Raw genomic sequence first — 57671 nt, 5'->3', positions numbered from 1 at the left:
GGAATTTCAAAATTTCAAAAACAACACCATCCTTACCAACCCGCTCCTGTGAATAAAACAAACGCCCCCTGTTACCTATCGCATTTCCAACCAATATAAGCGGAAAAAGAAACAATCCGACTACAAGACCAAAGAAGGAAACTACAATTTCAAAAATACGGATGGTCAACAAGTATAATTTATTCTGATTGCTTCGGCTGAAAGGAAAAAAACGATAAAAATCACGGGACATATACTGCACAGGAATACGCTGTGTTTTACTTTCATACACCTGTGTATACTCTCGTATAATATTTCCCGATTCTAATAAATGTAACAATTGTTGGTATAAATCAGCGGTGATTCCTTCTGTATTCTGAGAAGCAATCACAATTTCAGAAATCCCATTTTCTTTTACAAAAGAAAACAAATCATCTCTTTTTATTAGTTTCACATAATGGTAATCCAAAACCGTATCTTCTGCAATATCAGTGTTAACAAATCCAACTATTTTATAATGTGGATCAATGTTTTCTAATCCTAAAATCAGCTCTTGAACTTGCTCTTTATCACATATCAATATGGCTTTCTGAACAAATCGATTGGACGCTAAAAAGAGCACATAAAACATTCGCCATAAGAACAGCACAACAAACATTACTAAAAAAAACAATACAACTTGAAGTCTGTTAGCCGGTAACTCTGGCGAAAAAAAAGGGGTGAAAAGATAAACAAAAACAGTTGTCGAAACCGTGAGTAATATGTTTTGCAAAACTAAAAGCTGATTACTGGCGACTTGTAGGTTATACATTTCGAAAATCGATGCAAAAAAAATAAGATAAACAACTAGGAGAATGGTCCAGGAAGGTCTACTGGCAGCTACCGTCAAATATTCTTGATCAAAAAAAGTCCCAAAAAGATACAAACCCAAAAGAACAAAAAAAACATCAAAAAAACGAAGAATGATTTTTCGCTCAGAAATTTCAAAATGTATTTTCCTTTTAGTAGACATGCTTTGTTTTTGGTATTTTGGCAATTTAGCAATTTTGCCTTCAAATAAATAGAAAGATGCAAATTAATCCGATAAAACCCTTATTTATTCTATTCGTTCCTAAATTGATAAAGCTTCAAACTACGAAACGTTTAGTATAAAATACTATTCTAATCACGATCCTAATTTACTTCTTTTGAAGATTTTTCAAAACGAATAATTAGCAGCGATAAGGCATAAACAAATGCTGGCGCAGCCGTACGCATAGCGGCATGGTTAATTGTCAAAAACCAAAAGATAACAAAACACAATAAGAAAACATTAAACTTATATTCTAGATACAGAACAAAAGGGGTGACAATAAGAATCAATAATCCAATTACTCCCAACATCCCATGTTCTGCTAACATGCGAGTAATTTCGTTGTGGGACGCCGTAGTTTCTCCCGTTTCGGATTGCCTGATTTCGATTACTTTCCCAACACCGGCACCAAAAAAAGGATTGTCTAAAAAAATATCAATTTCTTCATCTGCTAAATTCTCCCTTCCAGTAAACTGACTCGTTTTTACTCGTCCAGAAGCATCTTGATTGGCATACCGCTTGTTGATAAGCCCTCCAGTTTGAAAAGAAGTGTACATCCACACTCCAACAATTGCTAAAACAATAAGCAAAAAACCATAATTCAATTTAACTCTTCCTGCATCATTCGAATTAAAATATAGAAATGTTAAAAGTATAATAATCATCACGATACCCGTTATCATACCTCCTCTGGAAAAAGTAATAAAACCCCTGTAACTAATATTCAAGGCAAGAAATAAATTGATAAAAACAATCAATTTTGTTTTGGATGCTAACAATACCCGTGAGAAAAAAATAAACATACCAAGCCCTAAAGCGGTTGATACTTGATTGGGTCCAAAACCTCCTGAAGTCTGAAAATTAGATTCTGTTCCGGTAATTACATCTTTTATAATGGGTGTATAAACAGTCAAATAGACCATGCAAGTAACAATAGGCAAACCCATATTGAGCAAGACACGATTCATCTGTTCTAAGGAAATACTTCGCCTAAAAGTGTATATGGAAGCAATCCCTAAACATAGCGGTCCCGAAATATTAAAGGCTATCCTTGTTCTAATATTGGTATCTAGATCTAAAGCAAAAGTAGCAATGACAAGGCCAGGGATTAATAAAAACAAAAACAGCCAGTACGAAATGGCTCCCCTTGAAAACCCACTGAAATACATTCCTAGGAGCAAAAAAAACAGTACTCCATATTTAGATATTTCATAAAGGGGATTTCCGCCGGTCATTCTCAAAAAAACCTCGCTTCCAACTACATAAGCTGCAACAAGAAGGGCTTCGTTATTTTTATTGCTGCTTTTAATGACATAAATAGTCCCAAAAATAAAAATGGAATATCCGTATATCTTAGCGGTAAATGGCAATGCATAAACTAAAAGTCCAATCAAGACATGAACAAGCAACAAACAGATATAGGAGATTTCCTCTTTTTTCATTTTAAATAGTTTTCAGTTGATTACGTTTTTGTAATGACTGATTAAAATATTAACTACTTTTTCTTTAGAATAATTTTCTATAACCAATTCTTGCAAATGTAATGCAAAACTAAACCTTAAAGAGTGTCCGGAAATCATTTTCTGAAACTGTGTATGAAGATCAGAACTATCTAAAGGATTAAATAATAGTCCGCTAAAATTATCTTTAATAATCAAAGGACAATATCCCACATTTGTCGATATAACAGGTAGTTGCGATAAACCATATTCCAATAAAGTGACAGGAAATCCTTCTGCCGTTGAAGCTAAAATACCTATTGTAGCTTGAGAAAGTATATGTTTTATATCATTTTTTGAATCATAAATAAAAATAAATTGCTCCAACTTACTTTTGTGAATAAAATTCTTTAAAATAATTGAATAACTATCGTGGTAATCTTTTCCAATTAAATGTACGGTCCAGCCCAACTCATTTAACCTCATTTTTGCAAAAACTTTCAGAATTATTAAATGATTTTTAGGCTCTTTTAAATTTGCTAAACAGACAATCCGCTTCTTATCTTGACCTTTTAAAAAAGTTTTTTTCAAAATATCGTTCTCAAACGTAGCAAAATTAGGAATGAAATATATTTTTTTGGTCAATAAATTTTTATTACACCAAATTTCTAAATGAGGATTGACAACAAATACACAAGAAAAAAATCTAGAACAAAAAATCAATATTAAATTATTCCAAATTGATTCGTTCACTCTTGTTCCGTAATGGTCATGCCAAATTAACTTCAAAGAAGGCAACGTTAACTTTAGTAAAAAACCAAGAAAAAAAGAGGTACCATGAGCATGAACAACCGTTACGTTATGCTGCAGCACATAATTTCTCAAGGCATAAAGAGCTTTAAAATCAATTGTTTTTTTCTTATTGAGATATAAATAAGATACTTTAGCATCAATTTGAGAACATAGCGATCCTTCTTTTCTAGTCGCCACTAAACCTGAAAATGCAACATACTTAGTCAATGCATTGGCATAATGTACCGCCATGCGCTCTGCACCTCCAGGCTCTAAACTATCTATTAATTGAATAATTCTCATGATTGAAGGAGTTTTTCAATGTCATTTTCAAATACATCTAAAGTATAGGTTCTGGACCAATCACTGCCCTTTTTAGACATCATTTGAAAATAACTTTGATCATCCAAAAGCGCTTCTAATTGTCGGATATCATATTCTAAATTCATTTCCAGCAAAATACCGCTATTCCCATAATCTAACATAAACGGAACACAAGACACCGCTGTTGCCACTGGCACACAACCCCAAAACATGCCTTCGGCAATTGCTTTCGGCCAGCCTTCGCTTTCAGATGGCAAAACCACAAAATGACTATTTTGATATGCTTTTTTTATAATTTCCTGATTTTGATTGCCTTCCAATACAATTATTCCTTCTAATTTATGCTTCAAAATATAGGATTCCAATAGGGCTCGCTGAACTCCTTCTCCATAAATACTTAACACAACATCGTATCCTTTTTGAAACAATTCTGCAACCAATTGAACTGCATACAACGGTTTTTTTCCTTGTACCAAAGTCCCAACAAAAACAAAAGTAATCGTGCCTTTTAATTCTTTTGGTAGTAACGGCAATATATCTTGATCCAAATAAGTAGCAGTGAAAAAAGATTTAATATTTTTAGTCTGATTGGGCCATTCTCCATACACTAAAACCTGCATGTTTCTGGTCAGGAAGGAATTACTTAAAATCCATTTTTGCAAACGATAACTCCAAGGCTGTTTTGATTTTGGATCCCAATTGCCGGCATATTTGGCGGTTTTCGGTGTACTCGGAAATAGCATTTGAACAAAACAACCCAATAAACCTATATTTCCTGGACATCGCAAATGAATGTGATCGGCACAATACATCGCCTTAAAAATTTGCCAACTGATTTTTGGAGCCTTAAGTATCGCATTCAAAACTGCCCAAAATCCCAACAAACTAATTTGGTCAATAGACATAAATTTAATATCCTTTGAATTGTAAGGACAATTTATAGCAGTTAATTCTACATTTTGCATTGGAGCCACAATAATTAATTTATCAATATATTTTGACCAAACATTCATTTCATTCACAAAAGGTGAATATGCAAAATACTGATTTTGCACCTGAACATGAGAAACATGTGTGATAATTGCGAATTTCATAATAGCCTTTTTGAAAACTCATTACAATAATTATCCATCCTAAATAGTTTCAAATACGTACCTCTAGCATTAACTCCCATTTGTTCTTGTAAATTAAAATTACTTTCTACTTTTTCAAATAATGCAACAATGGAATCAATATTTGAATCAAACTTAAAACATTCTTTTCCATCGATTAAATATTCCGACAACCCTGTCGAATTCGAAATCAATAAAGGTGTAAAATTCATCATTGACTCGATACCAACCATATTTAAAGCGTCAAACTTTGAGGGAATTATGGTAAAATGACTTTCATTTAAATACCTATCAACTTCCTCATATCTTAATCCTCCATTGCATTTAATGGAGTTACTTTCTTTAATTAACATCTCAATTTCACCTTGTTGGTTTCCAGTACCTGCAATATTGATAATAATTTTTGTTTCTTTATTTTTATTTTTAAAAATATTAAAAGCATGTATTAAATCTACAACCCCTTTAGATGCATCTAACCTTCCCAAATAAGATACCACAATATTATCATTAGAATTATTGTTTTTGCTTATAAATCTATCAGACATTGGATTCAAAACAACTATACCATTAGATACAGAAAAAGAAGACTCCAAATCAATCTTTGCTAATTTAGATGGGCATACAATTACATCACAAAACAGTTTATAAAATAATTTTTTTCTAAAAAATAATAACTCTCTTATGATATAACTATTTTTACTGTCTATTAAAATCTGATTTGTCAATGTGTGGTAGTAAGCTAAAGTCTTAACATTCCCGAATGATAACAATTTAGAAATTCCGATTGTAATATTACTACCCACAAAGTGTCCAATTACAACTTCTGGTTTGTATTTTAAATAAATTTTAAAAAACCAAAAAACATCTTTAAATGATGTTGGCCTTTTTTTAGATGACCAAGAAAAAAGAATGACTTCACCTTTCCCTTTTTTGATGATTTTCATTTCTTCAAAAAAAGGTTTATGAGAAATAAAAACAACTCTATTTCCTAATTTTGCCAAATGGTGTGCCAAATTAAAACTCATCGACGCAAATGAATTTTCCGTATAATTATGGGCAATTAGAATTGTCTTCATTTTTATTATTTCGGTGTACTAAAAAACAAACTCCACCAACCTATTGTTCTGCCAAAGGCTTCAGTAAAGGCTTCCTTCCGTTTTTTTGTTGTAAATATATTGCTAAATCGAATCAATGTCAAAAGTATCGTAATGGAATGCCACTTCATTTTAGCATCAAATGAAGGCTTCCTGTTTTTTGTCCTCCAAACATACCAACCATTGCGCACTACCATTCTTCCATATTGATATTGATTGGGTCTTCCTGATGGATCGTGATAATGATTCAACTGCACTTTTGTATTGATTACATTACTTCCAAATTGCAATGCCCTGATACTAAAATCAGCATCTTCATACAAACCGTAACCCTCAAAATAAGAGGAAAAGTGGATGGAGTCAAAAACTTTTTTCCGAAAGGCAAACGACATCCCAATAAGTAAATCAACTTTATAAATTTTAGTATTCAAAGGAAATCCACAGGTTTTACCATGAGAAAAATCAGGCATTCTCCCGGGTCCAAGTTTAGATTGTAATCCTAAATAATTACGAACCACATTACGTTGACCTTCTTTGTAGACAAATTCATCAAACTGAAAATAATGAAATTTATTATACTCTTTATTAGGTTCCGCCAAAATCCAACTATTTTCATTTATAGCTACTCCTCCAACACCCGAAATGGTTTCATTATCTGTAAATGTTTTGATAAGCTCTTCAAAATAACGGTGCTCTAAAACAGTATCATCATCCACAAAACAAATAACTTCCATCGTAGTTCCAACGCGGGCAATGCCATAATTGCGTTGTTTAGTTAAACCACGATGTTCCGAAGAAACTCTAAAATAATGTAAATTATCAAAATAATTTTGAGTTAGAATAATTTCCGTTTCATCATTGGTAGAACCATCCACAATTAAAATTTCATCTGGATATAAAGTTTGACTCTGTACCGATTGCAATAATCGCAACAAAGGATTGGGGCGCAAATAGGTGCAAATAATCAGGGTAAACGGAAAGTGAGTTTTCATAAAACTAGGAGTAAAAAAACCATTTTTATCATTAAATTTTTAGAACTACAAGAATATTTCCCGCTGTTAATTGCTCATCAGAATACCTCATATAATCAGTATGCAATTTAACTTTTTTAAATAAATCATATAATTTTGTTCCGCTTTTTGTACTTTCATATTCCAGATGAACAACCTCCAAACCACAAGTAGTAAAGATTTCTAAAAACTGTGGCAATCGCAAACGGTTATGATAATCAAATTTAGTATGAATTTTATCCCACTCTAACGTACTATACTTTAAAAATTCCTGAAGTGCAATAGAGTTGTCTCCGTGCTGCCTCAAATCACTTGGTGAAATGAAATGAATGATAGTGGTACCTTTCTTTAATTCCATTTTCATTTTTTTGTGGAGCGAAATCACATCATTTTCTCTCATATGGGATAATACATAACGCGAGAATACAATATCGGGACTTGGGATACCTTGTGTTATTATATTATAGTTAGGAAAATATTCAATACCACTAGGCAATCCGAACTTATTACTTGGTTCAGGAATAATAGTACAATTGTATTTCTTAGAAAAGATCTGGTTTAATTCTAAAACGGTATCTTTTTTAAAGTGTTTATTGATATCATACGTTAAGACTTCTTTTGCTTCATACTTATATTTAAAAAAATAAGGCATACTAGGAAACCAACCAGACCCAAACTCGAAAACTGTTTTATCTCTAACATCTATATTCAATTTATGCAGCACTTTAGACAACCTCAAAAAGGTATATTCTACACTTTTTAGCCGATCATCAAGAGTAGATTTATCAAAAAAAACTTGAATTTTATGGTAAAAAAAATCATCAACTTCATTGGGTAATAAGGCTAGCATTTGAAACAATATTGTTTTTAATTTATGGTTCATCTTTTACTAAAAATTTAACAAGTTATTATAAAAGTAGTTTTATTGGCATAATTACTGAACCTTTCTATGATTCAAATCAGTTTTATTTTTCACAAATACAACTCCATTTAAGTCAATATCAAAAACTACAGTATCAAAATTGGACCAATACTGAACTAATTCAGAAAGAGTTGGATTCCAAATTTCATTATTTATAACTTTAGTCCCTAAATAGTTGAAGTTGCCAGCCACAACTGTATCAATCGTAGTTGGTGTGGCAAACATCCTTCCCTTATGGTAAGATATGGGCACCGAAAAATAGGTGTGTGCAATGAACATCCCTTTTTCCTCTATCAAATCATCAATGTTTTTTTTACTTAGTGCTTTTTTAAAGTCTAACATTTCAAGGGTTTGAAAAATATAAAACTCTTTTTCAAAAATACGATGTTTAAACAAAATCGTTTGATACTTGGCCAGTTTATACGGTCTTATTTTATTGCGTTTCCAAAAAATAAAAACCGAAAGGATTGCAGCACTTAGTTTGAACGCATTCTTTACTAAAGGTAATAAACTGGCTGCTTTTTTCTGAAAAAATAATTTTTTAAAATGAGTCGCAGTACTTTTATATTGCAATAGCAATACATCGTCATTATAGTAGTGAAATATAATATTCTTGATCATTAACTGCATCCTTTTTATCAAATGCAAATCTTTATTTCCAATCCAAAAACGCGACAAGGTAAAATGTTGAACATTGAGCTGGTTGATGACGCCACTAGTCGCAGTCCCGGAATCGATATAATTCCATAGCGTACGGATGTTTTTTTGTTCTAAAGTATTTTCATATAACTTATTATCTACTTTTCTATTTTGAAAAAGAGACAAATTATAAGGCTGATAACCATGATCAATCCAGGTTTCCACATCGGTAAACGGCGGCACAAAACAATAGAAATCATCAAAACTTTCCTTTTCTGATTTTATCGATTGCGATAGTGAATGATAACACAATTCATGTCCATCTTCCTTCCATTTAGCCAATTCTTCGGTATCATTCTGAAAGGATGCATTATCAGGTCGTTTGGAAAAATGATTTAAGAAAAAACCTTTGCTGATTTGTATCGCATTCTCCTTAAAAAAAGTCCGCTGTAATGCTATATTTTCTGCTGTATCAAAATCACAATGATCCGTAAAAACGGCTATCGCTGAAAAAGGAATTTTAGATCGGCTAATCTCTATCGCTTCACTTGAGGTAAATAACAACGCCGGATGCTCTTTAAAATTAAAATTTTGTTCGGCTTGGACAATTACTTTTTCATTATTGCTCCCTAAATAAAGGGCCATTGGTGAAGACATTTCCGGATTAAACCGCCAAAGTAAAACCCTCGCATTATTTTTGTTTACTTCCCAAATACCATTCGTAATATTAGCCTGAACAAAAAACCCATTACTCAATTGGATGATTTTGGGGGAATATTGATTAGCAACACAATCAATAGTACATCCAATCCATGTATAATCGTGATTTCTGAATTTAGCAATAGGAATAGTAAAAACAATTTCGATATCGAATGCATTAAATTCGGGAAGATTTAAGTTTCTTATATCGATAATCATTTTATGTTTTTGATTTTCATCAAAAACGATTTCTTTTTTTCCTAAAGGTGTGAGTACCGAAACGGACTGTATCAATTTTCTTATCTGACTAATTGTATTCAACTTCTTTCTTTTAATTTATTGGCCCAAAACACACTTTGATTCCATTGTTTTCTGAAATTAAAATAATACCGTAACGGATTTTTAAAAGATTGTTTGGTATAAAATTTAAAAAACAAAATCGTCTGATATCCCTTTTGTTGCTCTTTGCTCAAATGTAATATTTTATACAACTGAACGGTTGGGGATGGTTTGGGTTGAATGCTATCTTTGTCCCAAGCGAATACCGGTTTTGTTCTAAAACCACCTATCAGGGCTTTTAAATGTAAAATTTTTGGTTTAGGCAAATACAGAATATCAATACCTTGATTACGCAGTTGCATTCCAAAATCAGCATCTTCTCCATAACCGAACTCAAAAGCCATATTAAATTTAACTTTATCTAAAAGTGTTCTTTTTATAAAACTGTTTCCTCCACCAAAAGTCGACCATTGAACTGTTTCCTTGAATACTTTTGGTTCTTTATTTTGAGGGTAAAAAGTAGTTACAACTTCACTCCCATATTTTTTAACTCCATTTAAAACCAATTCTAATAAATCACAATCGAATCGATTATCATCATCTGCCAGAAAAACCCATTCGCTCTCCGTTTGTTTCAATGCTAAATTCCTAGCATTACAAACCCCCATTTGATGGGTAAACGTATGCTTTATAACAAATGGCCAAGTTTCATTAGTAAGATACTCCAATTCAGAAACAGTATGCTCCGATGGATTTTGCTCCACTATAATTACGTTTACAGGCAAATGCGTTTGCTGCGCTAAATCTTTCAAAACATTCAACAAATATTCTTTTCTACCAATAGTAGGTATAATAACATCAAGTGATCCTTTATCAACAACTTTCAATGAAGAGTTGACTGCAATAGCGTCAAGATGAATACTTTTTTTGTATCTACTTTTAAAAAAAACGATATTTAGAAAAGCTACAATTGGAAAACTTCTCTCATAAATCAGTAGATTTAAAAAAAGCAACCATACCCATCTTGTTTTATAATGTTGTTTTACAAATTTAAAGAGCGTAAAAACAGACGCTTTTTTACCCTCAAAAACAGCAGTTTTGGTTAACAGTTTTGGTTCTGAATAACATAGTAATCCTAAAGGCATACACACCTTAGCGACAGAATTAAGATAGTAATCAAAATCATTGTCTGCTTTAATTCTACCCTCTATTTTTAAAAGCAAAGAAGCATGGACCACTCCTACTAAACTACTCATTTGCCACGTTGGATATAATACTTTTTTATTGATAACAATGAATGGAGATTCTTCTACATAGCCAATTTTTCGTCCAAAATAAGCGCTGTCGCCCGGAGAATAAGATAGCATCATTTTATTATGATGAAAAAGGAGTTCAACATGTTTTAAATTAATATACTCTTGACATACCTCATCACACCAAACTATTTTTGATTTTGGAAATGCTGTTGCCAGTTGCAATAATCCGCTTGCAATAGTCCCACTCTTGTCAAAAGATATCATTTTATTCTCAGCAGAAACTACTTTAGAAATTCGATTATTTTTATGGTATACAACTATCAAAATTAAACTATTAGAGATTTATAAAATACAATGTTTTCTATTGCTATTTTCTCAATATCAAATTTCGCCTTAACTCTTTCTCGTGCGTTTTTCCCTATTTTTATCATTAAATCTGTATTCTCAAAAACAGAATTTATTCTATTAGCAAACAACTCATGGTCTTTTGGATGAACCAAATAACCGCTTTCACCATCAACAATCATTTCTTTTGCCCAACCAACATTACTATTGACTACTGTTTTTTGCATCGCCATAGCTTCAATAGTGACCATCCCCAACGTTTCAGCAAAGGTGGGAAATACACAAACATGGGCTTCTTTTAGATGCTCAAGTACTGCTTGGTATGGAATTTTACCCAAGTAAAACACTTTTTCAAAATCATTGTCTTTGAATTCTTTTTGCATTAATTCCCAAGTAGATTGGGACTGTGTTGTAATGTCAAACGAATCACTTCCAATTAAAACTAGAGAGGCACCAGGATGTTTTTGCCTTACTAAATTAAAAATAGCGGGCAATTCGAGAACTCCTTTTTTCCGAATAATCGTCCCTATATAAAGAATTACCGTTTTTTCGAAGTTTTCAGGATTGGAGTTGTGGAAATAATGCAAATCCAATCCATTATGGATCGTTTGTATCGTTTTATTTTTAATGTTAAATATTTTTTGGGAAAGCTGACCAGCAAAAGTAGTCGGGGCTATAAATGCCTTCGCTTTTTGAATAGCTAATTTTTCAAACCAATAGTTTTTTAATTTCTGTTTTCTATTTTCTAGATGACAAAAATAAGCATCACTCCCGTGAAAACGAATCACCAATGGTACTTTCAGATTCATAAAAGCGGTAATTCCAGTCCAATCGGGTGCTTCAACCAAATCAATGTGCTCCGAAATAATTAATGTATTAAGATGATTTTGAATGTATTTTCGATGCAAATACCAACCCAATATTTTATATTTCTGTGCTTTTATCAAATGAAGTTTTACTCCTTCCTCTTCAAAATCAACAGCTTCATTTTGACCATAAACAAAAACGGATACCTTCACTCCCTTTTGAGTTAAAGCAACAGCCAAGTTTTTGATACTTGTACCAATACCGGCTGAATGAAGCACACGCACATGAGGATATTCAGGAGTCAGAAAAGCAATGTGCATAATTAATTATTAAAAAAATCTTTTATAATTCGGGCAGTAAACAATCTAGCACCTGTGTCATTCATGTGTCCGCAAGACGAAAAATAACGATCTTCTAACACTACGTTTTCATAATTGTGAACTTCCGGATACAGTTTTTTTACTTTATCAAAATAATCCAATCCTTTGGTATTGGTACACATCGGTGTCATGATCGCTATAAAATTAATATTATTGGCTACACAAATTTGCTTGATTTCTTGATAATACTTATTGGGTATGGGTTTCAAAGCTCGTATATCATTTTTCATATTCCCCTTTTTATTCCCTAATGGATAATACCCTTGGTTATCTAAATGAACTGTTTTCTTATGAATACTATTAAAGAACATTTCCCTAAATCCAATTTTGGAGTCAAAAGCAACATAGCGGTAGAACGGGATATAATACAATTGTTTGAAATTTTTCTCCTTAGAAAAATGCTCCTTAATAATATCCGATTGATGAATATAAGGCAAAAATTTGGCTGCTATTCCTTCTGCTTGATGCTCATTAGACAGATTCAAATCTGTTTCCAGTATTAGGTTTTTTATAACGTACTTACGCTCTACCATCAGCTTTAGCATTAGCGAAGCTTCAAATAAATGGGAACCACTCATGCCAAAATTAAAGGTTTTCAATCCTTTTTCCTCAAACATCGGAGCAACAAAATGATTGTTCGCTCTGGAGGAGCCTAAAATCACCACATCATATTTTCTGGCTTTAGAATTATAAATGTAGTCTATTTTACCTCTGTTGGAAGAATTCAAATAAACAGCGGTATATATAAAGTCTAAGGCAACAGCAATTAATACCGTTACTATTAGTGTTTTGAAAGCGAATACTATAAATTTTTTCATGCGTAACTTTATAATTATTGTTGTTTGTGAAATTGTAACAAAAGCATCATATTACAACTCCTACTGTCACTTCGTGCGCAGTAGAGACGATTTAACTTTTAAATGAGACTCAACTGCGCTTGATTAAACAATTCAAAACTGAAAATAAATAAATTCCTTATAATCGGAGTACGTTCCTAAAGCAACTACGGCCGCAATGCATAACGCTAATTTCAAACTACTGTATTTTCCTGAAATAGGCTCTACTTGTGTTCGGCTCTTCCATTCGACCAATACAAAGCCCAGAATCAAGAGTATTATTTCATAATTATAGCGTTCGTTTTCTAAGTATTGAGACTGAAAACTTTGATTGGTAAAAATCCGACCAATATAATCAAAAGCTTCCCCTATCGATTTTGCTCGGAAGAATATCCAGGCCAAACAGGTCAAAAGAAACGTGCTGACCATGCTTAAAAAAACTTTGAACGAATCAAAATTCCAATACAATTGCACCGTTTCCATATTAGACCGATTCTTCTTTAAAAGCAATAGCGGTAAAAAATACAACGCATTGATAAACCCCCAAGCAATAAAAGTCCAGTTGGCCCCATGCCAAAATCCGCTCACTATAAAAATGATAAAAGTATTGCGAATTTTCATACCCATACCTCCACTGCTTCCCCCTAGAGGAATATATAAATAATCCCGGAACCAGGACGAGAGTGAGATGTGCCAACGCCGCCAAAACTCAGCGATATCTCTGGAAAAATAAGGATAATTAAAATTACGCAGTAAATCAATTCCAAATAGCTTGGACATTCCCAAAGCCATGTCAGAATAACCCGAAAAATCACCATAAATCTGGAAAGCGAAATAGAAAGCACCCAACAGCAACGACAACGAATTCATGGATTCATAATTGTCAAAAATAGCATTGGCATAGGTGGCACAGGTATCTGCAATGACTACTTTCTTGACCAATCCCCAAACAAACTGATACACCCCTTCTTTGGCTTTATCAAAATCAAACGTGCGTTTTACTTTTACCTGAGGCAATAAATGGGTCGCTCTTTCTATAGGTCCGGCAACCAGCAATGGAAAATAACTGACAAACAGCGAATAATCCACAAAGTTATATTCAGCTTTTATTCTTTTTAGATAAATATCAATCACATAGGACAATCCGTGAAACGTATAAAAGGAAATACCCACTGGCAGAATAACGTTAAGGAGTAAAGGACTTGTTTGTAATCCAAGGCCGTTCAAAAACTCGGAAAAGGAATCTGCAAAAAAATTATAGTATTTAAAGACGCCTAAGAAACCTAGATTTATGGTAATAGTGAACCAAAACCATAATTTTCGACCCATTGCTGTCTTGGCTTTTTCAATGCGAATACCGGTATAGTAATCTAAAAACGTGGAGAAAATTAACAAGAATAAAAAACGCCAATCCCAACAGGAATAGAAATAATAACTCGCTATAATGAGGACTGCATTTTGAGTGCTTTTAGTTTTATTAAAAACAAACCAATATAGTACAAATACGATAGGCAGAAAAATAGCAAAGGATAAGGAATTGAAAAACATAATTGATTGTAAAAAATTGTAATCTATTTTATGCTGCAAAGAAAAGGATTATTCTTTATAAATAATGGTTATAATCGACTTCCAAATTCGGGACGATGCTTCTTCCGGGGGATGTTGATTAATAATTTCGAACCATTGCTTTGCACTTTTAATGGACGATTGATCGCCCTTAATCACGTTTTCAATTATTCCAGCTATGGATTCAGGTTTGTCAATCCAAAAAACAGCAGTTTCATTGGGCATTGAGCGAAAGTGGATGTAATTGTATATTTTTTCAACAGACCAAATTGGAAGTAGTGCGTTAGGAATATTATAATTAATAAAAGCACATGATTTATGATGAGCCACATAATCAAAAACCATGGAAGATCCTAAATTGATTACCATTTCAGTATGGGCGATAGTATTCATTTGCAAATCAATATCAGCTTGAGCAGGAAAAACAGTATTCCATTCCTTACCTACTTTTTCCCAAAGTGGTACAATAGCGGTGATCACGTCTTGATAATCATCTAATACTTTATCGAAACGGCTAGAAAAGTCAACAGGGCAACGTCGGAAAATAACGCCCAACAGATACCCTTTTTTATTCAATTCCCGTATGGTTATTGCAACATCCTCAAGGTATTTTGGGTCATTAGGACTTGTAGTAACATCATCCCCAGAATAACAAATGTATTTTTTATCTAAATCCAGTCTGTTTTGCTCAAAAAAAGCATCTCTGGAAAGCAATTTGCTTTGATTAAAATGAGATTCGAACTGTGGCGTTCCTGTAATAAAAATTTGTTCTTGCTTAAGATACGGATAATACAAAAGTAATTCCTGTTTCATGTGATCACTCCATACAAAGTAATAATCAGTTTCCACAACCATCGTCGCTTTGGGTATATTGTCCCATGAAAAAATGAATGTAGCCGTAGGAATCCCTAAATCTTGTGCTGCCAATAATGGTGCAATAGCGGCCATAGGGCGTTGATTCGTACAAAAAACAAATGCAGGTTGTTCCTTTTGCAAGGTTTCCATGCTTTGATGATAATACAAAGTCTTGCGTTCCTGGTTTTTTATTTGATTCCGAATGCGCTGCAAACCACTTTCGGTAGAATGGCTTACAACTAGGAATCGGGTAAATCCGCTTTTTAGTGCTTTCTTTATACCTTTATATTCAAACGGAAAGCGATACGAATCATATACAGAATCTTTCGTTCTAGTAATGCTTCTGTTTAACTCAATATGCTTACGTGCATTTTTATATACTTCAGTAAGCGGATGTGATTTTGAATTTTGAATTTTTATTTCATCAAATCTCAAATCCTTTAAATCAAAAGGGGTAGCATTCCAATACTTAATAACAAAACCTGCATCAATGCCTAATTTATAAAAATCAGAGAAGGCAAAATTTTTCAATCCAATTCCATCTGGAAGCAATACAAAAATCTTTTTATTTGTCATTAAAATCTCTAAACTGTTTTTGGTGGTTCAGATTCCAAATATCGTTTTTTTTCAAAGAATCTAAAAACAAATGGGCACTATTTCCAATTCCAAAATCAGGATTCACATGTTTAATTTTATTTGTCTTGATAGAACGTAGCGCTTTAACGATGCTTTCTTTGTTATAATCTATATTGATTATAGCAGCATCTACAACACGATTCTGTTGACGCGTTCCAATATTAATAATAGGAACTCCATAGTAAGGCGCTTCACGAATTCCGGCACTGCTATTTCCTATTATAAATTGAGCATTCTTGAGTAACGTTAAAAAATATTCAAATCGTAAAGAAGGAATAATTCGAAATCGAGAGTTCCCTTTTAACTGTTCATAGGCACTTAAAACCAATCGACTTCCTAAATCATTGTTGGGATAAACCACTAAATAATTGTGAGTATCTTCTAATAATGCCGTTACAAATTGAATAGCATGCTGCTCCATCTGGTCTATTTCTGTAGTAACTGGATGAAACATAACAATAGCAAACACATCAAAATCTATTTGATAGTAACTTTTTGCCACAGCTAGTTCCGGTAATGTATCCGAGAACATTACGTCAACATCTGGCGAACCAATAGTAAAAATAGATTCTTGAACCTCTCCCATTTGCAACAACCGTTTGGCCGCATCTGCATTAGAAACAAAATGAATGTGACTCAATTTACTTACACTATGCCGAATCAATTCATCTACCGTTCCTGAGAGTTCACCGCCTTCAATATGAGCAACCAAAATATTATTTAAAGAACCCACAATAGCACCAGCCAAAGTTTCAACTCTGTCACCGTGAACCACAATCAAATCAGGGCTTACTTCTTTACAATAGCTTGATAAGCCTTCAATGGTTTTAGCCAAAGTTAAATCCATCGTGGTTTCATGCGTGTGATTTTCAAAAGTAGAAACATTCTTAAAATGACACCGCTGAATTTCTATCAGGGTGTATCCATAGGTTTCTTGCAAATGCATCCCGGTTACAAATACAAAGACTTCAAAATCATCCTGATCTTCAAGGATGGTAATCAGTGATTTTATTTTACCAAAATCAGCTCGGGTTCCCGTCAGGAATACTATTTTTTTCATTATTATGCTGTCATGTCGAGCGCAGTCGAGATATTTTTAGTAATCTATATTATTTATTTATATGCATCCATTGGGTGCAATTATTTAGAACGTCAGTTCGAGTGTTTTTTGTGTAGTAAAACGGAACAACAAATATATCGAGAACTGTTTTTAATATTAATTATACCCAGCAGGTTAATGCGTTTTAATTTTACTCCAATAAAATAAAGCCACCACTAAGCAAAATCGATCCAATCTAATTGTTCGTCATTAGCAATAGTTCGAATCGCAATTTTTCCTAAAATGTCGTTAAAATATTCTGCTAGAATCTTTCCGGTTCCAGGACGTTTCACCCAAATATTTTCTTTGGTAAGCACGTCTCCTTTTTGTATTGGTTTAATTGCGCAAACGGTAGCAAAAGCAAAATCTATAGTTACCTGTTCTTCTAAAGCGGGTTCCTTGACTCCACCGCGCATTTGCCACATTTCATTGGAACTTAATAGTAAATCCTTTGTAGCTCGTTCATCCATACTGCATACAATATCTGGACCTGTCCGCTGCATGTGGTCTGTAAAATGGCGTTCCAGAATACTGGCACCCAAAGCTACTGCTCCCAAACAAGCATTGTTATTCAATGTATGATCCGATAAACCAAAAACTTTATCCGGAAAAGCGTGATGCATTTCCATCATGGCTCCAAATCGAACCAAATGAATTGGTGTGGGATATAAATTAGTAGTATGCAATACTGCAACAGGAATTTTATGTTTATCAAAAATAGCAATTGCTTTGCCAATACTTGCAATGGTGTTCATCCCGGTACTCAAAATAACCGGTTTACCAAATGATGCGATATGCTCTAATAATGGGTAGTTATTGCATTCGCCTGAGCCTATTTTATAAGCAGGAACATTAAATTTTTCCAATCTATTTGCTGCTGCTCGAGAAAAAGGAGTTGAAATAAAGATCATCCCTTTACTTTCCACATACTTTTTTAAGTCCAATTCGTCAGCTTCGTTCAACGAACAACGTTCCATAATTTCGTAAATAGAAACATCCGCATTACCCGGAATTACTTTTTTGGCAGCTCCAGACATTTCGTCTGCTACAATATGGGTTTGGTGCTTCACCACCTCAACACCCGCCCTTTTTGCAGCATCAACCATTTCTTTGGCAACAGCCAATGAGCCTTCGTGATTAATTCCTATTTCAGCAATAACCAAGGGGGGATAATCAGGGCCTATTTTTCGTCCGGCAATTTCTATATAGGGGTTCATGAAATAAATTAGGAGTTAGAAGTTGTGAATTTTTGATAAAGATAGGCTGCATACTCCATATCTTCTTTCGTATCAATATCTATATGGGCAAAAATATGATTTACAAGATATGGAAATGCATTTTCAGTAATTATTTTATTTTCAAGAATGGACTTTGCCTTTGTGATATACAGCAATCCGTTTTCAAAATAAAGCGGTTCTAAATCCTGGCTGCGTTGCCCAATTTCGTAATTAAATGGAACAAAGGTACCAGATGTAATTTTTCCGAATTTCTGATAGTTTTGAGTAACGGTAAACAAACTATCGACTTTTTCATTTTGAAATTTCTCAAGGCAATCTTTCAATAAATTTGGTGGGCGCAACGGATTGGTGGGCTGCAACAATATGACGTTTTCAACTTCAAAACCTAAATTTCCCAGAACATGCTGGACAGTAGTAATAGTTGGCTCCAAATCTCCTGAAAGATGATCTGGTCTATCAATAACTTTAGCCCCATAGGCTAATGCTATTTCTTTTATGGCGAGATCATCTGTAGAAACATAAACAGCATCAATAAAGGCACTATTCGCAAGTGCGTACTGTATGGAATGCACCAATAAAGGCAATCCTCCAAACAATTGAATGTTCTTTTCAGGGATCCGTTTCGATCCTCCTCGGGCAGGAATGATGGCTATGTTTTTCATTTATTGCATCCTGTTTTTTGCGTTTTCAATAATTGTATTCATACCTGTATTCCAACTTTGAGTGGAGTATAAAGTTTTTGGAATTACAATATTATTACCTTCTTTTTGATTTAAAAAATCTAAAATAGCCTCTTCCCATTCTTGTTGAAAATGAGGATTTTCAATCAACTTTCCTAACTTTCCGTGTTGCAAAACTTCTGGAATACCGCCTAAGGATGAAGCAATACAATAGCACCCAGAATGTAATGCTTCGATTAAAGTTAAACCAAAACCTTCATGCCACAAAGTAGGAAACAAATAACAATCTGCCATCTGATAAAACTTAGGGAGTTCCTGATTTTGAATTTTACCCAAAAAACGAACACCATCAATTGGGTTGCTGCGAGTTGCTCCCACAACCAACAGAACTGTGTTTTTATCTGTTTTATGAATTTTTTTCCAAACATTTAAAATAAAATCTAATCCTTTTTTAGGAAAATCTTTAGAGCACCAAATAAATACTTTTTTATCTTTTAATTCTAATTCTTCTTTTAGAATTTGTTTTTGTTCGTTAGTTACTTTTTGAAATTTTGAAGTATCAATTCCATTATGCAATACAGAAAATCGTGTTGGCAAAACGGTATAATAATCTTTGTGTACCTTGTAACTATCATGGGTGAGTACTACCATTTCATTTATAGATTCAAAAAAATCTCTTCCTCTAAAATTTTCATAAAAAGGAGGAAATCCGTGATAAAAAAACTGAATTTGACAATTTTGTCGCAATCCGTTTTGCAGCAAAAATTTCTGTAATGGTTTTATAATCCCAAAATGATCAACAACTTGAATGATATACTTCTGATTCGTTTTTACGATTTTTTTTAAAGCGTCTAAATAGGCTAGGTACGGTTGTCTTAAAAATTTCTGCTTTATTTTTAAAATCTTACTATGCGAAAGAACCTCGTATTTTACGGTTTCAATACGTGATTCTGGCTCTTTGCAAATAATATAATCTATTTGATGATTTGCTTTCAAATAATTAAAGTACATCGTAGTCCAGCTTCCTGTATGAGCATACGGAAGAGGAAATTGTGATAGGAGAATTACTTTTGGCATTTGTTTTTTTGTAAAAATAGTATTTTCTAGAACGATTACTTTTTTATTTTGAAAGAGATACTTTTTAAATCAGCACTAATTTTAAAAGTGTATGGCAATTGATGATAAAAAGAAATAATGTGCAACAACAGCATGTCATTTACTTCTTTTAAACTATGATAGTTTGGCACTTTTTTACCTACTGTCTTTTTTATTTTATACTTTATCGAATTTTGAAATGAATCTTCTACAAAACGAACTGATAAAATTCCGTTTTGAAATTGTGGTAATTCAACAAATAAAAAATGAGTTACTCTTTCCTTTGTATTATTTATAACAATGTGGTTATCGAAATCATTTAATTCGTTAAAATCAGTTTCTGAAATGGTTTCTCCCCAGATTTTAAAATTGGGTATTGTTACGCCCATATTTTGGTGAGTAATTAAATGTTGGTGGTTTAACTGAACAACCCCTTTCAATTGTAACTCATTACTCAACACATCCGTTTCGCCTTTTCGATAGCTTTTATGCCATTGGTGTAACAGTAAAATTTGATTATTGTAAAAGAGGCTTTCAATTCCAATTCTAGTCAATCTGTTATGAATATCGATATCTTCGGCTCCCCAGAAATGAAAAAACTCATCAAATCCAAGAATTTCCTTAACGGGTTGTACTGGAAATAATGAAAGCCCTTGAGCACCTATTTCACTAGAAAATGAAATTTGATATTCAGAAAACTTTTTTGTCACACTAGTTTCTGGTTCACTCAAAAAACCAACTTTAAAATAATAGCATCTAGCTGAATTGGCTAGATTGTTTAGAATAGCAATAAAATCATTTCTAAAAAAAACATCAGTATCCGCGACAAATACATACGGTGTTTGAACCCATTTCAAACCAATATTGATGGCTTTAGACCTAGACCAAGGTTGATGAAGAGTGTAAATATACTGATATGTTGCAAAACTATAACTCAAAACTAAGTCCTTAACCTCATCAGCAAACGGAATAGAAGAACCATAATCAACAAATAAAACTCTGAAATTTAGATTGTCTTGATGTACTAAGGAATCTAAAGACCGCTTAATTCTAGATAATTCTCTGTTGCGATAAGGGTAAATAATGGTTATCATTTCAAATAGTTTTTAGATTCTTCTTTGCTTAATCCTTTCCAGATTAAAAAATACGGCATCATTTTTTTATTTAAAATAAATTTTCCAAACAATTTCGTTTTCAAATAATAAACCCACTTCCCATTAGGGTGATAGGGCACTATTTTAAAATCAAGAATATGCACTTGTTTTTCTAATTTTAAAACTTCATCATACATCCACTCTTCAATACTGTTCCCCATGTGGTACGTATAATTATCAACAGTAGACAAACGCCAAAATCCTTTTTTTACCACTGGTAGATCTAAAAATTTGCCCTCACTATCGCCTCCCAATTTGTATTTTGAGAATCTACTTTCTAAATTATCGAAGACTTCCCCTCTGTAAGTAGCTATAAAATGTCCCGCTCCTGCAACTGCTTTAGTTTCATTACGAGAAACAGTCAAATACTTTTGTAATTGAATCTCATTATAAAACGCTGCATTCCCAACACTATTAGCAAACATTTTTAAGGCATCTCGATTTTCAACTCTAGAGAAATGTAGTCTTTTTGAAAAAAACAAATCCCAATATATATTTGCCGTATAAGTTCGTAAAGATCTTGAAGATGGTGTTGGACAAACAACACCTGTTCTAGGAAAAGCCTCAAAAACAGCATAAGTTGCTTTTTGCCAATCCTTTAAAAATAACACATCAGCATCTGTAACCGTAACCAAAGAAAAATCATGCCCCACAATTCCTTTTAAAATTGCATTTAATTTGCCAATATTACTGGTATTGATAATTTCTTGAATTTCCCCATCTAAAAATAACTTGTTTAGATAATCAATAACTACATCACAACTGCCATTATTTACAATAGTAATATATGTTTTTTTATGAATAGTTTTAAATAGTGAATCAAGACATAATTTGAATATTTCAAAACTATCTTTAAAATAACCTTCTTCATTAGGTATATAAACAGGAACAACAACCTGATGAAAATAATCAGATTTTGTTTGTTGTTTATCTTTATGTGGATTGAAGCCTACTCGCATGGATATAATACTTTATCAACGATATTTAAATATTTTTTAGATATCTCATGGATTGAATATTCCATTTTATACTTTTCTTTTAAACTTACTGATGTTTTTTTTATTTGCATTACATTCAATTTCTTAACATCAAAAAATACTTTTCTAAAAGACTCAAAATTATTATTATCAAACCAATAGTCATTTAAAGATCCTATCATTCTTTCTTGCATTGCTCCAACCTTTGTTGAAATTATTATTTTTCCTGCACACATAGCCTCAATTCCAACCAAAGGACCTGACTCCTCCGGAGAAGGAATAATTAAGCAGTCTATAATTTCAAATAAAGCTGAAAGGTCAGAACTTTTTACAAAACCTAAAAATTTAATATTTTTTAAGTCTTTAAATTTAATTTTTAAGTCTCTTTCTAAAACACCATTTCCTGCAATAAACAGAATATCATTTTCGGAGCAAACCCTTAAAAAAAAATCTATTATTTCTTGCACTCCCTTTTCAGGAGAAAGCCTACTCAAAATTAGAAATTTAAAAATCTTTTTGTCTGAAGTTGGAATTTCAAACAAGTCTATCTCGTTATAAGCGCATTGATCTATAATTGTGTAATTATGATTATGATTCTTATTCTCTTCAAGCCTACTCGAATTATTTATTGAATGATGTATAAAATAATCTACAGAATTAATAAAATCAAAATCTGAAAATGTAATCGTTCCAGTCGTTCTGAAAAGCACTTTTTTGTTTTTGCGTTTTGCTATTTTAATTGCATCACTAACTAATCCAGAAGAAAGTTGTGCCACTACAAAAATAGCATCGTAATCTGTTATTAAATTCTCTAAAATAATTCGTGTTTTTTTATCATAGCTCAAAAAACGTTTTGCAATTGCACTATTCACATAGCTATTTATTTCTCCTTTGAAAAAATTCTTAAAAAAACTAATATAAGCTAGCAATTTTAAAACCCAATATTCATCAAACAATAATTGTTTTACAGAAAATACTTTTAAATTTTTATCAAAAGCAAAAGCCTGAGATTTTTTTGAGATTGTTCCACTGCTACAAATAGCAACATTATACTTTGTAGACAAAATCGAGGCAACAAAACCACTTTCAAGTTCTCTTCCTCCAAAATCACCGATTGGACCAAATAAAAGTATGTTTTTATTCAAACTTCAAGTCTTTAACCTCAAACAATAATAAATATTTGTCGGTGAATTTCCCCTCCGCTTCCGTACAATTTTCAAAAATTTCATCTATTGATTTTTTCAAATTAAAAGGCTCAATCTCTAAATTTAAAGGCCTCCAACCACCAATTAATAGATTTTCTCCATTAGGAAATCTATCTTTAAAACTAGTTGTTAAAAGGTATTTTGAACCGCTTTTTTTTATATTTTTAAGTCCAATTTTAATTTGATCATTTTTTAAATGCACAAATAAATCCCTACAAAGAATTAAATCTACTTTTGGCAAATCGTCTGTTAAAATATCTAAAGAAATGAAACTTACCTTATCTGAAGTGAAAGTGTCCTTGTTCTTTTTAATTAACGTTTTAACAATATCAGCTCCAATATACTTAGCTCCTAATAACTCAACATTGTTCATCCAATAAAAATCTCCACAAGGAATATCCAAAATACTATTAATATTATATTTTTTAATTAAAAATGGGAGATTGATTAAAATCTCTTTTGTTTGTAACAAGTCCGAACCTGGACCAGATTTAGATATAGGATTTGTATTATTACCCCCTAAATTGAATAAGTCTTTATCATAAATTTTTGAAAAAATATATCTATTATAAAACTTACTTTTTTCAAAAAAACTAGACATCAAAACATCTATTTCTTTTATGATCTTTTTCTTAACTTTATAAAAATACATTTTCATTTATCAACAATTTTTAAATTCATTTATTAAAATAAAATTGTACCCTTTTTTAAAAAGATAAACAAAGCAAATTCCAAATAGCAACATCACTCTTCTTAATAATGAAAATTCAGATTTTTTTATATTATCAATTAAAGTAAAAAAAATAAAATTGCAATTACCCATTTTTTGTAAAAATCTAAGAGAATAAAAAATTGAATTTTGTCTATAAATAATTTGCTTCCTTAATTTAAGTCGTTGCTCATCTGATAAATAAATTGAAAATTCACAAAGATATAAATAGACTTTTTGATAGTAATCAAACATAGACTTAAAACTTAAAGGATCACTTATTGACATTAAATCAATACTGTGATGACCTCTTCTAACATAGAAAAGCACCTCTTTTATATATTCAAAATCAACTCCTTCTATCAGTCTTTTAAAGTTAAAATCTGCTTCATGTGCATTAAGCAGATTTTCATCAAATAAAACTTTTTTGTTCAAAAATACACGTCTCCATAAAGGAGAAGGTGTTAAAAAAAATAATTTACCTGCAATGTAATTATATAAAGTATTTTTGTTTTCAGGGTTAGAAGGGTTAGAAGGCCATCTTTTATCGCTTTTATAATCAAATATCTCAGAAAAACTAGCGCAAAAATCTAAATTAGGGTTTTCAATTAATACCTTAACCTGCTTCTCTAGAAAATCAGGATGCATAATATCATCACTGTCAAACCATTTTATATACTCGCCTTTACTTAGTTCAAAACCATAATTTCTACAGGAATTAGCACCTTTGATTTTATCAACTGGTCTTTGATGGTATTGAAATCGACTATCTTTTTTTATGTAATCAGCAATAAGGGCAGCAGTATCATCCGTACTTCCGTCGTCAATTACAACACATTCCCAATTCATATAAGTTTGAGTAATAATGCTGTTGAGAGTTTCTCCAATTAGGTCCGCACGATTGTAAATTGGGATGATTATAGATACCAAATTATTGCTTAATTTTAGATTCATGTTTTAAATAATTGAGTAATCCATAATTTAATTCTACAAATAATCCAAATGAACCTGTATTTATTGAATAATATAAAATTTTCAAATAGTGTTTAATGAAAATTCTATTTAAAAAAGAAGCTAATAGATATCTTCTTAGGAGCGAAACCTGGCTTGGATTAAATTTATCTATTTTTTGAGAATATAATAGCCAAAAAAAACTGAATTTAGCAATATCTTTTTCTATTTTATTACAATCGTTTCCTGATAAACTATAGCTATCATAACGTATTAATAATCTTGATTCGTTAATTGTATAAATTAAATTATAATTTGAGTAATCTAAAATTGCCATGTCATCAGCATACCAACCTAATGGGAAATTTTTAAAACCTATTTTTAATGCATGTTCTTTTTCAAAAACATATTCACTTAGTGAACTTCTGGTTTGTTTATTTATTTTCTTAATTATAAAATCAGTAGATTTTTCAAGTTTTGGATGTATACAAAGTCCTGAAATAGCAACTCCGCTCCCATCAATTAACTGACTAGCAAATCGCACTACATTGATTCTCTCCTTTTCAATTTCCAACAAATTCGCATAAAAAGCCTCCACTACATTTTCCCCTAACACATCATCATCTCCCAAAATCATCAACCATTCTTCATCGTTTGATAATTCAATACAACGCTCCCATTGTTTAACCAATGAAGTACCACCAAGATTTTCTTCAAAACGATGATAAACAAAATTAAACTTTCGTTGGAACTTCTTTAACAGAACATTTGGATTCTCGATACTGGCATCATCTCCAATGTACACTTTAAAGCGTTTGTCCGTTTGACTGGCCAAAGACTGTAAAGTTTCTTCAAAAAAAGTAAACTTGTAATAAGGAACGACTATCGCAAGCAATTTATTAAAATTTTTTTAAAATGGACAATTTAACCTTAAACTCATCAAATGAAACTAAATTTAGACTTTCTCTTCTATTTTGATCTAATATATTGAATTCAAAATAGGGGTTTATTATTTTAGTTGGATTCCCTAAATTCAATTTTTTTGAAACAATTCCAATTCCCCAATCTGAATCTATACAGCAAGAAAAAAAACTGCTTTTCTGTCTAAATTTATAAAAAGCCTTCCAAGTAGTTCCATTCCAGTATCCTCCTGATGGAGACAATCTATAAAGATACTCTTCACTTGCGTGAAATGCTGTAGGGGGATTGCAATCATGTAATACTATAAATCCATCTTCATTTAAAAATTCTAATGAATTATAAATATCTCTTTCAACTTGTTCTGCGAAATGTAAACCATCAATAAAAATAACATCAAATTTAATCTCTCTAGTCAATATTTTACCGCTCCTCAATTGATTAAAGAATTCATCACTTGTAATCTTAAAATCAACGGGGTTTTTAAAATTCTCAGTTCCCGGATCTACACTGTATTTATTTTTAGAAATAATTTTATCAAAATTTTCTTCAGGATAACGAACTCCTATTTCTAAATATTTTGTTTCCTTATTTAAATACTTTAAAACATAATTTATTACCTCTGATCTTAATGGCGTTTTTTTAATTTCTAAAACACTTTTTTCATCACCTTCAATGTGATAAGAATCATTAAGTAAACGATTTCCCAAATCATACGTTTTTTTTACTTTTTTATATACATTTTTCATAATTACAGCAAAATTCTATATGTTATTTGAGCACAAAATTTCTACATTATCCTTTATTTTATTTATTTCCCATTCCCACCATTTAAGATTTTGAAGTTTAATAATGGTTTCCCTATCAAACCTTTTTTTTAGAATTCTTGATGGATTACCCCCCCAAATTTCATAATCCCCAATATTTTTACTAACAACTGAACCAGCAGCTATTACGGCTCCATCTCCAATTGAAACTCCAGACATAATTGTAACATTTCTCCCAATCCAAACATCATTACCAATAATCACATCCCCTTTAGTAGCAGGATGCCCTTTAATGCCTTCCCCTTCAGGAAAGTATTTTGTCAAAACATTAAATGGATAAGTAGAAATCCAATCGACACGGTGGTTTCCACCAAGAAAAATGATTACATTATCAGCAATGGAACAAAACTTCCCAATAGTTAGATTAGCCTCTTCATTTTCAAAAAGAATAGTAGGTTTACCATAAGTATAATCACCGATTTTAAATTTCTTATCTTTAAAAAAATCTTTGGTAAAAAAAAGAAATGTTGGCTTTGGAGGATAAATAAAATATTTAATTTTATTTATTATTTTTTTTATAATTTTCATTTATTGCCAGTTATGAGGAATATAGACTTTTCCAATATCAAATGTTTCTAAATGAGCAAATTCTTTTACATTGTCAGTTACGGCAAAGCTACAACAATCATTGATAACATCGTGTTGAACAACTGCCGGATGATATATTATACAGTTCAATTTATAAAATCCTTTCACCAATACTTTGCTAGGAATATCTAAAGTATATATATTTTTATTATAATTTAGTTCAATCTCGCAACTAAACAAAGCTTGTTCTAGATTATCCATTACCCTTATCAAAAGATATTTATTTTTCTTGAAAACTATATTTTTCCCTACTTCAAACTTGAAAGATATCGATTGTTCACTATTAAAATTATTAGAATCACTAAGAATTTCAGCGCTTTTAACATATATTTCTTTTTGACTGTTTTCAATAAAATAATTAGATATATCCTCACTGCTTTTTTGATAAAATGCTAAAGCTTTCTCTACTCCACCCTCAAACACCACTTTCCCATGCTCAAGCACAATTCCCCTAGTACACAAACTCTTTACCGCCGCCATATTATGACTCACAAACAACACCGTTCTGCCGCCTTGTCTTGAAATATCCTGCATTTTACCCAAAGCTTTCTTCTGAAACTCAGCATCGCCCACAGCCAAAACCTCATCAATGATAAGAATTTCAGGTTCTAAAAAAGCAGCGACGGCAAAAGCCAATCGCACCGTCATTCCGGAACTGTATCGTTTTACCGGCGTGTCAATATAGCGTTCGCATCCCGAAAAATCAATGATTTCGTCCAGTTTTGCAGCAATCTCTTTCTTGGTCATTCCCAAAATGGCACCGTTCAAAAAAATATTTTCCCGTCCCGTCAACTCGGGATGAAAACCGGTCCCCACTTCAAGCAAAGAAGCAATCCTCCCTCTTGATTTAATACTTCCAGTGGTAGGTGCTGCCACTTTGGACAGAATTTTAAGCAAAGTCGATTTTCCAGCTCCGTTTTTCCCTATAATCCCAATGACTTCTCCGCGCTCCACTTCAAAGTTGATATCTTGCAAAGCCCAAACATAATCACTCTCCCCTTTGGTGCTGCGGTCATTAGTATCGCCTATTTTAAGATAGGGATCCTCTTTTCCTCTCAGTTTATGCCACCATCGGTTCAAATCATGACTGATGGTACCAGTGCCTACCTGCCCCAAACGGTATTGTTTGGAGATATTTTCAGCTTTTAAAATAATGTCTTTCATAATAGGTGAGTGGTGAATCGTAAGAAGTGAAAAGGTGTTAGCGAGATGAAATTCGTTAGCATTGAAATGATATTAGTTAGTAGTTTTTAGTGAGATGTAAAACGATAGTATTGAAAAACGGGATTTTGTTACCCAGTTCTATTCACTTTTTACTACTCATGCTTCTCTTCTGACTTTTTACTCTTTTACTTTTCACTCTTTCTTTCTAAATAATTTCTAAATCCTAAAAGTAATTTTTTAACATCATTAATTTGATTCTCAATATTTTCCTCTTTACTAGTATAATTTATTTTAACAGCTATTGTATATTGTGTGTCTAACTCTGAAAGTGAGCCCAAGGCAATATGAAGGAAATGAATTAATTCCTTATCTCCTTTTCTTGCGGACCCTTCAGCAATATTAGATGGAATTGAAACTGCAGATCTTCGCATTTGACTCGTCAAACCAAATTTTTCCGAATCTGGAAATGTTTGAGTCAACTTATAAATAGTCTCCACCAAATCCATGCTTTTCTTCCAAACCTCCAAATCTTTATGATCCATATCTTTTTATATTTAATGAATTTTTTCGCAAACAGTGCGTATAAACTATCCATTCACTTCCTCACCCTTCACTTCTCACTTCTAACTTCTTCACTTCTCACCCTTCACTTCCTCACCTTCTCACCCTTCACTTCTCACTTCTCACTTCTCACTTCTCACTTTCTCACTTCCTTACTAAACCGTATCTATAAATGTTTTTTCTGTTTTGTTAAAAATCAGCAATCCTATAAAAAAAACGGCTACCGTTACAACACCAACATATAGAAAAGAACAAACCGAAAAACTTCCGGTGTTCAACAACATATATCGGGATATTTCAATAACATACGCCATCGGATTATAGTCAATAATCCACGAATAATCAGGCATCTTTTCTTGTATCAATGCCAATGGGTAATTCACTGCCGAAATATACATCAGCAACTGTATCCCAAAAGTCACTAAATACGTCAAGTCTCTGTATTTAGTGACCATCGAAGAAATAATCATTCCAAGACCCAATCCCAACAACCCCATCAAGACTACTAAAACCGGAAAAAAAAGGAGCGTAAAATTGGGCGATAAGGACTCGCCCGATACTATAAAATAAATATAAAAGGCTATAAAAATAAGCAGCTGCAATCCAAACTTAATCAGGTTGGAGAGCACTATAGATAATGGCATGATAATTCTTGGAAAATAAACTTTTCCAAACAACCCGGCATTGGCTTTAAAAGTATCCGAAGTAGCCAACAAACAGGAGGAAAAATAATTCCAAACAGTAATACTGGCCAAATTAAACAAAAATGGCGGAACACTACCAGTAGCTATTCCTGCAACCGTGTTAAAAATAATCGTAAAAATAATGGACGTAAACAGCGGTTGGATAAAATACCAGAGCGGCCCTAAAACGGTTTGTTTGTAAACCGTTACAATATCTCTTTTAACAAAAAGTAGCAACAAGTCCCTATACTGCCATACCTCAGTAAGATTCAGTGAAAAGAATTTATTTTTAGGCGTTATTTCAAACAACCAAGGCGCAGCGCCATTTTTTGAATTATTCATTGTTTCAGGATGCTTATGTAGAAATAAAAATGTCGCAAGCCGACCCTAATTTTCTTTCTACAACGGTGGTATTATCAAACAAATATAGCAATTTGCTATAGAATTAAGCCATAGTATATAATTATTAAAATGTACAATAAAATGCATTTTAATAATAGGATAGAAAAGAAAACAGATCTAAATCCGTTACAACCATCAGGTAAGTACGAAAGTTGTTCCAAAGTAAAAATACTAATTGCAGATTACATACTTGATGCTAATCCTTAAAAAATCAATTCTGCAAGAACAGTCCACTATTGAAATCGTAAAAAAAACGTTTGCCATTTTTTTCTTCATCTATCAGAACCAAAACAACAACATAATCATATATAAAAAAAAACATCTTTAAAGCCTATACGCTATACAATGACCCATTCTTCACAACGTCCTTTTGCTTTCAACAAAATAAAAGTTTAATAACGGAGAGATATGAATAAAAAAAAATAATTTTAACAGCAAATTATCCCAGTTTAATAAGCAAACTTTTTACTTTTGCCTTTTAATTTAATTCATTAGTATCATGAAAGATTTATTAGCAAAAATTAACACCGAAATCGAAACGTTCAAAACAGAATCTGAATTACACGTCGAGAAAGGGAACAAAGCTGCTGGAACAAGAGCAAGAAAATCAACGTTAGACTTGGAAAAACTTTTAAAAGAATTTAGAAAAGTTTCTGTAGAAGAATCAAAAAAATAAATCTACAATCAATTATAAGCCCTTTGGAATTTCTAAAGGGCTTTTTTTTACTTACCCATTCAGCTACTTGTAAAACTAGACCTAACCTATGTATAATGTAAGTTCAAAACAAAGAATACTTCTATACTTTATTTTTTAATATCCTTTACATAAGCAGCAAGAAAGACTTCTTGTGGCTATTATTAAAAAAAATTCTGCCACAGTTTACAAGTTTTAAAAGATTTTTAACCCTCCACTACGAATTAATCTGTATAAATCTGTGAAATTATACGAAAAAGGAGGAAGCGCTTTATTCAAATCTAATATTAAATTATAGCCCTTACTTAAATACAAAAAAACCCATAAAACAAAACTGTTCTATGGGCTTCTACACAAGTAATAACTGTACTAGTCTGCTATTTATCCAACAACTCAAATGTTGAGTTCATACTTTTAAACTCAGGTACAATTTTTTTCATTTTCGCAACAACAGCATCATTTTGATACTGATTAGCAATACTAATTAATTCATCGATATCAATATGAAAATTTTCAAACTCATCCTGAATTTCCTGTGCAATCATGATTTTTTCATGATGTGTGGATAAGGTCTTAGAAGTATCATTCAGTAGTTCCTCATATAACTTTTCTCCAGGTCGCAAACCTACAATTTGTATTTTAATATCTTTTTCAGGAATAAATCCGGCAAGCTTAATCATTTTTCGGGCTAAATCGATAATCTTAACTGGTTTTCCCATATCAAAAATATAGATTTCGCCACCGTTACCCATAGCACCAGCTTCCAATACCAATTGACAAGCCTCAGGTATTGTCATAAAGTACCGAATAATATCAGGATGTGTAATCGTTAATGGTCCTCCTTCTGCTATTTGTTTAGTAAATAAAGGAACTACTGATCCATTAGAACCCAAGACATTTCCAAAACGGGTAGTGATAAATTTTGTGGCATTGGAATGACTTTCCTTTTGACTTCTTAAATGAAGGGATTGAACATATTTCTCGGCTATTCGTTTACTAGCTCCCATCACATTACTTGGATTAACCGCTTTATCTGTAGACACCATTACAAACTTTTTCACATTGTACTTACAAGATAAATCCGCTAGGTTCTTAGTCCCCTGTATATTAGTTAGAATGGCTTGAGAAGGATTTTCCTCCATCAGTGGAACGTGTTTGTAAGCAGCGGCATGAAAAACCACTTGTGGACTATAGGCACTGAAAAGATGCTCTAAAGCCTCTAGATTCCGTATGTCACCAATTACAGTTCTGATTTTTGAATTTGAAATTAAAGCTTGAGTTTCTAAGGATAAGTGATGCAGAGGAGTTTCTGCCTGGTCCAAAATAATAATTTTTTTCGGATGAAAACTCAATACCTGACGTACAATTTCACTGCCTATCGATCCTGCAGCTCCAGTAATAAGGACAGTCTTGTCTTTAAGCTGCTTCGTGATAGATTTATTGTCTAATACAATAGGCTGTCTTTCTAACAAATCCTCAATTTCAATGTTCTTTACTTTTTGAGAGATTTCTTTTTGGTTTTCCCAGTTGGATATCAAAGGTACATTATATACCTTAAAATTGTATTCTAAACATTGGTCTACAATAATCGATTGCTCTTCTTTTGTCAAACTTTTGTCTGCTATAATTATACCCTCAGCACCCACAGAGCGCATTAAAGTAGGCATCTTTTTCTTTTGTACTAAAATAGGCAAATCGAGCATTCTTTTAGAAGCATTTTGATTATTCTTGTCAACGAATCCCACAATTTTGAAACGGGAAGGAGTTTCAAATTTTAATGCATTCGCTACAGATATCGCATTTGCATCAGTACCATATATTATCGTTCTAATAAGCTTGTTATTTCCTTTTTCTGAAAAATAGAGTTCAAAAGTCTGTTTCACTACTACACGATACAAAAACAAACCACAAAAAGAAAGCACTACATTTATAAACATAGCAGTATTCAAAAAGGCTTTCTCACCAACCAGCAATTCATAGGAAAAATTAAAAAAAAGAAATAATACCAAAACCGCCATTTGTGAAAACAAAAGTTTTACTGCATCTATATAGGAAGAGTGCCTGATGATTCCCGAATACGTTCTAAAAATCCAAAAAAAGAAAAGATTAATTCCAAAAAAAGAACTTATAAAAAGAAAATGATCTGGCGTAATAATATAGTCCAAACCAGTTCCCCTGAAAATCAGATAAGTAAAAAAGAAAGCAACAATCAAAACGGTAACATCCATCATCACAATAATCCAGCGCGGCAGATAACTAAGATTATGAATATTAAATCGCAGATTAGCTCTCGAAAAATATTTTGAAACAAACCCATCCGGATTCATATTATTATTACTATTCAATTGATATAGATTTAAAATTATTCTTTATTACGTTAACAAAACTACAAATAATTGATGTTAAAGTAATACGTTTTGTCATTACATTTCGGTTTTTATAACGAATAAAATAAAAAGCAAGCGGGCTTTGGGTTCAGATGGGATTGTTTTAAAAACAACGTTTCTTCAAATAAACAAGCTTCCTTGGTTAAACCTCAGCAAGTTAATTGCAAGAAAACTTCTTTAATCCTGTTTAATGCTGGCACGCTAAGATTTGAGCCCGACGGCAAACAAAGTCCATGCTCAAATAAAGTTGCGGCTACTTCATGACCGTAATATGCATTTTCCTTAAAAACAGGTTGCAAATGCATCGGTTTCCAAAGCGGGCGTGATTCAATGTTTTCCTCTGAAAGTGCCCGCATCACTTGATCCCTTGTCAATTGGTAAGGGTTATTGGGTTCTATTAAGATTGCTGTCAACCAATAATTAGAAAAATAACGGTCATCAGGTACAGCATGCACTGTAATTCCGTCGATGCTTTCAAATAATACCGTATAAAATTGATGTACTCTCCTTCTTGATTCCAAATGTTTTTGTAGCACTTCCATTTGTCCCCGGCCGATTCCGGCACATACATTACTCATTCTGTAAGTATACCCGATCTGACTATGCTGATAATGAATCGCATCCTCCCTGGATTGCGTGGCATAAAAAATAGCTTTCTTCTTTAAAGCCTCGGAATTTGTCACAATTGCACCGCCTCCAGAGGTAGTTATGATTTTACTGCCATTAAAAGAAAATATTCCAATATCTCCAAAAGTACCACATTTTCGACCTTTATAACTACTTCCTAATGCCTCAGCGCTATCTTCCAAAATTGGAATCCCATAAATATCAGCAAGGACACGAATGGCATCAATTTTATAAGGGATCCCATATAAATGAACAGCAATGATAGCTTTGGGCTTTTTTCCCTTTTTTATTTGGTCAATTATAGCTTCTTCAAGTGCAACAGGACATAAATTCCAGGTTTCAGCTTCACTGTCTATAAAAATAGGGATTGCCCCTTGATACAAAATAGGATTGGCTGAAGCTGAAAAGGTCATGCTCTGACAAAGTACGGTATCACCTGACTGAACCCCTAAAAGAATCAAACCTAAATGAATGGCCGCGGTACCCGAGTTCACTGCGGCAACATACCCTGAACCCAGATAATGCTCCAAACTTTGTTCAAAGAGATCAATATTGGGTCCTATCGGAGCAATCCAGTTAGTATCAAAGGCCTCTTGAATATAGTGCTGTTCGTTTCCACCCATATGAGGAGGTGAAAGCCAAATTTTGTTTTTTTCCATCTTCAAAATAAAGAGTTGTTCCTATTCACAACGAATACGCTTGGAATATATTTTTTAAAGGTAAAAATTTATTGGAACGGAGACCGCATTTAACTCAAGATAAAAAAAATGGAATGAAAATAATTCAGTAACCCCCTGTCCAAAGAAGCCTAAAACCAAAAAACGCTTTTCAACTGTTGTTATAAATTCACAGTTTCTATTTCATAAAAATGTATCGAGAACTATTTCAGCCGCTACAGAGCTGTCATCTTGAGCTCCGTCTAGAGACAAAATCAAGCACTAAATTTTCAACTTCATTTAGGACTGGTGCAAAACGAAAATTTCAAAGCCAATACCAATAGTACCAATAAACGTTCAGTTAAGCACTTTTCATACCGCCCTTATAGTTTAATCCAAAAAATCACGGTAAGGATTTAAGCGGTGGCCGAAGGAAGCAACCCCCGAGTCGAGTGTGAAACACGAGCGGCTGGGGTTGCGATAGGAAAATACGTCCGATGATTTTGGGATAAAACTATTCAGGCAGTGATTTTTTTGTTTCTTTTTTGATCAAGCAAAAAAGAAAAAATTGTTCTTCCTATAAAGTAGTAGTAGTAGTAGTAGTAGTAGTAGTAGTAGTAGTAGTAGTAGTTCCAATAAACGTTTATGTAACCCCTCCTCTAACCGCCCTTAAATAAAAAGCATAGAAAAACAACATTTGAAATTAAAAGGAGGACTGCCAGTGGCAGTCAGGTAAAAAACCCAAAACAGCTTTTTATTTTTAGCCTTGAAATCGAAGATTAATGAATACAAAAAAAAAAAATTACAACCCGTGAATATTTTTTTGTTACTTTTTTCATCAAGGAAAAAAGAAAACGACTAAACCTTAGTTTATTCTTTCAATAAAAAGTCATTAGTAGTGTTATTTAAAATATTCAAATCATCCAAATTAAAATAACATTATAGATTTCCGATTCCATCTAACATTGAAACAAAATCAAGCTCTGAATTTTCAATTCCCTTTAGGACTGGTGCAAAACGAAAATTATAAACCTACTAGTGGCTCACTACAACATAAAACCCTTTTCTTCAATCTATTTCCCTCGAAAAAAAACAACCCGCACAGTCTTCAAAATAAGCAGTATATCCCCACTAAAACTTCGATTGTAGTAATACGCTAGATTCATTCGTACTTTATCCGGGAAAATAACACTATCATTATAAACCAAAGGCAACTCCTGCTTCTGCAACATGAACTCCTCTTTATTATATTTTATGGAAGCTAAACTAGTTAATCCTGGCTTCAATTCTAGTATTTTACGATTTTCACCTGTTAACAAATTATAATAACCCGTCACATCGGGTCTTGCCCCCACAATACTCATTTCTCCTTTGAGAACATTAAAAAACTGTGGCATCTCATCCAATTTAAAGCGTCTCAGGAACTGGCCTATTCTCGAAATGTACTTTTCGCCGGTGTGAGATTCAGTCCGAATCGTCCGCAGTTTATATATTTTAAATGGCACACCAAATTGACCAATGCGTTCTTGGAGGAAGATGCCATTCGTATGTGTATCCATAGCGGCAAGCAGCCAAGAAATTAATAGAACCCAAAAAAATAGGAGAAGTGTGAAGAGAGAGAAAACAATATCAAAAAGACGTTTTGTCATAGCTTTCGAAGTATTTTATTCGGGATAAAAACACAAGCAACAAACGGATTAAGAATTTCCGAGAACCATTTTACGAGTAACAAAATTTCGAACAAGTAAATAGATGAAGGTCAGTAGCAGTAAAAATCCGCCCATAAAAAGCAGGGTTAAATACCCATTGGCATCCATATAAATAACCAGTCCGTTTATACCCAATTGTAATCCTGCATAAATAAAAGCGACTAAAATATGGGAATAGCCCATTTCATTAGCCAGATATTGGTATAAATGAGAGCGGTGCGGCTGAAATATATTTTCTTTTTTAAGCAATCTATTGATGATGGTGATAATAGCATCAATTCCATATACCGAAAAGAAAAGAATATACCCGAGTTGCCCTGAATCAATAATAGTCTTTATCATAAAATAGCCCAAAAAGAGTGCCATACTAATACTCCCAACATCACCTGCAAAGGTTTTAGCTTTTTTTCGAACATTAAATATCCCAAAAGCCAAACAGGACAATCCCATAGTAATCAGTAATGGTAAACTGGCTTTGTTGATTGGTAAAAAAGAAAAAGTAGCTATGGCTGCTAAAGCGTACAAAACGGTTATCCCATTGATACCATCCATAAAATTGAAGGCGTTCACCCAGCCTATAAGGAGTACAAACACAACAGGAAGCAACCACAAAGGTTCATAAAACAAATGCAACTCATAAAAAACCAAACCAACAGCTATGACGTGTGAAATAAAACGAGGCAATTGAGACAGTGGTTTGATATCATCAATAAAACTTACTACAGCCACTAATACTACAGCAAGCGTAACAGCCCAAGAAACATAGCCCAGTAAAAAAGCAATAGTTATGGCTATTGGAAAAATAATGCCACCACCTCTTAATGTAATAGAAGTATGGGATGATCTACTATTGGGTTTATCAATGATATTGTAGGTATCCGCTATTTTAAAATAAATAAGTTCAATACCAACTAATATAATAATTAATGCAAAATATGTCATGTTTTAAACTATGTCTATGCTTTTAAATAAATAATAATAATAATAATATAATAATGGTAAATAAGAACTAATCCCTAATCACTATTCACTATTCACTATTCACTTCTCACTATTCACTATTCACTTCTCACTACTAACTTCTCACTATTCACCTCTCACTACTAACTTACAACTTATGCTTCAGCAATCCCAAAAGATACTCCCCGTACCCTGATTTTTTCAAAGGCTCGGCAAGATCTTTCAATTGTTGTTCACTAATGAAACCTTGTCTCCAGGCAATTTCTTCGATGCAGCCTACTTTCAGTCCTTGACGCTCTTCAATAACCTGAACAAATTGTCCCGCCTGCATTAAGCTATTAAAAGTTCCGGTGTCCAACCAAGCAGTACCTCTGCTTAAAATACCTACTTTCAAAGCTCCTTTTTCCAAGTACACTTTATTCACATCGGTTATTTCATATTCTCCACGAGCACTTGGCTTGATATTTTTGGCAATTTCGACTACTGAATTATCATAAAAATACAATCCTGGTACTGCATAATTGGATTTGGGCGCCAAAGGTTTTTCTTCAATAGAAAGTGCTTTAAAAGCAGCATCAAACTCCACCACACCATAGCGCTCCGGATCAGAAACATGATACGCAAAAACGACTCCACCTTCAGGACTAGTATTGGATTGCAATAATTCATGCATATTAGCCCCAAAGAAAATATTATCACCTAAAACCAATGCGACACTATCTTTTCCTATGAATTCTTCTCCAATTACAAAAGCTTGCGCCAGACCATTCGGAATAGCCTGTTCCGCATAGCTGAATTGACAGCCTATCGAAGACCCATCGCCTAGTAATTTTTTGAAATTAGGTAAATCATGAGGCGTAGAAATAATCAATATTTCATGAATCCCAGCCATCATCAGAGTAGACAATGGATAATAAATCATCGGCTTATCATACACAGGCATCATTTGTTTGCTCATAGCAAGCGTTAACGGATGCAACCGAGTTCCGGAGCCTCCGGCTAATATAATTCCTTTCATAATTGTACTAATTTTACGAATTAATTCGAATTTTTCAAATTAATTATTTTTTTATAAGTTAATGAAGGCCTGCCGAAATTAATCAACACACCCAATTCCAGATTTGTACATCTTCAATAATCGGTCAACTGCATATAATTAAGTTTTATGATTAAATTAAGTGCTTTTTTTAAATGAATCCCTTTATCCTAGACTTCTCGATACAATTTTATAAAAATGCTCTCGCTATTTTATAAAATCACTCGAAGTGACGAAAATCGAAAACTCACATCTCACCACTCCTAAATCCGCCCTTAAATTAAAAACGTCAAAAAACAACATTTGAAATTAAAAAGAGGACTGCCGGTGGTAGTCAGGTAAATACCTAAAACAGTGTTAGATTTTCAGGCTTGAAATCGAAGATTCATGAATACAAAAAAACAATAATAACCCGTGAATAATTTTTGTTTCTTTTGCATCAAGGCAAATCGAAGATTCAGACACCCGAGCGAAGCGAACTGGCGAAGCAAACACCACTTATAATAAAAGTTAAGTGAGCTAAAAGAAAATTAACAAGTCATAATTTCTAACTTTAAACAAAATCTCATCGCTAGCATCCATTCATGAAATTCGGATTAATTCGTTTTAATTCGAGTAAGAAAAGTTTTTTTTACTGTTGATTTCATATTTTTAGATTTTTCATCTTCCTACCTTACACTTTTTTGACTAATTCATCACTAAACGAAATACTGAAAACTTCTCACCTCTCACTATTCACTTCTCCCTCCTCACTTCTCACTATTCACTCCTCACTATTCACTCCTCACTATTCACTTCTCACTATTCACTTCTCACTAACTATACTGTTTCTCGTAATAACTAGCATACTCCCCTGAAGTAATATTATTCAACCAGGTTTGATTTTCCAGATACCAATTTACGGTTCGTTCCAGTCCTTGCTCAAACGTAACCGATGGCTTCCATCCCAACTCCCTATTTATCTTACCGGCGTCAATCGCATAGCGCAAATCATGTCCAGGACGATCTTTTACATAGGCAATCAATTGTTCTGATGTTCCCGTTGCTCTTCCTAACTTATCATCCATGATTTTACAAAGCAACTTAACCAAATGAATATTTTGCCATTCATTAAAACCACCAATATTATAAGTATCGTGATTTTTACCTTCATGAAAAACTAAATCAATCGCTACAGCATGATCTTCCACAAAAAGCCAGTCGCGGGTATATTTCCCATCACCATACACGGGTAACGGTTTGTTTTGAATGATATTATTGATAAACAATGGAATCAGTTTTTCAGGAAAATGAAAAGGACCGTAATTATTTGAACAATTCGTCAATACATAGGGCAAACCATAGGTTTCACCATACGCTCGAACAAAGTGATCCGAACTTGCTTTAGAAGCAGAATAAGGAGAGTTAGGATCATAAGCGGTAGTCTCGGTGAATAATCCTTCAGCACCCAAACTTCCATAAACCTCATCAGTGCTAATGTGGTAAAAACGTTTCCCTTCATAATTTCCGTTCCATATTGTTTTGGCGGCATTTAACAAATTCATGGTTCCTATTACATTTGTTTTAACAAAAGACAACGGATCCGTTATGGAACGGTCCACATGCGATTCAGCAGCCAAATGCAATACACCGTCAAATTGATGCTCCGCAAACAATTGATCTATGAAGGAAGCATCAACAATATCTCCTTTTATAAAAGTATAATTAGGTTCGTTTTCAATATCGGTGATATTTTCTAAATTCCCTGCATACGTAAGCGCATCCAAATTAAAAATGTGATACTGCGGATACTTTTTTACAAAAAGTCGTACGACATGGGACCCAATAAAACCGGCACCACCAGTGATTAATATTTTTTTCATTTTATTTTTATATATTTTAATTAGTTGTAAAAACCTCTTAAATGTTTTTTGTTTACTCTTTAGTGTCAATAATAGAAAAACCCTTATTTTCGGCTTCCTTTACGGCTGAGGCAAAACGAAAATTGCAAGCCACTTCTCACTTCTCACTTCTCACTATGCACTTCTAAATACTCTTCACATCGCCCTTATAGTTTTTACCGAAAAAATCACGGTAAGGATTTAAGCGGTGGCCGGAGGGAGCAACCCCCGAGTCGAGTGTGAAACACGAGCGGCTGGGGTTGTGATAGAAAAATGCGTCCGATGATTTTGGGTTAAAACTATTCAGGCTTGATCTTTTGTTTCTTTTGTATCAAGGCAAAAGAAAAATAAATACCCATTAATTTTACTTTCAGTAAAAGCTATTTGTAGCACAATTCAAAGTCTCTATATAGCCTCGAAACAACATCAAACTCTAAATTTTCAACTCTCTTTAGGCTGCGGTAAAATGAAAATTGAAAGCCACTTCTAACTTCTCACTATTCACTCCTCACTTCTCACCTCTCACTATTCGCTTCTCACTATGCACTATTCACTTCTCAATACTCTTTGCCCCACCCTTAAATAAAAAGCATAAAGAAACAACATTTGAAATTAAAAGGAGGACTGCCAGTGGGAGTCTTGTAAAAACCCAAAACAATTTTTAAGTTTTTAATTTTTATAGCTTTTTATTTTCAGGCTTGAAATCGAAGATCCATGAATACTAAAAAAACAATATCAATCCGTGAATAATTTTTGTTTCTTTTGCATCAAGGCAAATCGAAGATTCTGCGAACACCACTTATACTAAAAGTTAAGTGAGCTAAAAGAAAAGATTGTTCTTCAGGAATAAATAATAATAATAAATAATATAAATTCCTTAAACGCTCTTCACTCCACTCTTACCCGCGCCCTTAAATAAAAAGCATAAAAAAACAACGAAAAAGTAAAGTGGCAGCAGTCCGCGAGTTGAGGACGAAGGACGAACGGCTCGGGCTGCGGAACGGCACTTTGAGGTAGTTTTTAAGCTTTTTATTTTCAGGCTTGATTTTTTGTTTCTTTTGTATCAAGACAAAAGAAAAATACTAAGCCCTAATATTTTTACTTTCAATAAAACGTAATTGGCACTATATATTTGTGAAATTCGAGTGAATTCATTTCAATTCGCTTCAATTCGTAATAAGTAGTAGTTCCATACATTTCCGTAAACTAGATAAATAATCCGGAACCTCAACCCCATAAACCTTCTTAATCTTACCCTTATCCAATAAAGAAAACTGTGGACGCTTTGCAGGTGTTGGATAATTAGAAGCAGGAATTCCAATGATTTCACAATCAAAACCACCAATTTCTTTAATCGCCAAAGCAAACTCATACCAACTGATCTCTCCCTCATTAGAAAAATGATAAATACCTGCCTGCCATTGCTCATGTGTGAGTATAACCATGATGGCCTGGGCCAAATCAGCTGCGTAGGTTGGACTCCCAATCTGGTCATTGACAACGCTTAAAGTAGCTCTTTCTTGCATCAATTTCGACATCGTTTTTACAAAATTAGCTCCAAAACTGGAATATACCCAAGAAGTCCTGATTATAATTGAATTTGGATTTTCTTGCAAACAAGCCTTTTCTCCTGCCAACTTGGTCACACCATAAACATTGATAGGATTTGTTGCAGCAGTCTCCGTCAATGCAGTAGCTGCAGTACCGTCAAAAACATAATCCGTAGAAATATGGATTAATTTTACGCAATGATCTTTAACATATTGGGCAATAATACCTACAGCCAAATCATTAATAATGTTTGCTAATTCCTGTTCGGTTTCAGCTTTGTCTACAGCAGTATAAGCACCACAATTCAAAATTATATTTGGAGATAGTACTTCTAATTGGTATTTTAAGACATCCAAATTATCCAAAGATACTTGCGTCCTATCGGCAAAAATCCATTCATATTGCGCATAATTCTCAGATAACACTTTCAGTTCTGAACCCAATTGTCCAGTGGCTCCTGTTACTACTATTTTTTGCATAATTATTTTTTATCAAACAAACTCTCAATCTTACCGACAACTTTAAACCTTAAACCTTAAACTTTAAACTTTTTTTAATCTTCTTTGCGAACTTTGCGGTTGGACAACTTTAAACCTTAAACTTTAAACTTTTTTTAATCTTCTTTGCGAACTTTGCGGTTAAACCCAATTCTCATTCTCACCAGTGACAACTTTAAACCTTAAACTTTAAACTTTTTTTTCGCGAACTTTGCGGTTAAGTATTAAAACTCCCAATCGATATCATTAAAACTAGGCAAAATCAAATCCTTTTCTGATACAATAATCTCTTTAGAATCTAATTGCCAATCTATGGCAAGAGTCGGGTCATCATAACGAATGCCTCTCTCACTATCCTTATTGTACAGCTGATCTACTTTATACAGTACTGACGCCGTTTCGCTCAAGACCGAAAAGCCATGTGCAAAGCCATGTGGCACCATCAATTGTTTTTTATTAGTTGCGCTCAAAACCACACTAAAATGCTGCCCATAAGTCTCCGAATTTTTTCGTAAATCGACGGCAACATCCAGAATTTCTCCTTCTAATACCCGCACTAATTTCGCCTGTGCATAAGGGTTAATCTGTAAATGCAACCCACGAATTACCCCTCTCGTAGAGAAAGATTGGTTGTCTTGAATAAACTGATAATTGATCCCATTTTCATGAAATTTAGCTTGATTATAAGCTTCAAAAAAATAACCCCGTTCGTCATGAAATACAGTTGGGTTTATAATCACAAGATCTTGAATTGTAGTAATTTCTAAAGTCATTTTTATTTAAAATATAGAATTATAATGGTTAGTAACCCGCTGGCTGCGAATATTCAAAACGCAGTCCCTCCCAACACTTCGGGATTTTGTAAAAAAAATATAATATAACATCCACTCTGTCACCCTGAGCGCAGTCAAAGGACTCCTTAATCAAAATGTCAGTTCTAGCTAGATTTTTAAATCCGCGTGTATCAGTTAAAATCCGTGTCATCCGTGTTCCATTTTCAACAGTGATTCAAGTAACAGATTGTCATAAAAATCAACATTCATTCTGTCACCCTGAGCGCAGTCGAAGGACACTTCTCACTTCTCACTTCTCACTCCCGTACCGACAACAGCCTGCTATCTCCCAAAATCATCCTGTAACCGTACAATATCATCTTCATCAGATGGGTTTTCTGCGACGGTGTGTTGCCAAATTTCAGCAACAACTCCCCAATCATCGAGTCCTACTAAACGGTGGCGCTCCCCTTGCTGCAAGGTAATCGTATCGCCTTTTTTTAATACTTCAAGTTCTCCTTGTACATCATCTTTACTGCGAATAACACCTGCTTCCCCATCGATGAGTCGCCATATCTCGGCCCTACGGTGATGGTATTGCCAGGACAATCGTTGATGAGGCGCTACTAACAATATTTTCGGACTAAGTTTTCCGGATATCTTAAGGGTAGACACATCCAATCCTTCAAAATAGGTGTCTGCAAATTTTTGCGCTTGATTTTCATCTATAACAAAAAAACCGCCCCAGGGGCGATGATCATCATAGGATGCTATTGTAAATCCCTCTTGTTGTAAGGATTCATTTATTTGATTAAATATAGTAGTTTTCATTTACAGTATTACGTTATTAATTATCACTTTTTTTACTGAAAATCAACACCAAAATCTTCACTCATTTGTATCGATACTTGTTTGATTTCTTGTTCTTTGTCTTTAGGGTAAATTAGTAATACATTGGCATCATCAACAATAATGTAATTTTCAAGCCCGTCTATAACTACCCCTTTCCCTTTTGGCACTTGTATCAAGCAATTCGTAGTGTTGCTGAGATGCTTTTGAGAAACGGTAACCGAGTTATTAAAAGCATCTTTCTCAGCTACCTCATGCAAGGAAGCCCAAGTACCCAGATCGGACCAACCGATATCAGCAGGAATAGTATAAATATTCGTTGCCTTTTCTAAAATAGCATAATCTATAGAGATGTTAGGACTTTTAGGGTACTTTTCATCTATAAATGCTACTTCTGCGTTGGTATTGTAGACATCATTTCCTTGAATGAACAATTCATGTATTTCGGTTGCATGTTGTTTAAAAGCATTTTGAATACTTTGGGCGCGCCAAATAAAAATTCCTGCATTCCACAAATACGCTCCGCTAGCTAGATATTCTTGTGCTTTTTCGAGAATAGGCTTTTCTAGGAAACATTCCACCTTATGAACGCCATCAATACCCTCTCTCTGGAAATTGACATACCCATAACCCGTATCCGGTCGTGTTGGAGTAATTCCTAACGTCACCAATGCGTCGTTTGTTGCGGTATAATCTAGGGCTTGTGAAATTTTATCCAAAAATTCAGTTTCTTTTAAAATCAAATGATCGGATGGTGCTACCACTATATTGGCATCCGAATTTTGATTCAAAATTTTGTAGGAGGCATAAGCAATACAAGGCGCTGTATTGTTACGACTCGGCTCCAATAATATATTAGTAATAGAAATCCCCACCAATTGTTCTTGAATCAAATCCAAATACTGCCGATTGCTCAGTATATAAATATTTTCTTTAGGACAAATTTTCTCAAATCGCTCATAAGTAAGTTGCAGTAATGATTTACCTAAACCCAGAAAATCAATAAACTGCTTAGGAAAGTGGTTGCGGCTCTTAGGCCAAAACCGACTGCCCACGCCACCAGCCATGATTAAAACATAGTTGTTATTTTTAGTTCCAGTCATTATATTTTTTTTGTCTTTTACTTCTTAAAGGATTCAAAAGTTATCATTAAACCTTCTTCAGAAGAAATAGGTAAGTCTTTGCCGATAGACTTTACTATCTTTTGATTGCTCACCACATAATTCTCCGTTAGCTTTTGTAACCGTTCTGAATTTAAGGGTAAATGTAAATGATCTCCCAATTTAGCAATAGAGGTTATCATATTTTTTGATAAGTTGAGTATTCTGCTTTTTTTATCCAAACTCTTTCCAAGCAACAAAATTAATTGGTTTGTAGACAAAGGTTCGTCATCTGCTACTTGATAGACCCCCGATGGAATTGCATTGTTTTCTAATAATTCTTTAATAACAAAACAAAGATTTTCGATACTCAGAAAAGAACGTTGGTTCTCAAAAGCTCCCAAAGGCCAAGGAAATCCTTTGGCAACCAATTGATACAATAAATTTAAATTCCCTTTATTTCTAGGACCGTGAATCATACAAGGCCGCAGAATATAAACTCGTTTTCCTATTGGTAGTTCAGTAGATAAAATATATTGTTCTGCCTGATGCTTAGATTTACCATAGTGCGTTTTAGGATTGGGAATTTCATCTTCATGCAATATTCCCTTTACCTCATCTGCAACAGCTTTTACTGTGCTGATAAATACAAATACTTTGGCTTCCGACACCAAAAAAGAATCAAATAACTGCTTAGTTAACTCAAAATTACCATCGTAATAAGCTTTTGCATTAGACACTTTCTTTAAGTCATGTGCCTTTCCTGCCGCATGTACGATCGCATATCCATCCAACTTAAACTGTTGCTGTGGCTTGTAGCGCACTGAAAAAGAATGCAACTCGTGCAATGATTCTAAATATCTTTTAAGATTCTGTCCAACAAATCCGCTTGACCCTGTGATAATTATCTTCATTAAATTTATTTACTGTATAAAATCTGGGCTTAAAATATGCCATTTCACCCCTTTTTTAGGGCGCATTATATTTAAGTACACAATTAACCAACACACTAATCTATTCGTAAAAATGATTAACTACACTCTAGAAACTAACTCTTATCTAGTTAAATCCTAAACAGAAGGCCAATCTAGTCTTATTTAAAATAATATCTAAAAGCTTTCAAAGAGTCAAATAAGCGAATAATCCTAAATAACTTGAACTCTTGAAATAAACGCCAAATAGAACCTAACCCAGCATTATAAACAAAACTAGGTAACGTTTTCTTGTTTAAAAAAATACTATATGCGCCTCCAATTCCAGCAACAAGCTGAACTCCATTTTTTTGCATATCATTTTTAAAATAATCAATAAACTTCTCTTGCTTTTTACAACCTAATGCCACAAATACTGCATCGTATTTAAAAAAATCATCGTTTAGTTTTAAAGCCCCTAAGTCTCCGATAAAAGGATTCCATCCAGAAGCTCGAAAACCAGCTTTATTAAAATAATCAACTATTTCAAAATTAGCTTCATCAGTATCTCCAATAAAAAGAACCGATTTAAACTGACCTGATCCGTAAACAAACTTTATCAGATCAATACCTGTAATATTAACAACATATTTTTTTAAAACATTTTTGCTAAACAAAAAAGGAATGCGGCCATCACAGACAAAAACTGCATCCTTTAATGTATCCCTAAAATTAATATCAGTATGGTAATTAAAAATATATTCATTATTTACTGTTGCTATTCGAGCAAATGAAAGCTTTGAAATTCCTTCAATATCTTCAGTTGAGAAAGGAATACCTGCAAAAAAATTAACCATATAAAATTATTTTAAATTTATTATAATGCATTATTTAAGAATATAACAAATGTTTTTATTCTAAAACTAAACAAGTAATTCCACATCTACCTTCCATTTATCATTCACCACCTCTAAAAGTGTTGCAGTATTAATCTCATGATGTGTTCTATTTTTCAATACGTCAATAGCAACTTCTATGTCGTCAAGAGACAAGAATGTAGCTAGGCCGTCTAAATTTTCTCGAAAAGCAGGTATATCTGAAACTACAACTTGAGCCCCTAACAACGCAGCCTCCAGCGGAGTTCTTCCGAACCCCTCATATAAAGACATTAACATAAAATAGTTACAATTACTATAAAGGACAGAAAGTTCTTCGTTTGTAACATATCCTGTAAACAAAACCTTATCGCCAAGCTCTTCTAATAGCCCATTCAACTCCTTATCTGAATTCCATCCCATACGCCCAACCAATAACAGTTTTGTATTCAAGCCCATTTGATTAAAACGAATCATTATTCGCAACAGATACTTTAGGTTTTTCCTAGGCTCAACTGTAGATACAGATAAAATATACTCACCCTCTACTACTGAATAACGATCAAGGACGGTATGAATAATTTCTTTACTGTTTGGTAACGAAATAGATTCTATATGCTGACCAAAATTATATATTTCACAACGAGTAAATTGCATAATATCTAATTTAACATGCTCAGAAACCGTTATAATTGATGAAGAAAATTTCAATGCCGCAAAATACCTATACGAAAGATATATTTTTGCCAATAAAGACAATGTATAACTATAACGTTTAAAAGCTAAGTCGTGTACGACAGGAACAATTTTAACACCCAATAATCGAAACAGATAGATCAAAACCAAAGGAGGAAAAATCGGAAATATAACAACTTTTGGACGATACTTTAATATAAAAAAAGGGATTGCAAAAAAATCATTAATCACTCTATTTTTGAAGAATGATATAGCATGTTTTTGATCTTTTGATAACTGATCCTCCTTAGAAAAAATGCCAATCACATCTAGTTTTTGATCACATAGCTCATTAAATAATTCTTTTGAATAGTTCTCAACCCCCGTATGTTTTCTACCATACAACCCAGTTAAATCAATAAGTATTTTCATTTTTATTATAGGTAGGAATAGTTAATATGAGAATAATGTACATAAACCAAAAAAGTCGATCGCCTAAAAAATTATATGATATACCAATAAGATTAACATACATAAAAACAGCAGCATAATATTTATCAATCTTATAAAGGCGATAAAAGAAAATAACACTCAATATAAAATATAATAAAATAAATAATACCCCTTGTTCAATCATCATCGTTAAAATACTGGATTCTGGCGTCCAGACTTCATCTGAAAGAGTATGATTATTAACATAATTATCGATTCCAACTCCTGCACGTGAAGTACCAAAGCCAAATAATATTAATAAAAAAGGAACTTTGCTGAAGTAATCATCGATATAAGACACTCTAGTCGCAGTACTAGAATCATTAGAACTAAACCTATCGCCCAAAAGTTGCCAGACATCAATCCCTATGCCAGCTGCAACTATAGATATAAGAATGAAAAAACAAATTAACAAAACTAATGGTCTCCATGCTATAACTTCAAAAGACTTAAGCACTTCATTTCTATCAGAAATTAACACTAATAAAAAAAAGACAAAAACAACAATGAGAAAAGAGAATATTGCTGTTCGTGACAATAGTAAAAACATAACTATTAGCAGGAATGTTTGTCCAATAATAAACCGATATTTATGTTTCGATTTTAATTTTAATTTCTCAGCAAACAGAATTCCTATACCACTATATCCTGCAGTATAATTCGGATCCATCATCAACCCAGTAGGACGTATAAAACCTTGATTAAATATATCCATTTTCTTTTCATCAAAATAAACCCCGATAGAGGATAGCATATTATAATCAGGAATTTTACCCAAAATAATAACAGTATATTCATATAAAACAAAAACAGAATTAAAAAATAAACCGGCAAAGAGACCTACTGAAAAATAAAATAGTACCTTCCCTCTGAAAACCAGATAAAACAATGCGTATATTGGAATCCATAAAATACGATTGAACAGAAACTTTACAAAATAACTATCATAAGTAGCATTTGTTACTAAAGGAAATATCCCTCTTAAAACAAGGAGCATAAATAAAGCAAAAATTAGAAACAGTAAAAAAAACTCTGTTCTTTTTATTCTTACTTTTTTAAAATATAAAAATATTAGTACTGGAAATGAATAAAAAAAAAAATCCGAGAACCTAATATTAAAAGCATCTATCCTAATAAAGATCCCATTACAGAATGAAAAAAAACCTACTAAAAACAAAATCCATTTAAAATCAATTGATTTCTCTTTGAATTTATCGTAATAACTTATCTTATTATCGGACATTTTTCATTAAATTTTTAATGTATGAACACATATTTAAAACTGTTTTAAAAATACTCTTAAATAATTATATCTTCTTTTTACGACGTAATAATATAATCTAGTAGCCAAAAGTATTGGTAATAAGTAGCGGTAGTTTTTTTTATAAAACGATACCATACTCTCAATTTTTATATTTTCAATATTTTCATTTAATTTTGTACTGGCACTTATTTTATGTCTCACCAATACACTAGAATCAAAAATCAACTCATAATTTGCCTCAGTGAGCTGAATACTATAGTCTATATCTTCGTAATATAGAAAAAACCTATCATCCATTAAAGGCAATTGATTACTGGTATTAAGGAACAAAGAGGAAGCAACTAAATATTTCTTTTGAACTATATATTTTGACAAATGTGAAGTTTGGCTAGTAAACAGATTTAAATAACCAAAACCATCTGAATCAAAATCATTTGTGTAATAGGATAAAACCCTTGCTCCTATAGCTATATTTTTTTTATTATTTACAGCAACTTCCGCAGTACCAATTAAGTTGCTTAAAGTTTCTGGAAGGACAACAGTATCATTATTAAGTATCCAAACAAATTTAAAGTGTTGCTGACAAGCAAAATTTATACCAATATTATTACCACTAGCAAAACCCAAATTTCCTTTATTCTGGAATAGATGTACCTTTATATTTCCTTTACACCCAATCCAATATAGGTATTTATCATGCTCCATTTCCTTTAAACAAAACTCAATCTTAAAATACTGAAGGGATTCGTCATGAGAGCAATTATCAACAATACATATTTGAAAATTAGCAATTACTGATCTTTCAAGAGATTTAACGCAATCTATGGTGTCTAAATAATTATTATAGTTGACTAAAAGCACCAATGTTTCACTTAAAATCATATCTCTTTTATTAAACATTCCTGAATAATTTCGACTCTTTTATTCCAAGTGTTATTCTTTACAAAAGATTGATTACAGTCAACATCTAATAATGGAAAATCTCCTAATACAAGCTGTTGCATTATTTTCAAATATTCCTCCTCGTTCTTATATAACATGACGTAAGGGGAAAATTGCTCTGTCTCTTCGTATCTAACACTTACTATTGGTTTATTTGAATATATATATTCGTATAATTTAACAGGATTAACTGCTAGTATTAGCTCATTTAAAATAAAAGGCATTGTTAATACATCGGCACGTTTTAAAAGAGCAGGTACTAATTCATGTTTAATTGGTCCAGGAAAATTCAATCTTTCTTCATTTTGTAAGAATATCTCAGATGGTCCCACGAAAATATAATTCAATTTATCTTGAATACCAATACTTTTTCTAATAAGATCTAAGTCAAGCCAAGAAGATATAGTACCTACATAAACTATATTGACACAATCATCTCTAAAACATTTCTCGATCACTTCCGGTAATTCTTCATGTGACTTTTTGGTAAAACTATCGATGTTAATCGCATTATTTACCAACTTCGGATTTAAATCAGAACCATAACGTTTTTTCAATTTTTCGGAAAGATAATGAGATGTTGAAAATACAATTTTAGATCTACTCACCAACGCCTTTTCCAATTCAAGCATGGATTTTCGTCTGCTGACATTATTCACAGTATCAGGAAATTCAAGGACATCATCCATGCAATCGTAAACAAGTTTCACATTAGTGCTAAAATTAAAAAAAATTAAAAAACGATACAAAAAAGGATGTGTCACCCAAACTACATCAGTTTTACGTATATCTGACCAAAGCTGACAAGCAACTATTAAATCATGCAGCATTCCAAAAAACTTTATTTTGTATGCGCCAGGTATTCTCCTAAAATATTTTATTTTTAGATTTGGATTTAAATTTTCTACGCACTTTTCCTTCTTACCAAACTGCTGGGGATAAATAACAGTTATCTTATTTTCTTTAGATAAATGTTCAGCAATAAATTGAGGCCGTTGTTTAGCCCAAAACCAAGAAACATGCATTAAGTAAATAATTCGCATAAAATATTAATTTAAATCAATTACTTTTCAACAGACAATCAATTATAATTCCACTTGCTAATCCATCACCATAAGGGTTATGCGCTTTACTCATTTTCTCATATAATTGATTATTATTTAACAAAGATGTTGCATGATTTACAATTTTAGAAGTATCCGTTCCAACAAGCATAACTGTTCCTGCTTCTATCGCTTCGGGCCTTTCTGTAGTATCCCGCATTACCAAAACAGGCTTTCCAAGACTAGGAGCTTCCTCTTGTACCCCTCCACTATCGGTAATAATAATTTTAGATTGTTTCATTAACCAAACAAAAGCAGGATAAGCCAACGGATTAATTAGATGAACATCTTTCGTTTTCTCTAATATTTCATTAACAGGTTTTTGAACATTTGGATTCAAATGAACAGGATAAACAATCTGCACATTTTCTTGTAAAGCCAATTGCTTTAACGCCTTACAAATATTTATAAATCCATCCCCAAAATTTTCTCTTCTGTGTCCTGTCACCAATACTAAGTCTTTTGATTTATCAATAATGGTCTTTAATGACTCAATCTGATCATCCTCAACCTCTTCCACTTTATCCTTAGCGTATAACAAAGCATCAATGACAGTATTCCCAGTAACGAAAATTGTTTTAGGATTAATCCCTTCTAAAAGCAAATTTATTTTCGCTTGTTCTGTAGGGGCAAAATGCAAATCAGCCAATCTACCTGTCAGCTGTCTGTTCATCTCTTCAGGAAATGGAGATAATTTATTATTAGTACGCAATCCAGCCTCAACATGACAAACTTTTATCCCTGCATAGAAAGAAGATAAGGCTGCCGCAGTAGAAGTAGTGGTATCTCCATGTACAAAAACATAATCAGGTTTAAAGTCATCAAAAACAGGTTTCATTGAAACAATAACATCTGCTGTTAATGTAAATAAATTTTGCCCCGGCTTCATAAGATTTAAATCGTAATCTGGCTTAATTTCAAAAAAATCTAAAACCTGGTCTAACATTTCTCTATGTTGTGCTGTAACACAAACTTTTGTATCAAACTTGTCAGGATGCTTTAAAAATTCTTTTACTAATGGGGCCATTTTTATGGCTTCTGGACGTGTTCCGAAAATAATCAATATTTTTTTCATAAAAGTATTTTAAACAAAAACTAAAACTTCTTATTTTTTCAATTAAAAAACAATGATTCGATTGTAGTAATACAATTCCTTCTTTATTTTCATCTTTTAGGTAGAAATTATCACATTAAGAAAAACTCTACTGCTTAATAAATAACAATACTAATGCTTATTACAAGTGCCATTCTTTTTTCTTTGAATTAAAAATAAAAACTCCCCATAAAAGACTACCTGTTATTATCAAAGTATAACCTCCAACAATTCCATAAATCCCCCAAAACTTCCCTGTAAAGTAAATCGAACTACACATTAATATTGCCATTACTACGGACATAATTAAAAAAGGTTCTTGTTTATGACAACGTAAATAGGTTCCCAAAGCCCCTACAAATTGATTTATGAAAGTAGCTATTGACAGCAACACAATTAGTGGGATAGGTAAAAAACGATTACCTATAGGGTAGTTATTATATTGCAAAAAATAGACAATCACTATAAAAACAAACAAACTGACCACACAAATTATAGATGTTTGTTTAATCGCTTTATTAAAAATAAAATCCAAGCTTGTATAATTTTTCATCGCTATGTGATTCGAAAATGACGGAACCTTAGTATTAATCCAGCTCATTGATATAGTCAATATTCCACTTAAGGCTACCAAAGTCATTCCCATCTGACCAGCCACAGTTGCCCCTTCAGTCGCAAAAACGACAGGATTAAATAATTGAAAAATAAAATAACCGCTAATCCAACTTAATGCTATACGCCATTGAAAAGGAAAAATTTCTATCTTATAATTTACCTTCCACTCTTTTAATTCATAGTAAATAAAATGAAGCAATTTCATTTTGTAACTAAAAATGATGCTAAATACTATAATAAGAACCGAAGCACAGGCTGCAATAGGTCCCGAAAATAATTTTAATCCAAGCATTAAAGAAGAAAACAATACAATCAATTGGAATGCTTGTTGCAAAAATCTAATCTTAGCCACATCCTTTACTTTACCTAAGCCTTCTAAAAAAGCCAGTATCGGTGACATCATCAAATTTGCTCCGGTGATTAATGCTAAAATGATCCATGGCATTTGCCATTCTACATCATTATTTTGTTTACCATACTCAGTAAAAAAGAGACTCCCAAAAATTAATAAGACAATAATAAAAATTATAGCCATAACAGCAAACCATTTTATACAAAACTGCAATAAAGAAGCTAATCGTGATAATGATTTTTCGTTACCTACTAAAGTTGTTTTTCCATCCCAATTTAAAAATGCTTTTTCGTGCGCTACGAATTGCGTTATAATAGTAGACAATCCTAATTCAAAAAACATTTGGATAGCCAAAATACTTCCAAAAGTATAAAAATAGCCCTGTTCGACTTTAGTTAAATACTTAGCAATAAAAAAAACACAAATTAATCCTCCACCTGCTTGAATTACTCTTGCCAAAATAACGTAGGCAATAGCTCCGTCAACACCAACTTTATTTAAAACATTCCTTATTAACTTTATCACCATCAAAATTTATCTTATTTTAAATGTCTAAATCAAATTACTTAAAAATTACTTAAGTTTAGCAGCAAGAGAAAATAAAACCTTTACTAGTTTATTTTTTATTTTTTTATGGATCGTAACATAATAATGATTATAAAAAAAAACATCCTCAATTGAATCATTAATTCCAATTTCAATTGGATGACTCAAAGGAAAACTCATTGCACTTAATTCAATATTTGAATTAATGCTATTTTCATCGGTGTAATAGGTAGCATCTAATCCAAACCCGATATTGGTAACCAAGTTTTTGTTAGGTATAATAGCAATTCCATTATTTTTCCAAACAGAATAAATAGCCCATTGTACATCCCATATAACGTTAGAAAAGTTTTTGTTCCAAAAATTTTTTTCATTACACGACCTGAATTTTAAATCCTTATCATTAACAATAATAGTACGCTCGTACTTATTCCAAGCGTCTCTCCAGGTCGCCCAGCCCCATATTTGACCATATCTAGAAAAAAAATAACTATCGCTTCCAAATGAATTCCCTAAATTTGTACCACTAATAATCATAACTTCATTACTGTCTTTGTATTTAACCAATAACTCATCGCAGAAAGAAAAAAAACTTGGATCTGGCAAACAATCGTCTTCTAATATAATACCTTGTTCTTCATTATCAAAAAACCAATCAATCGCTGATACAATCGCGTTGGAACATCCTAAATTTTCATTTCTTAAAAGATATTTAACTTCACAATCCCAATCAATTTTACCAATTATATCTCTTACTTCGTTACATAACTCAGATTCCCCCTCTTTATTTACTCTAGGTCCATCCGCAGCTATATAAAAATACTTAGGTTTTACAGACCGAATCCTATCAAAGATTTGTTTTGTTTTTTCAGGACGGTTAAAGACTAGAAAAAGTACAGGAACGTCAAATGAATTTTTCATTATTATATTTTTTTTGACAGAAAAAAACTTGTATTTTTTAAGTTCTATCTATGTTTTTTTTTAATTTATTAAATTTTTATCTTACAAAAAACTAAATACCAATATTATTCCTAAAAAACTAGTATCAATATAAACTGATTAGATTTAGAATTCTCGTGAAATTTAATTTGTAACAAATACATCAAATTCAACTTGTTTTTGATTCAAATTCCCTAGGTAACTTATTTAACTCTGATTGAGATAATTTTTTAAAATAATCATAAGTTCGTTCAAGACCTACTTTACGGGTAATTTTTGGTTCCCATCCTAAAAGAGTCCTCGCCTTAGTAATATTTGGTTGTCTTTGTTTTGGATCATCTTGAGGTAATGGATGATATACTATTTTTTGAGATGTTCCTGTCAGTTTTATGATTTCTTTAGCGAAATCATTCATTGTAATTTCATTTGGATTACCAATATTAACTGGATGAGCATAATCAGACATTAAAAGTCTATATATACCTTCAACTAAATCGTCAACATAACAAAATGCTCTTGTTTGTGATCCATCTCCAAAAATTGTCAAATCTTCTCCCCTTAACGCCTGACCTATAAATGCGGGTAAAACTCTTCCATCATTTAATCTCATCCTTGGCCCATATGTGTTGAAAATCCTTACAATTCTTGTTTCAAGACCATGGAAAGTATGGTATGCCATTGTGATTGCTTCTTGAAAACGTTTAGCCTCATCATACACACTTCTTGGCCCTACTGGATTTACATTCCCCCAATATTCTTCTGGCTGTGGGTGAACTGTCGGGTCTCCATACACCTCCGAAGTTGATGCTATCATAAATCTAGCTTTTTTTTCTTTAGCCAAACCTAATAAATTATGTGTTCCTAACGAACCTACTTTCAGCGTCTGTATGGGAATTTTTAAATAATCTATAGGACTAGCTGGAGAAGCGAAATGTAATATATAATCTAATTTGCCGGCAACATGTACATAATTAGATACATCATGATTATAAAACTCAAAATTTTTCAGTGGAAAAAGATGTTCTATATTTTTTAAATCGCCCGTAATTAAGTTATCCATCCCAACAACTTGATAACCTTCTGCTACAAATCGATCACACAAATGCGAACCTAAAAAACCAGCTGCTCCTGTAATTAATATTCTTTTACCCATAACCTTAATTATTATTTGTTCCTATACCGTAGTATTCAAAACCCAGTTCATTCATTTCTTTTCCGTCAAAGATATTTCTTCCATCAAAGATAATTGGGTAACTAAGGAGTTCTTTAATTCTTTCAAAATTAGGAGATCGAAAATCAGCCCATTCTGTCACAATCAATAAAGCATCCGCTTTTAATAGAACATCGTATTCATTGTCGCAATAAACAATTTGATCTCCAATTATATGTTTCGCTTCATTCATTGCAACCGGATCGTATGCTCGTACTTTTCCTCCAGCTGCCAGAATACTGTCAATTAATACTAATGAAGGAGCTTCGCGCATATCGTCAGTGTTGGGTTTAAAAGAAAGCCCCCACATCGCTATGGTTTTCCCTTTAAGACTTCCTTGAAAACGATTGTTCAGTTTACTAAACAATACTGTTTTCTGGTATTCATTAACCGCTTCAACAGCTTGCAAAATTTGCATAGAATACCCATTATCAGCGGCTGTTTTTATTAATGCTTTAACATCTTTTGGAAAACAAGAACCACCGTAACCAATTCCTGGATAAATAAATTTATTGCCAATCCGTCCATCACTTCCAATTCCTTTTCGCACCATGTTCACGTCTGCTCCCATAATTTCACAAAGATTAGCAATGTCATTCATGAAGCTGATTTTTGTAGCCAACATACTGTTAGCAGCATATTTAGTCATCTCTGCGCTAGGCACATCCATAAAAATTATAGGATGGCCATTCAGTAAAAATGGTTTGTATAATTTACGCATCACCTCTTCAGCCTCTTTACTGGAGACGCCAACTACTATTCTATCCGGTTTTAAAAAATCATCTATTGCTGCACCTTCCTTTAAGAATTCAGGATTGGACGCCACATCAAATGGAATTGAAATATTTCTTGTCTTTAATTCTTCATGAATAGCTTCTTGCACTTGTAAAGCTGTTCCAACCGGTACTGTGCTTTTTGTAACTACTACTCCGTAACTAGTCATGTATTTTCCTATTTGCTTGGCCACATCTATGACATATTGCAAATCCGCACTTCCGTTTTCTCCTGGAGGAGTCCCTACAGCAATAAAAACTACATCAGCACCCGGAATACTCGATTCTAATGAAGTTGAAAATTGCAATCGACCTTTTGACACATTTTTAATCACCAAAGCTTCAAGTCCTGGCTCAAAAATTGGAAGTATTCCTTTATTTAAATTGTCTATTTTCTTCTCATCAATATCAACACAAATAACATCAATACCCACTTCTGCAAAACAAGTACCTGTCACTAATCCAACATAACCTGTCCCACCTACAACTATTTTCATATCTTTTTTATTAACTCTTTATTAGCTACTTCTCTTCTCAAACCACTACTTGAAAACCGATGGTCTCTAGTATTAAAATACAGTTCAATCCCTTTTGCTTCACAATATAGTCGCCCCGTAAAATCTTGTTCTCTATATTCGTCGCCTACAATACGCACATCAATTTTGAAAGCTCGTAAAATATCTTCTAAATCTTGCTCCGTTGCATAGGGAACTACCTCATCTACAAACTTACAACCCTTCAATTGGATGTAACGTTCCACCACCGTTTGCGCGGGTTGGTTTTTATCAGGACGATCTAAAGTAGGATCAGTTTGCAACCCTACAATTAAATAATCACAGTATCGTCTAGCTTCTTCCAGCATTTTTACA

Annotated in this window: 51 protein-coding genes (2 of these 51 only partly in view); 1 reads left to right on the top strand and 50 read right to left on the bottom strand. The window is 32.8% G+C overall.

The features are described 5' to 3' along the window. From DR871_RS15510 to DR871_RS15375, 28 genes are all read right to left on the bottom strand, one after another. A protein-coding gene (locus DR871_RS15510) for an exopolysaccharide biosynthesis polyprenyl glycosylphosphotransferase (protein ID WP_113667048.1) crosses the window boundary here: on the bottom strand, positions 1-991 show its 5' portion. Its footprint begins 404 nt before the window's first position; the window shows 991 of its 1395 coding nt (coding positions 1-991); it begins with the start codon at positions 989-991; the stop codon falls past the left edge of the window. 161 nt (positions 992-1152) lie between these two features. Further along, the gene (locus DR871_RS15505) at positions 1153-2493 is read right to left on the bottom strand and encodes an O-antigen ligase family protein (protein WP_113667039.1); all 1341 of its coding nucleotides are present in this window, start codon (positions 2491-2493) and stop codon (positions 1153-1155) included. A gap of 12 nt (positions 2494-2505) precedes the next feature. After that, positions 2506-3585: a glycosyltransferase gene (locus DR871_RS15500; RefSeq protein ID WP_113667038.1), complete on the bottom strand. Its 1080-nt coding sequence runs from the start codon at positions 3583-3585 to the stop codon at positions 2506-2508. Further along, a complete protein-coding gene (locus tag DR871_RS15495; protein WP_113667037.1) occupies positions 3582-4700 on the bottom strand; it encodes a glycosyltransferase family 4 protein in 1119 nt (372 codons plus the stop codon). Before DR871_RS15495 ends, DR871_RS15500 begins: the two co-directional genes overlap by 4 nt. Beyond that, positions 4697-5794, bottom strand: coding sequence for a glycosyltransferase family 4 protein (locus DR871_RS15490; RefSeq protein WP_113667036.1), 1098 nt, complete (start codon positions 5792-5794; stop codon positions 4697-4699). The genes DR871_RS15495 and DR871_RS15490 overlap by 4 nt, the downstream gene beginning before the upstream one ends. A gap of 5 nt (positions 5795-5799) precedes the next feature. Continuing rightward, entirely contained in the window at positions 5800-6804 is a 1005-nt protein-coding gene (locus DR871_RS15485) for a glycosyltransferase family 2 protein (protein ID WP_113667035.1), read from the bottom strand. A gap of 31 nt (positions 6805-6835) precedes the next feature. Further along, positions 6836-7705: a hypothetical protein gene (locus tag DR871_RS15480; RefSeq protein ID WP_113667034.1), complete on the bottom strand. Its 870-nt coding sequence runs from the start codon at positions 7703-7705 to the stop codon at positions 6836-6838. A gap of 51 nt (positions 7706-7756) precedes the next feature. Next, positions 7757-9403, bottom strand: a complete 1647-nt coding sequence (locus DR871_RS15475) for a hypothetical protein (RefSeq protein WP_113667033.1) — start codon at positions 9401-9403, stop codon at positions 7757-7759. Then, entirely contained in the window at positions 9400-10941 is a 1542-nt protein-coding gene (locus tag DR871_RS15470) for a glycosyltransferase family 2 protein (protein ID WP_113667032.1), read from the bottom strand. Before DR871_RS15470 ends, DR871_RS15475 begins: the two co-directional genes overlap by 4 nt. A 2-nt stretch (positions 10942-10943) precedes the next feature. After that, on the bottom strand, positions 10944-12089 hold the full coding sequence (locus DR871_RS15465) for a glycosyltransferase family 4 protein (RefSeq protein ID WP_113667031.1): 1146 nt from the start codon (positions 12087-12089) through the stop codon (positions 10944-10946). Between the two features lie 2 nt (positions 12090-12091). Then, positions 12092-12967 (bottom strand): hypothetical protein, encoded by an 876-nt coding sequence (locus tag DR871_RS15460; RefSeq protein ID WP_113667030.1) that lies wholly within the window; start codon positions 12965-12967, stop codon positions 12092-12094. Positions 12968-13099: 132 nt separating this feature from the next. Next, positions 13100-14533, bottom strand: a complete 1434-nt coding sequence (locus DR871_RS15455; RefSeq protein WP_113667029.1) for an MBOAT family O-acyltransferase — start codon at positions 14531-14533, stop codon at positions 13100-13102. A 48-nt stretch (positions 14534-14581) separates the two neighbouring features. Continuing rightward, positions 14582-15982 carry a glycosyltransferase family protein gene (locus DR871_RS15450; RefSeq protein ID WP_113667028.1) on the bottom strand — a complete coding sequence of 467 codons (1401 nt, stop codon included), beginning with the start codon at positions 15980-15982 and terminating at the stop codon, positions 14582-14584. After that, a complete protein-coding gene (neuC, locus tag DR871_RS15445; RefSeq protein ID WP_113667027.1) occupies positions 15972-17102 on the bottom strand; it encodes a UDP-N-acetylglucosamine 2-epimerase in 1131 nt (376 codons plus the stop codon). The genes DR871_RS15450 and neuC overlap by 11 nt, the downstream gene beginning before the upstream one ends. Before the next feature lie 215 nt (positions 17103-17317). Beyond that, the gene (locus tag DR871_RS15440) at positions 17318-18358 is read right to left on the bottom strand and encodes an N-acetylneuraminate synthase family protein (protein ID WP_113667026.1); all 1041 of its coding nucleotides are present in this window, start codon (positions 18356-18358) and stop codon (positions 17318-17320) included. A gap of 8 nt (positions 18359-18366) precedes the next feature. Further along, complete coding sequence (locus tag DR871_RS15435; protein ID WP_113667025.1) at positions 18367-19041, bottom strand: acylneuraminate cytidylyltransferase family protein; 675 nt, start codon at positions 19039-19041, stop codon at positions 18367-18369. Further along, the gene (locus DR871_RS15430; RefSeq protein WP_113667024.1) at positions 19042-20136 is read right to left on the bottom strand and encodes a glycosyltransferase family 4 protein; all 1095 of its coding nucleotides are present in this window, start codon (positions 20134-20136) and stop codon (positions 19042-19044) included. Positions 20137-20171: 35 nt separating this feature from the next. Then, positions 20172-21248 carry a glycosyltransferase family 2 protein gene (locus DR871_RS15425; protein WP_113667023.1) on the bottom strand — a complete coding sequence of 359 codons (1077 nt, stop codon included), beginning with the start codon at positions 21246-21248 and terminating at the stop codon, positions 20172-20174. After that, a complete protein-coding gene (locus DR871_RS15420; RefSeq protein ID WP_113667022.1) occupies positions 21245-22267 on the bottom strand; it encodes a glycosyltransferase family A protein in 1023 nt (340 codons plus the stop codon). Before DR871_RS15420 ends, DR871_RS15425 begins: the two co-directional genes overlap by 4 nt. Further along, positions 22258-23430 carry a glycosyltransferase gene (locus DR871_RS15415; RefSeq protein ID WP_113667021.1) on the bottom strand — a complete coding sequence of 391 codons (1173 nt, stop codon included), beginning with the start codon at positions 23428-23430 and terminating at the stop codon, positions 22258-22260. Before DR871_RS15415 ends, DR871_RS15420 begins: the two co-directional genes overlap by 10 nt. Continuing rightward, entirely contained in the window at positions 23423-24148 is a 726-nt protein-coding gene (locus DR871_RS15410) for a class I SAM-dependent methyltransferase (RefSeq protein WP_113667020.1), read from the bottom strand. Before DR871_RS15410 ends, DR871_RS15415 begins: the two co-directional genes overlap by 8 nt. Positions 24149-24151: 3 nt before the next feature. Continuing rightward, positions 24152-25153, bottom strand: a complete 1002-nt coding sequence (locus tag DR871_RS15405) for a glycosyltransferase family 2 protein (protein WP_113667019.1) — start codon at positions 25151-25153, stop codon at positions 24152-24154. Beyond that, positions 25131-26045, bottom strand: coding sequence for a glycosyltransferase family 2 protein (locus DR871_RS15400; RefSeq protein WP_113667018.1), 915 nt, complete (start codon positions 26043-26045; stop codon positions 25131-25133). The genes DR871_RS15405 and DR871_RS15400 overlap by 23 nt, the downstream gene beginning before the upstream one ends. Before the next feature lie 4 nt (positions 26046-26049). Then, positions 26050-26817 (bottom strand): class I SAM-dependent methyltransferase, encoded by a 768-nt coding sequence (locus DR871_RS15395; RefSeq protein WP_113667017.1) that lies wholly within the window; start codon positions 26815-26817, stop codon positions 26050-26052. A 15-nt stretch (positions 26818-26832) separates the two neighbouring features. Then, the gene (locus DR871_RS15390; protein ID WP_113667016.1) at positions 26833-27423 is read right to left on the bottom strand and encodes a CatB-related O-acetyltransferase; all 591 of its coding nucleotides are present in this window, start codon (positions 27421-27423) and stop codon (positions 26833-26835) included. Next, positions 27424-28647 carry an ABC transporter ATP-binding protein gene (locus tag DR871_RS15385; RefSeq protein WP_113667015.1) on the bottom strand — a complete coding sequence of 408 codons (1224 nt, stop codon included), beginning with the start codon at positions 28645-28647 and terminating at the stop codon, positions 27424-27426. It abuts the gene before it with no gap. 185 nt (positions 28648-28832) lie between these two features. Continuing rightward, positions 28833-29189 (bottom strand): four helix bundle protein, encoded by a 357-nt coding sequence (locus DR871_RS15380; RefSeq protein WP_113667014.1) that lies wholly within the window; start codon positions 29187-29189, stop codon positions 28833-28835. Positions 29190-29363: 174 nt separating this feature from the next. Next, positions 29364-30233, bottom strand: coding sequence for an ABC transporter permease (locus DR871_RS15375; RefSeq protein WP_113667013.1), 870 nt, complete (start codon positions 30231-30233; stop codon positions 29364-29366). Between the two features lie 559 nt (positions 30234-30792). Here DR871_RS15375 and DR871_RS15370 point away from each other — a divergent pair. After that, positions 30793-30969: a histone H1 gene (locus tag DR871_RS15370; protein WP_113667012.1), complete on the top strand. Its 177-nt coding sequence runs from the start codon at positions 30793-30795 to the stop codon at positions 30967-30969. A 395-nt stretch (positions 30970-31364) separates the two neighbouring features. Here the strand turns inward: DR871_RS15370 and DR871_RS15365 are convergent, their stop codons facing one another. The 22 genes from DR871_RS15365 to DR871_RS15260 form a co-directional block, all read right to left on the bottom strand. Next, on the bottom strand, positions 31365-33332 hold the full coding sequence (locus DR871_RS15365) for a polysaccharide biosynthesis protein (RefSeq protein WP_394345638.1): 1968 nt from the start codon (positions 33330-33332) through the stop codon (positions 31365-31367). 191 nt (positions 33333-33523) lie between these two features. Then, on the bottom strand, positions 33524-34660 hold the full coding sequence (locus tag DR871_RS15360) for a DegT/DnrJ/EryC1/StrS family aminotransferase (protein ID WP_113667010.1): 1137 nt from the start codon (positions 34658-34660) through the stop codon (positions 33524-33526). Between the two features lie 1070 nt (positions 34661-35730). Then, entirely contained in the window at positions 35731-36306 is a 576-nt protein-coding gene (locus tag DR871_RS15355) for a sugar transferase (RefSeq protein ID WP_113667009.1), read from the bottom strand. Between the two features lie 48 nt (positions 36307-36354). Next, the gene (locus tag DR871_RS15350; RefSeq protein WP_113667008.1) at positions 36355-37308 is read right to left on the bottom strand and encodes an MraY family glycosyltransferase; all 954 of its coding nucleotides are present in this window, start codon (positions 37306-37308) and stop codon (positions 36355-36357) included. Between the two features lie 166 nt (positions 37309-37474). Next, on the bottom strand, positions 37475-38344 hold the full coding sequence (gene rfbA, locus DR871_RS15345; RefSeq protein ID WP_113667007.1) for a glucose-1-phosphate thymidylyltransferase RfbA: 870 nt from the start codon (positions 38342-38344) through the stop codon (positions 37475-37477). Between the two features lie 833 nt (positions 38345-39177). Continuing rightward, positions 39178-40224 (bottom strand): dTDP-glucose 4,6-dehydratase, encoded by a 1047-nt coding sequence (gene rfbB / locus DR871_RS15340; protein ID WP_113667006.1) that lies wholly within the window; start codon positions 40222-40224, stop codon positions 39178-39180. Positions 40225-41408: 1184 nt separating this feature from the next. Beyond that, positions 41409-42272: a dTDP-4-dehydrorhamnose reductase gene (gene rfbD, locus DR871_RS15335; protein WP_113667005.1), complete on the bottom strand. Its 864-nt coding sequence runs from the start codon at positions 42270-42272 to the stop codon at positions 41409-41411. A 242-nt stretch (positions 42273-42514) separates the two neighbouring features. Next, on the bottom strand, positions 42515-43063 hold the full coding sequence (rfbC, locus tag DR871_RS15330) for a dTDP-4-dehydrorhamnose 3,5-epimerase (protein ID WP_113667004.1): 549 nt from the start codon (positions 43061-43063) through the stop codon (positions 42515-42517). Positions 43064-43405: 342 nt separating this feature from the next. After that, entirely contained in the window at positions 43406-43894 is a 489-nt protein-coding gene (locus DR871_RS15325; protein WP_113667003.1) for a cupin domain-containing protein, read from the bottom strand. 32 nt (positions 43895-43926) lie between these two features. Then, positions 43927-45015: a mannose-1-phosphate guanylyltransferase gene (locus DR871_RS15320; RefSeq protein ID WP_207209815.1), complete on the bottom strand. Its 1089-nt coding sequence runs from the start codon at positions 45013-45015 to the stop codon at positions 43927-43929. Positions 45016-45032: 17 nt separating this feature from the next. Next, positions 45033-45926 (bottom strand): NAD-dependent epimerase/dehydratase family protein, encoded by an 894-nt coding sequence (locus tag DR871_RS15315; RefSeq protein ID WP_113667002.1) that lies wholly within the window; start codon positions 45924-45926, stop codon positions 45033-45035. Between the two features lie 179 nt (positions 45927-46105). Next, positions 46106-46780 carry a WecB/TagA/CpsF family glycosyltransferase gene (locus tag DR871_RS15310; RefSeq protein WP_113667001.1) on the bottom strand — a complete coding sequence of 225 codons (675 nt, stop codon included), beginning with the start codon at positions 46778-46780 and terminating at the stop codon, positions 46106-46108. Between the two features lie 66 nt (positions 46781-46846). Continuing rightward, entirely contained in the window at positions 46847-47905 is a 1059-nt protein-coding gene (locus DR871_RS15305) for a glycosyltransferase family 4 protein (protein ID WP_113667000.1), read from the bottom strand. Then, positions 47889-49208 carry a hypothetical protein gene (locus DR871_RS15300; RefSeq protein ID WP_113666999.1) on the bottom strand — a complete coding sequence of 440 codons (1320 nt, stop codon included), beginning with the start codon at positions 49206-49208 and terminating at the stop codon, positions 47889-47891. The genes DR871_RS15305 and DR871_RS15300 overlap by 17 nt, the downstream gene beginning before the upstream one ends. Before the next feature lie 33 nt (positions 49209-49241). Next, entirely contained in the window at positions 49242-50129 is an 888-nt protein-coding gene (locus tag DR871_RS15295; protein ID WP_113666998.1) for a glycosyltransferase family 2 protein, read from the bottom strand. Further along, on the bottom strand, positions 50108-51214 hold the full coding sequence (locus DR871_RS15290; protein ID WP_129752553.1) for a glycosyltransferase family protein: 1107 nt from the start codon (positions 51212-51214) through the stop codon (positions 50108-50110). Before DR871_RS15290 ends, DR871_RS15295 begins: the two co-directional genes overlap by 22 nt. A 16-nt stretch (positions 51215-51230) precedes the next feature. Next, the gene (gene wecB / locus DR871_RS15285; RefSeq protein WP_113666996.1) at positions 51231-52349 is read right to left on the bottom strand and encodes a non-hydrolyzing UDP-N-acetylglucosamine 2-epimerase; all 1119 of its coding nucleotides are present in this window, start codon (positions 52347-52349) and stop codon (positions 51231-51233) included. 160 nt (positions 52350-52509) lie between these two features. Next, the gene (locus DR871_RS15280) at positions 52510-53862 is read right to left on the bottom strand and encodes a lipopolysaccharide biosynthesis protein (protein ID WP_113666995.1); all 1353 of its coding nucleotides are present in this window, start codon (positions 53860-53862) and stop codon (positions 52510-52512) included. A gap of 45 nt (positions 53863-53907) precedes the next feature. Further along, entirely contained in the window at positions 53908-54801 is an 894-nt protein-coding gene (locus DR871_RS15275) for a nucleotide-diphospho-sugar transferase (RefSeq protein WP_113666994.1), read from the bottom strand. A 187-nt stretch (positions 54802-54988) separates the two neighbouring features. Next, positions 54989-55972 (bottom strand): UDP-glucuronic acid decarboxylase family protein, encoded by a 984-nt coding sequence (locus DR871_RS15270; RefSeq protein WP_113666993.1) that lies wholly within the window; start codon positions 55970-55972, stop codon positions 54989-54991. 4 nt (positions 55973-55976) lie between these two features. Then, on the bottom strand, positions 55977-57299 hold the full coding sequence (locus DR871_RS15265) for a UDP-glucose dehydrogenase family protein (RefSeq protein WP_113666992.1): 1323 nt from the start codon (positions 57297-57299) through the stop codon (positions 55977-55979). Further along, positions 57296-57671: the 3' portion of an adenylyltransferase/cytidyltransferase family protein gene (locus tag DR871_RS15260; protein WP_113666991.1), read on the bottom strand. It continues 65 nt past the right edge of the window; 376 of the gene's 441 nt are visible here — the last part of the coding sequence; the start codon falls outside the window, past its right edge; the stop codon is at positions 57296-57298. Before DR871_RS15260 ends, DR871_RS15265 begins: the two co-directional genes overlap by 4 nt.

The sequence above is a fragment of the Flavobacterium petrolei genome (genome assembly GCF_003314435.2).
Lineage (GTDB): Bacteria > Bacteroidota > Bacteroidia > Flavobacteriales > Flavobacteriaceae > Flavobacterium > Flavobacterium petrolei.
The sequence above is the reverse complement of the archived record's forward strand: the minus strand, read 5'-3'. Positions and strand labels throughout refer to the sequence as shown.

What these genes read in the sequence shown, in the direction of transcription:
- DR871_RS15395 (WP_113667017.1), bottom strand. Translation starts at nt 26,817, where the DNA reads ATGAAAAATGTATATAAAAAAGTAAAAAAAACGTATGATTTGGGAAAT.
- DR871_RS15375 (WP_113667013.1), bottom strand. Translation starts at nt 30,233, where the DNA reads ATGAATAATTCAAAAAATGGCGCTGCGCCTTGGTTGTTTGAAATAACG.
- DR871_RS15495 (WP_113667037.1), bottom strand. Translation starts at nt 4,700, where the DNA reads ATGAAATTCGCAATTATCACACATGTTTCTCATGTTCAGGTGCAAAAT.
- DR871_RS15465 (WP_113667031.1), bottom strand. Translation starts at nt 12,089, where the DNA reads ATGCACATTGCTTTTCTGACTCCTGAATATCCTCATGTGCGTGTGCTT.
- DR871_RS15410 (WP_113667020.1), bottom strand. Translation starts at nt 24,148, where the DNA reads ATGAAAATGTATTTTTATAAAGTTAAGAAAAAGATCATAAAAGAAATA.
- DR871_RS15275 (WP_113666994.1), bottom strand. Translation starts at nt 54,801, where the DNA reads ATGAAAAATTCATTTGACGTTCCTGTACTTTTTCTAGTCTTTAACCGT.
- DR871_RS15385 (WP_113667015.1), bottom strand. Translation starts at nt 28,647, where the DNA reads ATGAAAGACATTATTTTAAAAGCTGAAAATATCTCCAAACAATACCGT.
- DR871_RS15455 (WP_113667029.1), bottom strand. Translation starts at nt 14,533, where the DNA reads ATGTTTTTCAATTCCTTATCCTTTGCTATTTTTCTGCCTATCGTATTT.
- DR871_RS15500 (WP_113667038.1), bottom strand. Translation starts at nt 3,585, where the DNA reads ATGAGAATTATTCAATTAATAGATAGTTTAGAGCCTGGAGGTGCAGAG.
- DR871_RS15490 (WP_113667036.1), bottom strand. Translation starts at nt 5,794, where the DNA reads ATGAAGACAATTCTAATTGCCCATAATTATACGGAAAATTCATTTGCG.
- DR871_RS15305 (WP_113667000.1), bottom strand. Translation starts at nt 47,905, where the DNA reads ATGAAAATACTTATTGATTTAACTGGGTTGTATGGTAGAAAACATACG.
- rfbA (WP_113667007.1), bottom strand. Translation starts at nt 38,344, where the DNA reads ATGAAAGGAATTATATTAGCCGGAGGCTCCGGAACTCGGTTGCATCCG.
- DR871_RS15315 (WP_113667002.1), bottom strand. Translation starts at nt 45,926, where the DNA reads ATGAAGATAATTATCACAGGGTCAAGCGGATTTGTTGGACAGAATCTT.
- wecB (WP_113666996.1), bottom strand. Translation starts at nt 52,349, where the DNA reads ATGAAAAAAATATTGATTATTTTCGGAACACGTCCAGAAGCCATAAAA.
- DR871_RS15370 (WP_113667012.1), top strand. Translation starts at nt 30,793, where the DNA reads ATGAAAGATTTATTAGCAAAAATTAACACCGAAATCGAAACGTTCAAA.
- DR871_RS15360 (WP_113667010.1), bottom strand. Translation starts at nt 34,660, where the DNA reads ATGGAAAAAAACAAAATTTGGCTTTCACCTCCTCATATGGGTGGAAAC.
- DR871_RS15320 (WP_207209815.1), bottom strand. Translation starts at nt 45,015, where the DNA reads ATGACTGGAACTAAAAATAACAACTATGTTTTAATCATGGCTGGTGGC.
- DR871_RS15350 (WP_113667008.1), bottom strand. Translation starts at nt 37,308, where the DNA reads ATGACATATTTTGCATTAATTATTATATTAGTTGGTATTGAACTTATT.
- DR871_RS15460 (WP_113667030.1), bottom strand. Translation starts at nt 12,967, where the DNA reads ATGAAAAAATTTATAGTATTCGCTTTCAAAACACTAATAGTAACGGTA.
- DR871_RS15485 (WP_113667035.1), bottom strand. Translation starts at nt 6,804, where the DNA reads ATGAAAACTCACTTTCCGTTTACCCTGATTATTTGCACCTATTTGCGC.
- DR871_RS15480 (WP_113667034.1), bottom strand. Translation starts at nt 7,705, where the DNA reads ATGAACCATAAATTAAAAACAATATTGTTTCAAATGCTAGCCTTATTA.
- DR871_RS15290 (WP_129752553.1), bottom strand. Translation starts at nt 51,214, where the DNA reads ATGCGAATTATTTACTTAATGCATGTTTCTTGGTTTTGGGCTAAACAA.
- DR871_RS15325 (WP_113667003.1), bottom strand. Translation starts at nt 43,894, where the DNA reads ATGAAAACTACTATATTTAATCAAATAAATGAATCCTTACAACAAGAG.
- rfbD (WP_113667005.1), bottom strand. Translation starts at nt 42,272, where the DNA reads ATGCAAAAAATAGTAGTAACAGGAGCCACTGGACAATTGGGTTCAGAA.
- DR871_RS15505 (WP_113667039.1), bottom strand. Translation starts at nt 2,493, where the DNA reads ATGAAAAAAGAGGAAATCTCCTATATCTGTTTGTTGCTTGTTCATGTC.
- DR871_RS15435 (WP_113667025.1), bottom strand. Translation starts at nt 19,041, where the DNA reads ATGAAAAACATAGCCATCATTCCTGCCCGAGGAGGATCGAAACGGATC.
- rfbB (WP_113667006.1), bottom strand. Translation starts at nt 40,224, where the DNA reads ATGAAAAAAATATTAATCACTGGTGGTGCCGGTTTTATTGGGTCCCAT.
- DR871_RS15280 (WP_113666995.1), bottom strand. Translation starts at nt 53,862, where the DNA reads ATGGTGATAAAGTTAATAAGGAATGTTTTAAATAAAGTTGGTGTTGAC.
- DR871_RS15420 (WP_113667022.1), bottom strand. Translation starts at nt 22,267, where the DNA reads ATGCGAGTAGGCTTCAATCCACATAAAGATAAACAACAAACAAAATCT.
- DR871_RS15310 (WP_113667001.1), bottom strand. Translation starts at nt 46,780, where the DNA reads ATGGTTAATTTTTTTGCAGGTATTCCTTTCTCAACTGAAGATATTGAA.
- DR871_RS15265 (WP_113666992.1), bottom strand. Translation starts at nt 57,299, where the DNA reads ATGAAAATAGTTGTAGGTGGGACAGGTTATGTTGGATTAGTGACAGGT.
- DR871_RS15270 (WP_113666993.1), bottom strand. Translation starts at nt 55,972, where the DNA reads ATGGGTAAAAGAATATTAATTACAGGAGCAGCTGGTTTTTTAGGTTCG.
- DR871_RS15295 (WP_113666998.1), bottom strand. Translation starts at nt 50,129, where the DNA reads ATGTTTAATAAAAGAGATATGATTTTAAGTGAAACATTGGTGCTTTTA.
- neuC (WP_113667027.1), bottom strand. Translation starts at nt 17,102, where the DNA reads ATGAAAAAAATAGTATTCCTGACGGGAACCCGAGCTGATTTTGGTAAA.
- DR871_RS15430 (WP_113667024.1), bottom strand. Translation starts at nt 20,136, where the DNA reads ATGCCAAAAGTAATTCTCCTATCACAATTTCCTCTTCCGTATGCTCAT.
- DR871_RS15355 (WP_113667009.1), bottom strand. Translation starts at nt 36,306, where the DNA reads ATGACAAAACGTCTTTTTGATATTGTTTTCTCTCTCTTCACACTTCTC.
- DR871_RS15300 (WP_113666999.1), bottom strand. Translation starts at nt 49,208, where the DNA reads ATGTCCGATAATAAGATAAGTTATTACGATAAATTCAAAGAGAAATCA.
- DR871_RS15450 (WP_113667028.1), bottom strand. Translation starts at nt 15,982, where the DNA reads ATGACAAATAAAAAGATTTTTGTATTGCTTCCAGATGGAATTGGATTG.
- DR871_RS15440 (WP_113667026.1), bottom strand. Translation starts at nt 18,358, where the DNA reads ATGAACCCCTATATAGAAATTGCCGGACGAAAAATAGGCCCTGATTAT.
- rfbC (WP_113667004.1), bottom strand. Translation starts at nt 43,063, where the DNA reads ATGACTTTAGAAATTACTACAATTCAAGATCTTGTGATTATAAACCCA.
- DR871_RS15380 (WP_113667014.1), bottom strand. Translation starts at nt 29,189, where the DNA reads ATGGATCATAAAGATTTGGAGGTTTGGAAGAAAAGCATGGATTTGGTG.
- DR871_RS15405 (WP_113667019.1), bottom strand. Translation starts at nt 25,153, where the DNA reads ATGAATCTAAAATTAAGCAATAATTTGGTATCTATAATCATCCCAATT.
- DR871_RS15390 (WP_113667016.1), bottom strand. Translation starts at nt 27,423, where the DNA reads ATGAAAATTATAAAAAAAATAATAAATAAAATTAAATATTTTATTTAT.
- DR871_RS15425 (WP_113667023.1), bottom strand. Translation starts at nt 21,248, where the DNA reads ATGATAACCATTATTTACCCTTATCGCAACAGAGAATTATCTAGAATT.